Here is a 52,689-nt window from a genome sequence, read left to right as displayed (position 1 = left end):
GCCTCTAGCGAGTTTCATGGCGGCCCGTACCCTAAACCGACTCAGGTGGTCAGGTAGAGAATACCGAGGCGTTCGGGTGAACTGTGGTTAAGGAACTCGGCAAAATGCCCCCGTAACTTCGGGAGAAGGGGGGCCATTGCTGGTGAGGGGACTTGCTCCCTGAGCTGGTGGTGGCCGCAGAGACCAGCGAGAAGCGACTGTTTACTAAAAACACAGGTCCGTGCGAAGCCGTAAGGCGATGTATACGGACTGACGCCTGCCCGGTGCTGGAACGTTAAGGGGACCGGTTAGCTCCATTTCGGTGGGGCGAAGCTGAGAACTTAAGCGCCAGTAAACGGCGGTGGTAACTATAACCATCCTAAGGTAGCGAAATTCCTTGTCGGGTAAGTTCCGACCTGCACGAATGGCGTAACGACTTCTCGACTGTCTCAACCACAGGCCCGGTGAAATTGCACTACGAGTAAAGATGCTCGTTTCGCGCAGCAGGACGGAAAGACCCCGGGACCTTTACTACAGCTTGATATTGGTGTTCGGTTCGGCTTGTGTAGGATAGGTGGGAGACTTTGAGACCCAAGCGCCAGCTTGGGTGGAGTCGTCGTTGAAATACCACTCTGGTCGTGCTGGATGTCTAACCTCGGTCCGTGATCCGGATCAGGGACAGTGTCTGGTGGGTAGTTTAACTGGGGCGGTTGCCTCCTAAAGAGTAACGGAGGCGCCCAAAGGTTCCCTCAGCCTGGTTGGCAATCAGGTGTTGAGTGTAAGTGCACAAGGGAGCTTGACTGTGAGACTGACGGGTCGAGCAGGTACGAAAGTAGGGACTAGTGATCCGGCGGTGGCTTGTGGAAGCGCCGTCGCTCAACGGATAAAAGGTACCCCGGGGATAACAGGCTGATCTTCCCCAAGAGTCCATATCGACGGGATGGTTTGGCACCTCGATGTCGGCTCGTCGCATCCTGGGGCTGGAGTCGGTCCCAAGGGTTGGGCTGTTCGCCCATTAAAGCGGTACGCGAGCTGGGTTTAGAACGTCGTGAGACAGTTCGGTCCCTATCCGCTGTGCGCGTAGGAGTCTTGAGAAGGGCTGTCCCTAGTACGAGAGGACCGGGACGGACGAACCTCTGGTGTGCCAGTTGTCCTGCCAAGGGCATGGCTGGTTGGCTACGTTCGGGAGGGATAACCGCTGAAAGCATCTAAGCGGGAAGCCTGCTTCGAGATGAGGACTCCCACCCCCTTGAGGGGTTAAGGCTCCCAGTAGACGACTGGGTTGATAGGCCGGATGTGGAAGCCCAGTAATGGGTGGAGCTGACCGGTACTAATAAGCCGAGGGCTTGTCCATAGGTTGCTCGCGTCCACTGTGTAGTTCTGAAACAACGAACCGTTGGTTCGATAGTTTCATAGTGTTTCGGTGGTTATAGCGTTAGGGAAACGCCCGGTTACATTTCGAACCCGGAAGCTAAGCCTTTCAGCGCCGATGGTACTGCAGGGGGGACCCTGTGGGAGAGTAGGACGCCGCCGAACAATTATTGAGCCCGTCGCCGGAGCCTCTTCTGAGGCCCGGCGGCGGGCTTTTTCATGCCCTGAGGTAAGGTCGGGTGGAATCATCCGAGCGTACGTTCAAGAGAAGGGGCCCCCGGTGGAGGTCCAGGAGACAAGGGTGCAGACGGATCGCGTCTTCACGATCCCCAACATCCTGAGCATGGCACGGCTGTTGGGCGTGCCCGTATTCCTGTGGCTCATCCTGTGGCCCGAGTTCGGCGGCCCGAAGGTCGACGGCTGGGCACTGCTCGTGCTCGCCCTCAGCGGCGTCAGCGACTACCTGGACGGGAAGCTCGCGCGCCGCTGGAACCAGATCAGCAGCCTCGGCAGGGTGCTGGACCCGGCCGCGGACCGGCTGTACATCGTCTCCACGATCATCGGCCTCACGTGGCGCGGGATCCTACCGTGGTGGCTGACGGCCATCCTGGTGGCCCGGGACGCCGTCATGGGCGTGATGATCCTGGTGATGCGCCGGCACGGCTGGGGTCCGCCGCAGGTCAACTTCATGGGCAAGGCCGCCACCTTCAACCTCATGTACGCCTTCCCGTTGCTGCTGCTGAGCGACGGCGACGGGTGGCTGAACACGCTCGCTGCTATTTTCGGATGGGCGTTCGCCGGATGGGGTACAACGCTGTATTGGTGGGCAGGGATCCTCTACGTGGTCCAGGTCCGCCGACTCGTCAGGGCGGACGCCACGGCCGATTGAGCCCGCGTACCCGGCAGGAGAGCCCTCCGGCCGGGTACCCCGCGCGTGACCGGCGGTCCGGGGGACCGCGACGGTCCGCGTGAGAGAGAGCACGGGTGACGTCGGCAAGACAGTCGTCTCTTTGAGGAGGACGCTTCCGACATGAAGGCCGTCGTGATGGCCGGCGGCGAAGGAACACGCCTTCGCCCGATGACCTCGAGCATGCCCAAGCCGCTGCTGCCGGTCGTGAATCAGCCGATCATGCAGCACGTGCTCAAGCTGCTCAAGCGGCACGGTCTGACCGAGACCGTGGTGACCGTGCAGTTCCTCGCCTCGCTCGTCAAGAACTACTTCGGTGACGGCGAAGAACTCGGCATGGACCTCACCTACGCGAACGAGGAGAAGCCACTCGGCACCGCCGGCAGCGTCAAGAACGCCGAGGACGCACTCAAGGACGATTCGTTCCTGGTGATCTCCGGTGACGCACTGACCGATTTCGACCTGACCGAGCTGATCAACTTCCACAAGGAGAAGGGTGCGCTGGTCACGGTCTGCCTGACCCGGGTGCCCAACCCCCTGGAGTTCGGGATCACCATCGTCGACGAGGAGGGCAAGGTCGAGCGCTTCCTCGAGAAGCCGACCTGGGGCCAGGTCTTCTCGGACACGGTGAACACCGGCATCTACGTCATGGAGCCGGAGGTCTTCGACTACGTCGAGCCCGACGTCTCGGTGGACTGGTCCGGTGACGTCTTCCCGCAGTTGATGAAGGAAGGCAAGCCCGTCTACGGCTACATCGCCGAAGGCTACTGGGAGGACGTCGGCACCCACGAGAGCTACATCAAGGCGCAGGCCGACGTCCTGGAGGGCAAGGTCGACGTCGACCTCGAGGGCTTCGAGATCTCGCCCGGCGTCTGGGTCGCCGAGGGCGCGGAGGTGCACCCGGACGCGACGCTGCGCGGTCCCCTGTACGTCGGTGACTACGCCAAGGTCGAGGCCGGGGCCGAGCTGCGCGAGCACACGGTGATCGGCTCCAACGTCGTCGTGAAGTCCGGTGCCTTCCTGCACAAGGCCGTCGTCCACGACAACGTCTACATCGGGCCGCAGACCAACCTGCGCGGCTGCGTCATCGGCAAGAACACCGACGTCATGCGCGCGGCGCGGATCGACGACGGAGCGGTCATCGGCGACGAGTGCCTGATCGGCGAGGAGTCGATCATCGCGGGCGACGTCCGGGTGTACCCGTTCAAGACCATCGAGGCCGGCGCCTTCGTGAACACGTCGGTGATCTGGGAGTCCAGGGGCCAGGCGAACCTGTTCGGCGCGCGGGGCGTCTCCGGCATCCTGAACGTGGAGATCACCCCGGAGCTCGCCGTGCGCCTCGCGGGCGCGTACGCGACGACGCTCAAGAAGGGCGCCACCGTCACCACCGCCCGTGACCACTCCCGTGGTGCCCGTGCGCTGAAGCGTGCGGTGATCTCGGCGCTCCAGGCCAGCGCGATCGACGTGCGGGACCTGGAGAACGTGCCGATGCCCGTGGCGCGGCAGCAGACCGCGCGCGGCAGCGCCGGCGGCATCATGATCCGCACGAGTCCGGGCATCCCCGACTCGGTGGACATCATGTTCTTCGACGAACGCGGCGCCGACCTGTCGGCGGCGGGGCAGCGCAAGTTGGACCGTGTGTTCGCGCGCCAGGAGTACCGCCGTGCGTTCCCCGGCGAGATCGGCGACCTGAACTTCCCGGCGAGCGTCTTCGACTCCTACACGGGCGCGCTGCTGCGGGCCGTGGACACCTCGGGCATCGCCGAGGCCGGGCTGAAGGTCGTGGTCGACGCCGCGAACGGCAGCGCGGGCCTCGTCCTGCCCAGCCTCCTCGGCCGGCTCGGGGTGGACTCGCTGACGATCAACCCCGGCCTCAACGAGGCCAGGCCCACCGAGACGGCCGACGGCCGGCGTGCGGGCCTGGTCCGGCTCGGGGAGATCGTGGCGTCCTCGCGGGCGGCCTTCGGCGTGCGCTTCGACCCGGTCGGGGAGCGGCTGTCGCTGGTGGACGAGCGCGGCAAGATCATCGAGGACGACCGGGCGCTGCTGGTCATGCTCGACCTGGTCGCCGCCGAGCGGCGCAGCGGCCGGGTGGCGCTCCCCGTGACGACGACCCGCATCGCCGAACAGGTCGCGGCGTACCACGGGACGCAGGTGGACTGGACGACGACCTCGCCCGACGACCTCACCCGGGTCGGCCGGCAGGACACGACCATCTTCGGTGGTGACGGCAAGGGCGGCATCATCATCCCGGAGTTCAGCAGTGTCTTCGACGGCGCCGCGGCCTTCGTGCGGCTGATCGGCCTGGTGGCGCGTACCCAGCTCACCCTGAGCCAGATCGACGCGCGCATCCCGCGTGCCCATGTCCTCAAGCGGGACCTGGCGACGCCGTGGGCGGTCAAGGGCCTGGTCATGCGCCGGGTGGTCGAGGAGGCGGGGGACCGCAACGTCGACACCACCGACGGCGTGCGCGTGGTCGAGGCGGACGGGCGCTGGGTGATGGTGCTGCCCGACCCGGCCGAGGCGGTCACGCACCTGTGGGCGGAGGGGCCGGACGACGCCTCCGCGCAGGCACTGCTCGACGAGTGGTCGTCGATCGTGGACAGCGCCGGCCGCTGATCCCGCTCCGGCACCGGTTCACGGGCCCCTTCCGACGCGACGAACGGCGCGCCGGGAGGGGCCCGTTCGAGGTCGGTGGCACGGACATGCGACGATGTGCGGCATGTCGCAGCAGCACCCCGATCGGAGCAGCGCCCCTGGGAGGGCCGTGACCCGGCGCCCGGACGCCTCCATGTCGCTGCTGACGAACGTCATGGAGCACAGTCTCGACGACGGGTACGCCGAGGCCGCCGCCCGCCGGGGCGCCACGGGCACGTCCCGTCTGCCCGCAACGCTGCGGGGCCGGCTGGTGCTCGCACTGGGCCTGGTGCTGGCCGGCGTGGTGGTCACGATAGGCGCGGCGCAGACGCAGGTGGCGGCCCCGACGCTGGCCAAGGAGCGGCAGAAGCTCATCGACCGCATCGAGTCCGAGACCCGTACCGCCGACGAGCTGCAGAAGAGCGTGGACGGGCTGCGCGACGACGTGGCGGCCAAGCAGCGTCAGGCGCTCAACGACCGCGACGGTGACGCGGAGCGCGTGGCGCTCCTGGCCGGGGCGACGCCGGTCACGGGGCCGGGCATCGAGCTGGAGGTCAACGACGCCAAGGAGGCCTCGTCGGGCGGCGGCAGCGATCCGCGTACGACCAGTGACTTCACCGACACCGGCCGGGTGCGCGACCGGGACATGCAGCGCGTGGTCAACGGCCTGTGGGCGGCGGGGGCGGAGGCCATCTCCATCAACGGGCAGCGGTTGACGTCGTTGTCGGCCATCCGTGCCGCGGGTGACGCCATACTGGTCGACAACCGGCCGCTGGTTCCGCCCTACACGATCCTGGCGATCGGGGACCCGCAGAAGCTGAGCACGTCCTTCCAGGACGGTGCGGACGGGCAGTACCTGCACGTCCTGCAGGAGAACTACGGGATCCGCGCGCGCATCTCCGAGAAGGAGAAGCTGGAACTGCCCGCGGCTCCGAGCCTGATCATCCGCTCCGCGACCCCGGTCCCGTCGGCCGGGCCGTCGTCGAGCGCATCCGGAAATGGGAAGGGTACGAATTGATCGCCGTACTGGGCCTGATCGTTGGAGTGGTGGTGGGCCTGGTGGTCCGCCCCGTCGTGCCGACGGTGGTCGAGCCCTACCTCCCGATCGCCGTGGTCGCCGCGCTCGACGCCGTCTTCGGCGGTCTGCGGGCCATGCTCGACGGGATCTTCGACGACAAGGTCTTCGTGGTCTCCTTCCTGTCCAACGTCGTCGTGGCCGCGCTGATCGTCTTCCTGGGCGACAAGCTGGGGGTGGGTGCGCAGCTCTCCACGGGTGTCGTCGTCGTCCTCGGCATCCGCATCTTCTCCAACGCCGCGGCGATCCGTCGCCATGTCTTCCGGGCGTGACAGCACGATGAGTGACGAGAACGACCAGACGCCGGAGCGGCCGCGCCCCGAACTGCCCGCCGGGGCCGAGCCGCCGGCGCGGGAGCGGCCTGCGGCGCGCCCGGAGCTGCCCGCGGCCGGACCACCGGTGCCGGCCGCCGGGCCGTCGGACGCGGAGCAGTCCGCACACGGTCGGCAGCAGCCGCCGCAGGAATCGGGGGAACCGCGGGCAACGGCGTCCGGCGTGAGCGGCCGGCAGCGCCTCAAGGCGGGACTGTGGCCGCCGCGGGTGTCCCGGGCGCAGTTGATCGTCGCGCTGCTGCTGTTCGTCCTCGGTCTGGGCCTGGCCATCCAGGTCCGCTCGACCAGCGACACCAGCGCACTGCGCGGCGCCCGCCAGGAGGACCTGGTGCGCATCCTGGACGAGCTGGACAACCGCTCGCAGCGGCTCGGCGACGAGCGGCGGCGCCTCGAGGAGCAGCGCACCGAGCTGGAGAACAGCTCGGACCAGGCCGAGGAGGCCCGCAAGCAGACCGAGCAGAAGGCGGAGCAGCTCGGGGTGCTGGCCGGCACGGTCGCCGTCGAGGGTCCCGGCATCACGCTGACGATCAACGACCCCCAGGACGCCGTCGAGGCCGACATGCTGCTCGACGCGCTGCAGGAGCTGCGCGCCGCGGGAGCGGAGGCGATCCAGATCAACGACGTGCGGGTCGTGGCCGACACCTACTTCATCCAGGGGTCGGGCGGTGTGCAGATCGACGGGCACAAGGTCAGCGCGCCCTACCGCTTCAAGGTCATCGGTAATCCACAGGATCTTGAACCCGCCCTGAACATCCCGGGCGGCGTGGTACAGACTTTGGAGAAGGAGCAGGCCACAGCGGACGTGACGCGATCGGAGAAGATCGTTGTCGACGCCTTGCGGCCGTCGGAGCAGCCTGACTACGCTCAGTCGTCGACCCGGTGAGGCGGGGGCGAGTGGGGTTTGCGGGGGAGGGCAGGAGAATGCGGGGGGTCGCCGCACCGCTGGGGTGGTGCGTGAGGGAAACTATGTGTCGGTCGTGACTGAGGGTTCGTCCTGCCCCACGGGCGGGTCTGTGTCGTTCAAGGGGAATCGCCCGTGAAGTTGTTCGGTAAGTGGTTCGGCAAGAGTTCGCGTCAGGCTGGTGACAGCCCCACGGCGCGCCACCGCGCCCCGCGGCACGCGCAGGATGAGGGACCGGGCGAGGAGCGCCCGCTGTTCCGTGACGGGACCGCTGCTCCGGGCGGTGACATTTCGGGCGGTCATGGTGCGGTTTCTGTTGACCCTGCGGCTGCGGGGCGCATAGGTTTCCAGCAACCATCAGCCTCTAGCACGGGTGGAGGGTCCTTGCCGGTCTGTACGCGGTGCGGGTTCCAGAACGCGGAAGCGAGCCGCTTCTGCTCCAACTGCGGCGCGCCCCTGCGCGCCGCGGTGCCGTCCGAGCGTGCCTCCGAGACCACGTCCACGATCTCCATCTCCGGGATCGAGGCGTACGAGGCCGAGGCGACGGGACAGACCGTGCTGCCGGCGCTGTCCCCGGAGGCCCAGGCCGCGGTCGACGCGCTGCCGCCGGGCTCCGCGCTGCTGGTGGTCCGCCGTGGTCCCAACTCGGGGAGCCGCTTCCTCCTGGACGGCGAACTGACGACGGCCGGCCGTCACCCGGAGAGCGACATCTTCCTGGACGACGTCACCGTCTCGCGGCGTCACGTGGAGTTCCGGCGTGCTCAGGACGGTTCCTTCACGGTCTCCGACGTCGGCAGCCTCAACGGCACCTACGTCAACCGCGAGCGGATCGACTCGGTGACCCTGTCCAGTGGCGACGAGGTGCAGATCGGCAAGTACCGACTGGTCTTCTACGCGAGCCAGTGGGGCGCCTGACCCCCGCGAGGGAAGGTTCATGCTTCGTACACCGTCGGGCGGTGCCGGCAACGGCACCGCCACCGCGGACGACCGGCTGCTGAGCATCGGCGCGGTGCTCAACGAGTTGCGGGAGGAGTTCCCCGAGGTCACCATCTCCAAGATCCGCTTCCTGGAGGCGGAGGGGCTGGTGGAGCCGCAACGCACGCCCTCCGGGTACCGTAAGTTCACCGTCCGGGACGTGGAGCGGCTCGGGCACGTGCTGCGCATGCAGCGGGACCACTATCTTCCGCTGAAAGTGATCCGTGAGCACCTCGACGCCCTCGACCGCGGCGAGCCGCTGCCGCTGCCCGTCCCGTCCTCCGGGGAGTCCCGGGAGCTGATCGAGGTCGGCGCGGTGGAGCGGGAGGCACCCGCGGCGCTGCGCATCGGCAGGGACGAGTTGCTGGCCGCCACGGGTGCCGAAGCGGGCGAGCTCGCCCAGTGGGAGGCGTACGGACTGGTGGAGGCCGGTCCTGACGGTGACTACGACGCCGAAACGGTGAACATCGCCAAGATCGTGGCCGATCTGGGCCGCTTCGGGCTCGAACCGCGCCATCTGCGGGCGGTCAAGGCGGCCGCCGATCGTGAGGCCGGTCTGGTGGAGCAGGTGGTCGCGCCCCTGCGCAGGCACCGCAATCCGCAGACCAGGACGCACGCGGAGGCCACCGCGCGGGAGCTGGCGGCGCTGTCCGTGCGGCTGCACGCGGCGCTGGTGCAGTCCGCGCTGAGGGTGCGGCTCTTCTGAGCCGACGTGGCCAGGACACGCCCGGTCGGTGACCGGCCGGGCCCGTCCCGACTACCCAAACCTGCCGGGCACGGCCTAGGGTTGCTGTGTGAACGAGCTCGACGTCGTGGGTGTCCGGGTCGAAATGCCCTCCAACCAGCCGATTGTGCTCCTGCGGGAAGTGGGAGGCGACCGCTACCTGCCCATCTGGATCGGGCCGGGGGAGGCCACCGCCATCGCTTTCGCGCAGCAGGGCATGACGCCCGCGCGGCCGCTGACCCATGATCTGTTCAAGGACGTGCTCGAGGCCGTCGGCCAGACGCTGACCGAGGTCCGGATCACCGACCTGCGCGACGGCGTCTTCTACGCCGAGCTGGTGTTCGCCAGTGGCGTCGAGGTGAGCGCCCGTCCCTCGGATGCCATAGCGCTCGCGCTGCGCACCGGAACCCCCATCTACGGTAGCGACGGGGTGCTGGACGACGCCGGCATCGCCATTCCCGACGAGCAGGAGGACGAGGTCGAGAAGTTCCGCGAGTTCCTCGACCAGATCTCGCCGGAGGACTTCGGAACCAGCAGTCAATAGGGCCCGCCAAGGCCATTCGTCCAGCCTTACCCCCACCATGGACACGGGAAACCACCTCTGGGGTTGATATCACTCGGCGTGCCGAGCGTGGCGATCGTTGACGCACCCGGAGTGACTGCCTACCGTCGAGAAGGAAAGTCCCGATGGCACGTGCGCGTGCCCTGAGGGGTGCGAAGGGACGGGAGGTCGGCGTGAGAAGCACCGGCGACGGTACGGCCTTTGGCGGCCCGTATCCGATGCGCGGGGCCTTGGCCCGCAACGCCGCGACGCCCCCCGGAGGGGGTTCGGGCGACACCTCGGGACAGCAGCCGGAGGGGGCCGGCGAACGGGTCGGCTACCGCGGGCCCACCGCCTGCGCGGCGACCGGCATCACGTATCGCCAGCTGGACTACTGGGCGCGTACCGGGCTCGTGGAGCCCAGCATCCGCCCCGCGTACGGCTCGGGGACGCAGCGGCTGTACAGCTTCCGGGACGTCGTGGTCCTCAAGATCGTCAAGCGGCTCCTCGACACGGGTGTGTCCCTGCAGAACATCCGCACCGCCGTGCAGCACCTGCGGTCCAGCGCGCCCGCCGAGCTCACCCGCATGACGCTGATGAGCGACGGCGCGACGGTGTACGAGTGCACCTCCCCGGACGAGGTCGTCGACCTCCTCCAGGGCGGTCAGGGGATCTTCGGGATCGCCGTGGGCGTGGTGTGGCGGGACGTCGAGGGCGCCCTGTCGCAGCTGCACTCCGAGCGCGTCGACACCGGGGAGACGGTGGTCGGCCACAACCCGGGTGACGAGCTGGCGCGGCGCCGCAACCGCGCGGGCTGAACCGGGCCGAACCGCGCGGATCGGACCGCGGCCCACCCGTCCGCCGTACAGGCGTACGGCGGATGTCGGACCCGTGGGGCACCATCGGTGACTGTGAGAAGCGCGCCGACCATCCTCCACCTGGACATGGACGCGTTCTTCGCCGCCGTCGAGCAGGCCGCGAAGCCGAGTCTGCGGGGGAAGCCGGTCGTCGTGGGGGGTCTCGGGCCGCGCGGCGTGGTCGCGACCGCCTCCTACGAGGCCCGGGTGCACGGGGTGCACTCGGCCATGGCGATGGCCCACGCGCGCCGGCTGTGCCCGAACGCCGCGTACCTCGTGCCGCGCTTCGCCGTCTACCGCCAGATCAGCGACATCGTCATGGAGCTGCTGTCGCGGCTGTCGCCGCTGGTCGAGCCGCTCAGCCTCGACGAGGCCTTCGTGGACCTGGAGGCGGGCGGGATCGCGGACGACCCGCGCGCGGTGGGGGAGCGGCTGCGGGCGGACATCCGGGCGGCCACCGGGGTCACCGGCTCGGTGGGGCTCGCGGGCTCCAAGCTGCTCGCCAAGATCGCCTCGGAGCAGGCCAAGCCCGACGGGCTGGTCGTCATCGAGCCCGGCACCGAGCGCGCGCTGCTGGCCCCCATGCAGGTGCGTACGCTGCCGGGCGTGGGGCCCGCGACGGCGGAGCACCTTCGGCGGGCCGGCATCCTCACGGTCGGCGAGGTCGTGGAGGCGGGGGAGGCCGAGCTGGTGCGGCTGCTCGGCAAGGCGCACGGCGCCCATGTGCACGGGATGGCCCTGGCGATCGACGAGCGGCCCGTGGTCGCCGACCGCGAGAGCAAGTCGGTCTCGGTCGAGGACACCTTCGACGTCGACCTCACCGACCGTGTACGGGTCCGGCTCGAGGTGGACCGGCTGGCCGACCGCTGCGTGCGCAGGCTGCGCACGGCGGGCCGCTCCGGCCGCACGGTGGTGCTGAAGGTGCGGCGGTACGACTTCACGACGCTGACCCGGTCGGAGACCCTGCGCGCCCCGACCGACGACCTCGCGGTGGTGCGGGAGACCGCGGCGCGGCTGCTGGAGGCCGTCGAGATCACCGGCGGCGTACGCCTGCTCGGGGTCGGTGTCGCAGGGCTCGCGGACTTTACGCAGGAGGACCTGTTCGCCCAGGCGGCCGAACGGGAGGAGGAGGCGGCGGGCGAGGAGTCCGCCCCGTCCGAGGGGGCTGACGAGCGGCCCGTGGAGGAAGCCCGGGGGCCGGAGCCGGCGCAGCGGCGCTGGGTGCCGGGCCAGGACGTGCGGCACACCGAGTACGGCGCGGGGTGGGTGCAGGGCAGCGGGGTCGGGAGGGTCACCGTCCGCTTCGAGGAGCCGGGCTCGCTGGTGCCGGGGCGGGTGCGCACCTTCGCGGTGACCGACCCGGAACTCGAGCCGTCCGAACCGCTCCCGCTGGTGTTACCGGGCCTGTCGGGGCTCCCGCGTCAAGCGTCGCCGGCCAGCTTGCCGAAGTCGTGGTCCGGCGGGGGCTCCGGCACCGGGCCCGACAGCGAGGGCCCGCTCATGCCGTAGTGGTGGTAGAGCTGCAGTTCCTGCTCGGGGGAGAGGTGCCGGCCCACGCCGAAGTCCGGGGCGTCCTTGATCAGTGCCTTGTCGAACGGCACACGCAGCTCCTCCCCGGTGAACTCGCTCGGTTCCAGCGGTACGAAGGCGTCGCGGCTGAACAGGCCGGTGCGCACCGCGGCCCATTCGGGCTCTCCGGTGGCGTCGTCGAGGTACACCTCGTCGACCGTGCCGATCTTCATCCCGTTGCGGTCGAAGGCCCTGCGCCCGATGAGGCTGCGCGGATCGATACCGGTCTGCACGGTCCCTCCAACTGGTCGCGATTAATCCTATTTAGGCACGAAAGGTGGCGGCTGTCACATGACCCGTGCCCGGACCGCGCTGGTACGCTGACAGCGGCTGCTGACCCCTTGCGGGAGAGTCCTGGCGACGCGGGGAACCGTCCGCCGGGCGCCGAAGGAGCAAACCCTCCCCGGAATCTCTCAGGCATCCGTACCGCATGGGTGAGGTCACTCTGGAAAGCAGGAAGGGCGGCACACCGCGTGCGCGGCCGCTTCCTCACCGACGGTGAAAGCCGTCCCGGCACCTGCGGGACGGTGAAGCTCTCAGGTTCAGATGACAGAGGGGGAGGCCGTGTCGCGTCAGACCAGGAGGCCTCCGCAGATGACCGCCAACCGCATCCCACTCTCCGAGCTGGAGCGCGGCATCCCCTTCGAGCAGCGCCACATCGGGCCCGACGCCGGTGCGCAGGCCAAGATGCTCGCGCAGGTCGGCTACGGCTCGCTGGACGAGCTGACCGCCGCCGCCGTGCCGGACACCATCAAGAGCGCCGAGGCGCTCGGTCTGTCCGACGCCCGCACCGAGCCCGAGGTCCTCGCCGAGCTGCGCTCGCTTGCCGACCGCAACCAGGTGCTGCGGCCCATGATCGGCCTCGGCTACTACGGCACCTTCACCCCGCCGGTCATCCTGCGCAACGTCATGGAGAACCCCGCCTGGTACACGGCGTACACGCCCTACCAGCCGGAGATCTCCCAGGGCCGCCTGGAGGCCCTGCTGAACTTCCAGACGGTCGTCGCCGACCTCACCGGGCTGTCCACCTCCGGCGCCTCGCTGCTCGACGAGAGCACCGCGGCCGCCGAGGCCATGGCCCTGGCCCGCCGGGTCGGCAAGGTCAAGGACGGCGTCTTCCTGATCGACGCCGACACCTTCCCGCAGACCGTCGCCGTGATCGAGACCCGCGCCGAGCCGACCGGCGTCGAGGTCGTCGTCGCCGACCTCAGCGAAGGCATCCCGGCGGAGATCGCCGAGCGCGGTGTCTTCGGCGTGCTGCTGCAGTACCCGGGTGCCTCCGGTGCCGTGCGCGACCTCAAGCCGGTCGTGGAGCAGGCGCACGGGCTCGGCGCGATCGTCACCGTCGCCGCCGACCTGCTGGCCCTGACCGTGCTCACCTCCCCCGGCGAGCTCGGCGCGGACATCGCGGTCGGCACCACCCAGCGCTTCGGCGTGCCCATGGGCTTCGGCGGCCCGCACGCCGGCTACATGGCCGTCCGCGACGCGTACGCCCGCAGCCTCCCGGGCCGCCTGGTCGGCGTCTCCGTCGACGCCGACGGCGACAGGGCCTACCGTCTGGCCCTGCAGACCCGCGAGCAGCACATCCGTCGCGAGAAGGCCACCAGCAACATCTGCACCGCGCAGGTGCTGCTCGCCGTCATGGCCGGCATGTACGCGGTCTACCACGGCCCGGAGGGCCTGGCGCAGATCGCCCGCCGCACCCACCGCTACGCCTCGGTCCTCGCCGCGGGCCTGCGCGCCGGCGGCGTCGAGGTGACCACCGGGGCCTTCTTCGACACCCTCACCGCCCGCGTGCCCGGCCGTGCCGCCGAGGTCGTGGCCGCCGGCCGCGAGGCCGGCGTCAACCTGCGCCAGGTCGACGCCGACCTGGTCGGCATCGCCTGCGACGAGACCACCGGCCGCGCCGACCTCGCCGCGGTCTGGGACGCCTTCGGCGTCACCGGCGCCGACGTCGAGGCCCTGGACGCGACCACCGGGGACGCGCTGCCCGCCGGTCTGACCCGCGGCGTGGACTACCTGACCCACCCGGTCTTCCACCAGCACCGCTCCGAGACCGCGATGCTGCGCTACCTGCGCCGCCTCGCCGACCGCGACTACGCGCTGGACCGCGGCATGATCCCGCTGGGCTCCTGCACCATGAAGCTCAACGCGACCACCGAGATGGAGCCGGTCACCTGGCCCGAGTTCGGCGCGCTTCACCCCTTCGCGCCCGCCGACCAGGCCGAGGGCTACCTGACGCTCATCCGTGAGCTGGAGGAGCGCCTCGCCGAGGTCACCGGCTACGACAAGGTCAGCCTCCAGCCGAACGCCGGCTCCCAGGGTGAGCTCGCCGGCCTGCTGGCCGTCCGCGCCTACCACCGCGCCAACGGTGACGCCCAGCGCACCGTCTGCCTCATCCCGTCCTCCGCGCACGGCACCAACGCCGCAAGCGCCGTGATGGCCGGGATGAGGGTCGTCGTCGTGAAGACCGCGGGCGACGGCGAGGTCGACGTCGAGGACCTGCGTGCCAAGATCGAGCAGTACCGCGACGAGCTCGCCGTGCTCATGGTCACCTACCCCTCCACGCACGGCGTCTTCGAGGAGCACATCGGCGACATCTGCGCCGCGGTGCACGACGCGGGCGGCCAGGTCTACGTGGACGGCGCGAACCTCAACGCCCTGGTGGGCCTGGCGAAGCCCGGCCACTTCGGCGGCGACGTGTCGCACCTGAACCTGCACAAGACCTTCTGCATCCCGCACGGCGGCGGCGGCCCCGGCGTCGGCCCGGTCGCGGTCCGCGCCCACCTCGCCCCGTACCTGCCGAACCACCCGCTCCAGCCGGCCGCCGGTCCCGAGACGGGCGTCGGCCCGATCTCGGCCGCCCCCTGGGGCTCGGCCGGCATCCTGCCGATCTCCTGGGCGTACGTGCGGCTCATGGGCGGCGAGGGCCTCAAGCGCGCCACCCAGGTGGCCGTGCTCAGCGCGAACTACGTGGCCAAGCGCCTGGAGCCGCACTTCCCGGTGCTCTACACGGGTCCCGGCGGTCTCGTCGCGCACGAGTGCATCATCGACCTGCGCCCGCTGACCAAGGAGACGGGCGTGACGGTCGACGACGTCGCCAAGCGCCTGATCGACTACGGCTTCCACGCGCCGACGATGTCGTTCCCGGTGGCCGGGACGCTGATGATCGAGCCGACGGAGAGCGAGGACCTCGCGGAGCTGGACCGCTTCTGCGACACGATGATCGCGATCCGCGCCGAGATCGAGCGGGTCGGTTCGGGGGAGTGGCCCGCGCAGGACAACCCGCTGCGCAACGCCCCGCACACGGCGGCGGCGCTGGGCGGCGACTGGGAGCACCCGTACTCCCGTGAGGAGGCGGTCTTCCCCTCCGGTGTGTCGGCCGCGGACAAGTACTGGCCGCCGGTCCGCCGCATCGACGGCGCCTTCGGCGACCGCAACCTCGTCTGCTCCTGCCCCCCGCTGGACGAGTACGACGCGTAAGGGCGCCTGACGCGCTCAAGGGTCGGCCCCGCTGCTGCAGCGGGGTCGGCCCTGTGTCGTTCCCGGCCCGGGTCAGGCCGCCGTGACGATGTGCTCGCTGCCGAGCGGGCGGTGCGGGGCGATGATCTGCCCGTCGGGGAGGAGCTCACCGGTGTCCTCGAAGAGCAGGACGCCGTTGCACAGCAGGCTCCAGCCCTGCTCGGGGTGGCTGGCCATGATGTGGGCGGCCTCGCGGTCGGGGCTGCCGGCGGACGGACAATGCGGCTGGTGCGGGCACATGGACGACGTCTTTCGCTGCGAGTGGTGTGAAGTACGGCTGCCTTGGGTAGGAACCTCAGTCATGCCGCTCCCCCGTTCAGTCGGTCGGTCCCAGTGTTGCTCTACTGACGGATTTCCGCAGGGATTTCGCGTGAGCTGTCCTCGTTAGTTGGGGACGCATTCACTCTCACGGGCGGTTGCCCGGACAATGCAACGCCTCCGTGACCGGACGGTCACGGAGGCGTGTGCGGGTCGCCCCAGCCGGGAGCCTCAGGCGGTGGTGCCGAGCAGTGGTGGCGGAGCCAGCCGCAGGGTGAGCACCGGCACCAGGTCGGAGAGCCGGTGCATGCGGTGCGCGGCGATCCCCGGCGGGGCCGGCGCCAGCGGGATCAGCAGGTCGGAAGGGGCCGGCTGGGCCGTGCCCGCGTCCGCTGTGACGTCCCCGTGCAGCCACAGCGTCAGCATGTAGAGCCCCGGTACCGAGAGCAGGTGCGGCTGGTAGGGGGTGGTGAGCGCGTCGGCCTGGCGCAGCGCGCGCTCGGTGGACGCAAGGTAGGGGCCCTCGCAGAAGTGCGAGAACGCCCAGCCGTCCGGGGTGTCCACGGTCTCGCCCGCGGCGGCCACCTTGTCGCCGGTACGGATGTGGAAGCGCCAGCCGGTCAGTCGCGCCCGAGGCAGTCCTCCCGGTTCGGTGATCACGGGGTCGAGGACGTGCAGGGGAAGCGGATGCTCGGCGACCAGGGGCCCCGTGGCGTTGCGCAGTGAGGGGGTGCGGGCCTCACGGACGGCGGTGGGGGAGCTCAGGGCGGCGAGAACGCTCCGCAGGGCGGGAGCGGGGGCTGGGGCTACCTGCAGCGGCATGGTGGGCGGCCTCTCATGAGGAGACACGGGGGGTGTTCGGCGGGGTGCGGACAGCACTGTCAGCGATGGAGCAGACGAAACGGCAGCAGGCCGGGACAGCCCGGATCCGCGGGGCGCGTGGGGGCGGCGACGTACGGAATCAGCGTGGGCATGCGGATCCCTTCCCGTGGCCGGATGCGTCGCGGGCGCGCGGCGGGTCGCGGAGGCTCTGCCTGTGAACGAAGGATATACGAGGAGTGTTCGCGCAGTGTTTCATCTAGCCGTCAGTGATATTACGGGCAAGGCGCTTCCAGGTCACCCTGGGCAGGTAATAGCTCCCCAATTGCGCCGTCGCCCACGCCGTGAACTGCGCTTTCCGCGTTACTGCGGATGGCTGAATCTCGTCGGTGTTTTTCACGACACTGCCGCCGTCGGCATGTGAATTCCGTCCATGCCCGCGGAATGTGCCGCAAGACGGTGCTCGTGGCCAGCTTAGCGGCTCGGCGCAGGCGCCGGGGGCCTTATCGATCTCAGGGCTGGGCATGATGTGATCACGGCCCACTCGAGGAAGGACCTCCGATGGGGGAAAAGGTCGCGGCCACTGGGTTCGACCTGGCCGACCGCCAGCGCTACCGCAGGAAGCTGAAGCAGTGCCTGCTGGGGTTGGAGCGACTGCTGGAGGAGAAGCGATTCGACCGCCCCCGCAATCTGATGGGGCTGGAGATCGAACTCAATCTCACCGACCGCGACGGGCTGCCGCGCATGATGAACGAGGAGGTCCTCGAGCGCATCGCGAGCCGTGATTTCCAGACCGAGCTCGCACAGTTCAACATTGAAGTGAACATCGCCCCGCACCGGCTTTCCGGCCGGGTCCTGGACCGGCTCGCAGAAGAGTTGCGCATGGGCCTGGGATATGCCGAGGGAAAGGCCCGCGAGGTCGGCGCCCGCATCGTGATGGTGGGAATCCTGCCCACTCTCGGCGCGCAGGACCTGGTCGGTGCCAACCTGTCCCGCGTCGACCGCTACATGCTGCTCAACGACCGCATCCTCGCCGCCCGCGGCGAGGACATCACCCTGGACATCTCGGGGGTGGAGCGGCTGACCTGCGTCTCCGGTTCGATCGCCCCGGAGGCCGCGTGCACCTCGATGCAGATGCACCTGCAGGTCACCCCCGCGCGGTTCGCCGCGGTGTGGAACGCGGCGCAGGTGGTGGCCGGCCCTCAGGTCGCACTCGGCGCCAACTCGCCCTTCCTGTTCGGCCGTGAGCTGTGGCGGGAGACCCGCCCCACGCTGTTCCAGCAGGCCACCGACACCCGCCCCGAGGAGCACCGGGCCCAGGGCGTGCGCCCGCTGACCTGGTTCGGCGAGCGCTGGATCGACTCCGCGTACGACCTCTTCGCCGAGAACGTGCGCTACTTCCCCTCCCTGCTGCCGATCTGCGAGGACGAGGACCCGCTGCACGTCCTGGACGAGGGCGGGGTGCCGCAGCTGAAGGAACTCACCCTGCACAACGGCACGATCTACCGCTGGAACCGCCCGGTGTACGCGGTCGTCGACGGCGTGCCGCACCTGCGGGTGGAGAACCGGGTGATGCCCGCCGGGCCCACCGTCGCCGACGTGCTCGCCAACACGGCCTTCTACTACGGGCTCGTCCGCTCCCTCGCCGAGGCGTCGCGCCCGGTGTGGAGCAGGCTGCCGTTCGCGGCCGCCGCGGCGAACTTCGACGCCGCGTGCCGGTACGGCATCGACGCGGTGTTCACCTGGCCCCGGCCGGGCCGCAGCAACGGCCTCGTGGAGATCGGGGCCGTCGAACTCGTCCTGGACGAACTGCTCCCGATGGCGGCCGCCGGACTGGACGCGTGGGGCATCGACCCGGTGGACCGGGACCACTACCTCGGCATCATCGAGGGCCGCTGCCGCAAGCGCACGAACGGCGCCGAGTGGCAGGCCGTCGCCTTCCACCAGGAGCTGGACCGCGGACTGGACCGGCAGCGGGCGCTGGCCGCGATGACCCTGCGCTACTGCGAGCTGATGCACACCGGCGCCCCCGTGCACGAGTGGCCCCTGGAACGCTGAGCCGCCGTCCGTGCCGCCCGGCCGATGAGGCAGGATGGCGCGGGTGGAGGCATCTGTGGACGGGAATGCGGCGGAGCCGGGCGGGTCCGGGGCCGGGTCGGTGGAGCGGCTCGGCCCGCGCGCGCTGCGCAGCGAGACCCTCCTGGTGCTCGCGCTGTCGCTCGGGGCGAGCGCGCTCGCGGCGCTGATCAGCTTCATCGGTTCGCTGACCAAGCCCGGCGGGCTCAAGGACCAGGCGGCCACCCTCGTCGGCTCGCAGGCGCCGGGCCGTCCGTGGCTGGACCTGGCCTGGCAGCTGTTCGGTGTCGCCACCGCGCTCGTCCCGGTCGCGCTCGTGGCCCATCTGCTGGCCCGCGAGGGCACCGGCATGCCGGCCATCGGCTTCGACCTGCGCCGCCCGCGGACCGACCTGCTGCGCGGCGCCGCTGTGGCCGCGGCCATCGGTGGCACCGGGCTGCTGTTCTACCTGGGCGCGCGCGCCTCCGGGTTCAACCTGACGGTCGTGCCGGAGTCGCTGCCCGACGTCTGGTGGAAGATCCCCGTGCTGATCGCCTCCGCGGTCCAGAACGCGGTGCTCGAAGAGGTCGTCGTCGTCGGCTACCTGCTGCGCAGACTGGGCCAGTTGGGCTGGACGCCGGTCGGCGCGCTGGTGGCCAGCAGCGTGCTGCGCGGCTCGTACCACCTCTACCAGGGCATCGGCGGGCTCATCGGGAACATGGCGATGGGCGTCGTCTTCGTCCTGCTCTACCGGCGCTGGGGCCGGGTGGGGCCGCTGGTGGCGGCCCACGCGCTGATCGACATCGTGGCCTTCGTGGGCTACGCGCTGCTCGCCGGGAAGGTCGGCTGGCTGCCGACCGCGTGAGGCCCCGCTACGGGTGGGCGTGCAGCTCGCCGTCGATCACGGTGACGGCACGGCCGCTGAGCCGCACGCGGTCACCGTGCAGCACCGTCCGCACCAGGCCCGAACGCGCCGAGGCCTGCAACCCGGTGAGCTCGTCGCGGCCCAGTCGCCGCGACCAGAACGGCGCCAGGGCGGTGTGGGCGCTGCCGGTCACCGGGTCCTCGTCGATGCCGACGGCGGGGAAGAAGCCGCGCGAGACGAAGTCGTAGCCGGTCGTCGCCGGGGACTCGGCTGCGGCCGTCACGATGAGCCCGCGCTTGGACGGCAGGGCGGCGACGGCAGCGACATCGGGGGTGAGCGCCCGCACGGTCTTCTCGTCGACGACCTCCACCAGCAGGTCGCCCACGTCGTCGCCGGTCTCGTGCACCGACAGCACGTCGGCGCCGATCGCGACGCCGATGTCGTCGGTGACGACGGCCGAGGTCAGCGGGGCTACGGGGAAGTCCATGGTGATGGTGCCGTCGTCGTCGGCCGTCGTCGTGAGGATGCCGCAGCGGGCGCCGAACCGCACCGGACCGCGGGCGGCGCCGGTGCTGTGCAGGATGTGCGCGGTGGCCAGGGTGGCGTGCCCGCACATGTTCACCTCGGCCTTGGGGGTGAACCAGCGCAGGGCCCAGTCCGCGTCCTGGGCGCCCGGCGTGGGGTGGGCGAAGGCGGTCTCGGAGAGGTTGACCTCGGCGGCCACCCGCTGGAGCCAGCCGTCGTCGGGGAATGCGTCCGCGTCCAGCAGCAGGACGCCCGCGGGGTTGCCGGCGAAGGGGCGGTCGGTGAAGGCGTCGACGATACGAATCCGCATGCCGGCGAGCGTACGGAGGTCCGGGCGCCACCGGCCAGGGCCAATCGGGGGGTTGTGGCCCGCGCCATGGGTGCCGCAGTCGCTTCCGCGCCCCAACCGGCGCCGGAACCGGCCCACTTGAGGGGCCGGAAGCCGGGGCGGGCCGGGTTCCCCGTCAGGCGGGCGGAGCGTCGTCGCCGAGCAGCGTGCGGACCAGGGCGCCGTGCGCGGCGAGCACGGCCCGGCACTGCGCGCGTTCCGGGTGATCGCCGTCCGGCCCCGAGAGGAGCACCGCGCGCTCGTTCCCCGGGTCGACGGGCCGGGCGAGTTCGGCCGCGACGGCGACGAGGTCGACCAGCGCGGACCGCACCGGGACCTCCGGGTCCGCGGCAAGACGGATCACGAACGGCAGGGCGGCCGGCATCGCGGCGCCCATCCGCAAGACACCGTCCATCAGGACGTTGGTGAGCACCCGCGCGGCCTCGGGGGCGGCACGCTGGTCGAGCAGCGTGTGGAGGACAGCCGGGAGCCCGCCGGGGCAGCCGGGGAAGTCGGCCCACGGCACTTCGGCGCAGCCGCGCAGCGCGGGATGCGCCGCACCGTCCCCGCCCGCGTCCGGATGGTCGCGCAGGAACCGGGCGACCATGGCCTGCTTGGCCGCGGTGTCGATCACGCACATGGTCGTCCGCCCTCCGGTCACGTCGTGCAGGGTCACCATTTTGTCTGACCGGGCCGCACCGGGTGCGCGGCGTCGAGGGCGACGGGCTGGACGGCACTTCGGTCGTCCGCGGGAAGCCGGTGCCCGGTCGCCGTGGGGCGTCCGGGCACCGGGCCGTCATGCCGCCGGGGGCGGCGGCGGTGCGAGCAGCGTTCCGAAGACCGTTTCGAAGAAGTCGTCGAAGGCCTCGCCCGAGCGGCCGGAACGCGCGGCGATCAGCGTGCCCTCCCAGGTGTTCAGGATGAACCGGGCCGTCCGTTCGGTGTCGAGGTCCGCCCGCAGGTCGCCGGCCTGCTGTGCCTCGGCGAGCGCGCCGGAGATCGACGAGGCCCACTGGCCGAGGGACGCACGGACGCCCGCGCGGATCGTCTCGCTGTGGTCGGCGATCTCGGCGCCGAAGTTGCCGATCATGCAGCCCCGGGTGAAGTCCGCGTCCACGGTCTCGTCGCGCAGGAACTCGAAGTGCGCGCGCAGCCGCGCCAGCGGCGCGGTGCCGGGTTCCGCCAGCTCGTGCGTCCGCCGGCCCGCGCCGTAGCGGTCGAGCGCGACGAGGGCCAGCGACTCCTTGCTGTCGAAGTGGTTGTAGAACGACCCCTTCGGAACGCCGGCCGCGTCCGTGATGTCCTTCACGCCTGCGGCGTTGTACCCCTTCGCGTGGAACTGTGCGACCGCCGCGTCGACGATCGCCTCGCGCATGCTCTGCCGGGCCATGGTGCCACCTCCGCACCGCAATATGGCCAGTCGTCTCTGATCTGTCAAAAATACACCCGGCAGGGCATGGCCCGCCGGGTCAGGCAGCCGCGTCCAGGACCACCCGGAAGCGGGCCTTGCCGGACATCATGCGCTCGTAGGCCTCGGGTGCCCGCGACAGGGGCATCGTCTCGACCATCGGGCGGATGCCGGAGCGCGAGCTGAACTCGAGGTTGTCCTCGTTCTCGATCGCGGAGCCGGTCAGGCTCCCGCTGATGGTGCGCGAACCGAGGACGAGGTCGGTCGTGGCGACGGAGACCGGGTCCATGGAGACGCCGACCACGACCATGTGCCCGCGCGGGGCGAGTCCGGGGACCAGCGGCGTCATCGACGTGCCGTTCGCCGCGGTGGCGACGATGGCGTCCGCGCCGCCCAGCTTGCGCAGCTGGGCTCCGGGGTCCTGCGCCGAGCTGTCGATGTAGTGGCTTGCGCCGAGTTCGAGGGCGAGCTTCTCCTTCTCCTGGCCGCGGGCGATGGCCGCGACGCGGTAGCCGAGCCGGGCGGCGTACTGGAGGCCCAGGTGGCCGAGGCCGCCGATGCCCTGGACCGCGACGAGCGCGCCGGGGCGGACGTCCAGCCGGCGCAGGGCGCTGAAGGTCGTGAGCCCGGCGCACAGCAGCGGGGCGGCGAGGGTGGGGGAGAGCTCGTCCGGTACCCGGACCAGGCCGCTGCTGCGGGTGACGAGGACCTCGGCGTAACCGCCGTCGGTGGTGGTGCCGGTCTGCGGCTGGTCGGTGCAGTTGACGAAGTCCCCGCGTCGGCAGGACGTGCACTCGCCGCAGTGCCCGCCCAGGAAGCCGACGCCCACCCGGTCGCCGACGCGCCAGGCGCTCACGCCCTCGCCGACGGCGTCGATGACGCCGACGACCTCGTGGCCGGGGACGACCGGCTGCGACGGGTCGGCCCGCAGGCCCTCCACGGCGAGCGCGTCGGAGTGGCAGACGCCGCAGGTCTCCACCCTCAGCCGCACGTGCCCGGCGGGCGGGGCGACGACCTCGCGGGTGACGAGCTCGAAGTTGCGGGCGCCTGTGACCTCGAATGCGCGGTACGTGGACATGGTTCTCCTCGACGGGTCGACCGGTGGGGTGGGGGTGGCCGGGTGGGGGCGCCACCGCGAGGGCGGCGCCGGGCCGCGGCGCAGGCCGCGCCCGTCACGCCGGAGCGACGGGCAGGCCTGCGCCGAGGACCAATATGACCGGTCGTCTCAGATGCGTCAAGCGCCGCCCGCCGGCCCCGGCCGCGCCCCGGGCGCGACGACGCCGGCCCGCTCCCGACGGTGGTCGGGGCGGGCCGGCGTGGCGATGGCGGGCGGGGTGGTCAGACGACCTGGGCGAAGCAGGCGACGCTCACGGCTGCCGCGAGCACCGTCAGGGATGCCGCCAGGAGCGGCTTGGGGATGCGCACGGGGAGACCTCCGTTGCTCGGCCGGCGGAGCCGGCGGGGTTCATAGGCAGTAGCGGACGAGCCAGTCGTCGGCGGTGTACACGTCCCGGGCCGGGTCGGGTGCCGTGGCCGGGGTCTCCTGGACCATCTGTTCGGGCCGGACGCGCTCCGGCAGCTTGCCGAACCGGGCCCTGCGCGCCGCCGCGGCGGCGTCGGGGGTCTTCTGTTGCGTGGGCGGCATCGCGTCGTCTCCTCCGCCGAAGGGTGTCGTTGCCGTTGACGATGTCCCCCATTCCATCACCTGTCAAGGAAGTGATTCACCTCACGGGCTGTGGGGTGGCCGACGTGGGGGCATGACGCGTCACCTGTTTGACAGGTGATGCATGGTTCTGCGACAGTCTGCGACAGTCGTCACCACCCGGACGGGTGATCTGCTGGGTCGATCGGCCCGGGACATGCGAGAGAGGCAAGATCGTGACCGAGACGCACTACACGGCCGTCGTCACCGCCACCGGCGAGGGCCGCAACGGAGGCCGGGCGGCGTCCAGCGACGGGCTCCTGGACCTGACCCTCGCCGTCCCGGAGGAGTTCGGCGGCAACGGCGGGGCGACCAACCCCGAGCAGTTGCTCGCCGCGGGATGGGCCTCGTGCTTCCTGGGCGCGGTGAAGATCACCGCAGCGCAGCGCAAGGTGCGTGTGCACGACGTGGCCGTCGTCGCCGAGGTGACCCTCCACCACCGGCACGAACAGGGCGACTACGGCCTGAGCGCCGTGCTGCACCTCGAGGTCGGCGGCGTGGACCAGAAGACCGCCGACGAACTCGGTGCGGGCGCCCACCGGATCTGCCCCTACTCCAAGGCGCTCGCCATCCCGGTGACCGTCGAGGCCACCGTCGTCTGACGCCGTACCCGCCGCCGCCCACCCGCGGCGGCACCGTCCGTCCGCGTCGTGCCGGGGCCACGGGCCCCGGCACGACGCCGTTCCCCCCGGGGCCGTCCGTGAGGGCCCCGTCCGGAGGTCGTCTTGCTCACGCTGCTGCTCATCGGACTGGTCGGCGGATTCGTCACCGCCGTCTCCCCGTGCGTGCTCCCCGTCCTGCCCCTGGTCTTCCTCTCGGGCGGGGTCCCGGCGTCCGGGCAGGCGGCCGAACCGGCGCGCAGGAGCCGGCCGTACGCGGTGATGGCCGGGCTGGTCGTCAGCTTCAGCCTCATCACGCTGTTCGGCACCCTCGTGCTCGGTGCCCTGCCGGTGCCCCCGGACATCCTGCGGTGGGTGGGACTCGGGGTGCTGCTCCTGCTCGGCGTGGCCATGATGTTCCCCGCGGTGCAGGACCTGCTGGAGCGCCCGTTCGCGCGCATCGGGCAGCGGAGGGTCGGCGGCGGACGCGGCGGTTTCCTCCTGGGACTCGTGCTCGGCACGGTCTACGTGCCCTGCGCCGGGCCCGTCCTGGCGGCGATCGCCGTCGCCGGCGCCACGCACCGGATCGGCGCGGGGACGGTCGTGCTCGCCGTCGCCTTCGCCGTCGGCACGGCGGTGCCGCTGCTCTTCTTCGCGCTCGCAGGCCGCAGGGTCGGCGAGCGGGTGCGCGCGTTCCGCGAACGGCAGCGGGGGGTGCGGTTCGCCGCCGGACTGACCTTCGTTGTCCTGGCCTTCGGCCTCACCTTCAACCTCACCGACGTCGTGCAGCGTGCCGTCCCCGACTACACCTCCCGCATCAACGACGCGATCGCCGGCCCCGGGCTCCCCGGCGGGCACGGCCCGTCCGGCTCACGGGAGCTGCGCTCCTGCGCGGAGGAACCGGCCTCCGTCCTCCTGGACTGCGGCGCGGCGCCGGAGATCTCGGGGATCCAACAGTGGCTCAACACCCCGGGGAACGCCCCGCTGACGAAGGAGTCACTGGCCGGGAAGGTCGTCCTCGTCGACTTCTGGGCCTACTCCTGCATCAACTGCCAGCGCGCCATCGAGCACGTCGACGCCTGGTACGGGAACTACCGGTCCGACGGCCTCGTGGTGATCGGCGTGCACACCCCCGAGTACGCCTTCGAGCGCGTCCCCGGCAACGTCGCGGCGGGCGCCCGGCGGCTCGGCGTCGACTACCCGGTGGCACTGGACAACTCCTATGCGACCTGGGACAACTTCGTCAACCAGGCCTGGCCCACCCAGTACCTGATCGACGCCCACGGCAAGGTCCGGCACGTCGCCGTGGGCGAGGGCGGCTACGCCGGCACCGAGTCGCTGATCCGGCGGCTGCTCACCGACGCGCGCCCCGGCACCGCGCTGCCGCCCCCCACCGACGTACCCGACGACACCCCGACCGACGGGAGGCAGACCCCGGAGATCCCCCTGGGGGCGGGCCGCAGCGCGGCGGTGGTGAACGGACCCGTGACCACGGGGACCGGTGAGTTCGGCCGCCCGGAGACGCTCCTGCCGGGACAGGCCGCCCTGACCGGGGCCTGGGACGCCGGCGAGGAGGCGATCACCAGCGGGCGGAACGCCGGGATCACCCTGGACTTCTTCGCCCGCGACGTCTACCTCGACGTCGGCGGCACGGGAACCGTCACCGCGACCCTGGACGGGAGGACCAGCACCTTCACCGTCTCCGGCGCCCCCGGCATCCACCGTGTGGTGACCGGGAGTTCGTCCCGGCAGGGCGTCCTGACGCTGAAGCTCTCGCCCGGACTCAGCGCCTACTCCTTCACCTTCGGCTGATCGCACGGCTGCCGGTCGGCCCCACCGCCCTCGTCCGCCCCGCGGCCGGGGGCGGCGGCCTGCGTTCCCGGGGGTTCCTGCCCGGCCACGGCGAACGCCGTGCCTGCGCACCGCGCCCGCGTACGGCCTCGCCCGCGAACCGGACGCAGCCGGCGGTGTCCTGGCCGATGAGGGAACGGAAAGGGGCGGACCGGGTCGCCCGGCCCCGAGGGTGCCGTGCTCCTGATCCGCCCCGAACCGGTCTCCGTGACGGGCGGTCACGTCGCCGCCCACCCCGTGCCGGTGGGCGCGGGTCTTCAGAAGGCGTCGACGTCGACGACGGCCGCGGCGAAGGCCTCCGGCGCTTCCTGGGGGACGTTGTGGCCGATGCCCTTCAGCGTGCGGTGGGCGTACCTCCCCGAGAACTTGGCGCGGTAGGCGGCCCCCTCCCCGGCGGGCGTGAACGGGTCGGCCTCGCCGTCGAGGGTGATGGTGGGCACCCCGATCATCGGGCCCGCGGCGAGGCGCCGCTCCAGGCGGTCGTAGCGCGGGTCGCCCTTCTCGAGGCCGAGCCGCCAGCGGTAGTTGTGGAGCACGATGGCCACGTAGTCCGGGTTCTCGAAGGACGCCGCGGTGCGGCGGAACGTGGCGTCGTCGAACTCCCACGTGGGGGAGTTGAACTGCCAGACCAGCCGGGCGAGGTCGTGCCGGTTCTCCTCCAGGCCGAGCCGGCCGCGCTCGGTCGAGAAGTAGTACTGGTACCACCACGCCCACTCCGCCTTGGGCGGCAGCGGCTGCTTGTTCGCCTCGCGGTTGGTGATCAGGTAACCGGTGACGGAGACCAGGGCCTTGCAGCGCTCCGGCCAGACCGCGGCGATGATGTCGGCGGTCCGCGAGCCCCAGTCGTAGCCGGCGAGGACCGCCTTCTCGATCCGCAGGGCGTTCATCAGGGCGATGACGTCCAGCGCGACCACCGACTGCTGGGCGTTGCGGAAGGCCCTGGGGGAGAGGAAGCGCGTCGTGCCGTGGCCGCGCAGGTGCGGGACGATGACGCGGTAGCCCTCCGCCGCCAGCAGGGGTGCGACGTCGACGTAGCTGTGGATGTCGTACGGCCAGCCGTGCAGGAGCATCACCACGGGGCCGTCGGCGGGGCCGGACTCGGCGTAACCGATGTTCAGGACGCCGGCGTCGACCTGCTTGAGGGCGCCGAGGGAGGTGTACGTCCCCCGGGCGGACGCGGGTCCCCCGGTGCCCGGCCGCGGCCCGTGCGGCGTCGCCGCCGAGGCGGGCTGTGACGCGAGGCCCGACAGCCCCGCGAGCGACGCCGCGGCCGCCCCCGCACCGAAAACCTTGCCGAAGCTCCGCCTGTCGATCATTCCCAACCTTCTTTCCTGTTCCCGGGGTTCTCCCGGCGGCAACCCTCGCACGCACATGCGTCACCGGTCAAGGTGGTGACGCATCGCGGGTGTCGCCCAGGGGCCGGCTCAGGTCCGGGGGAGGGGTGGCCGGGCGGGCCGCGGAGGGGGATGGCAGGATGACGTCCGGTCGTCGCCCCGCGCGTGCCGCCCGCGTGGCCGCCGCTCCCGGCCGGCCCCCTCGGGCACCGTGCGGCAGCGTCGCCGGCGGACGGCCATCGCGCGGCTGCCGCGTCCGCATCGCGGCGGCAGGCGTCCTCGTCGCTACCGCAGGAGTTCCGTCATGTCCCACCGCACCGGCCTGATCCTCGACTTCGGCGGTGTCCTCACCACGCCGCTGCTGCCCGCCGTGCTCGCCTTCGAACGGCGCGAGGGACTGGCCGAAGGGGCGTGCATCACCGCGCTCTACCTCGACGAGGAGGGGACCCGGCGCACCCACGACCTCGAACGCGGCGCGATCACCCAGGTGGAATGGAACATCGCGGCGGCCCGCAGCCTCGGCGTGGCGCCCGACAACCTCATGGGCCGGATCTTCGCCGACCTCCGCCCCGAGACGGCCCTGATCGGCGCCGCGGCCGCCGCCCGGCGCGCCGGGGTGCGCGTGGGGATCCTGTCCAACTCCGTGGGCTTCGCGCCGTGGGACCTCTACGACGGCTACGACCTGGAGGGTTCGTACGACGCGGTGGTCATCTCCGAGCACCACGGGATGCGCAAGCCCGAGCCCGCCATCTTCGAACTGGCGCTGGAGGAGCTCGGTCTGCCCGCCGAGGCCTGCGTGTTCGTCGACGACACCGAGCAGTACCTGGCGCCCGCGGCCCAGCTGGGGCTCGCGGGCGTCCACGCCAAGGACCCCAAGGAGACGATCGCGCAGCTGGAGGTCCTGCTCGGCGTCGCACTGACCTGAGCGGCGGGACCGGGACCGGGCGGGCCGCCGTGTGCGGCCCGCCCGTGCGCGCCCGGGGTCAGATTCCGGACGCCAGCCGCCGCAGGATCCGCTCCGCGGGCTCCTCGGTGGCGTGGCGGTAGCCCGTGCCCGCCCACAGGTTGATCCGCTCGGGGTCGCCCGCGGCGGCGGCCGCCTTGCGCATCGGGCTGGTCAGGTGGTGCAGGGCCGGGTAGCCGGCCGGCGCGTGCCCGGTGTGGCGGTCGGTGAAGCCGTTGCGCAGTGCCCTCGCCGGACGGCCCGTGAACGCCCGGGTCACCACCGTCCCGGTGCGTGCCGGGTCGGCCAGCGCCGCCCGGTGCGGCGCGGAGGTGCCGGCCTCCTCCGCGCGCAGCAGGACGGTGCCGACCATGACCGCGTCCGCTCCGGCCCGCAGCGCACCGGCCACGGCGGCCGGGGTCGCCAGGCCTCCGGCGGCGACGAGCGGCAGGGGCACCGCCGCGCGCACCTCGCCGAGCAGTTCCTCGAGGGGGACGGCCGCCGGTACGTGCTGCGGGGTGAGCGTGCCGGAGTGCCCGCCCGCGGCGGACGCCTGCACGGCCAGTGCGTCCGCGCCCGCCTCCGCGGCCGCCCGGGCCTCCGCGGCCGAGGTGACGGTCAAGACGACCAGGCTTCCGGCGGCGCGCAGCGCGGAGACGACCGGGGCCTGCGGGATGCCGAAGGTGAAGCTGACCACCGCGACCGGGTCGGAGAGCAGCAGGTCGATCTTGTCCGCCCAGTGGTCGTCGTCCTCGACGATCTCCGCCGCGGGCGCGTCGATGCCGTGCGTTCCGGCGTCGGGCGCGATGGCGCGGGCGTAGCGCCGGAAGGCGTCGGGGTCCACCGGGACGGGATTGGGTGCGAAGAGGTTGACGCCGAAGGGCACCTGTTCGTGCCGGACCGCCGCGATCTGCTCGGCGAGCGCCGCGGCGGTGCGGTATCCGCCGGGCAGGAAGCCCAGGCCGCCGGCCCGGGCGGCCGCGGTGACCAGTGCGGGGGTGGAGGGACCGCCGGCCATCGGCGCGGCGAGGACCGGGGCGTCGACCCCGAGTGCGGCCAGTGGCGAGACCATGATGTGAGTGTTCCTCCTGCGGGGCGGCGACGGTCGTTCGCGAGGTGGCACGGGACGGGCGGGTCGGCCGGGGACTTCCCGCCGGCGTCGTGGTGCGGCCCGTGTTTGCCAGTATACGACCGCCCAACTACTTTTATTAGACCGGTCGACTATCATCGGTCGTCCCTGACCCGGCCGCCCTCCGCACGCGGACGGGCGCCGTTCTTCCTACCGTTGAGCACAGAGGAGAACCGACATGAGCGCTGACCCGAAGGACGCCGCGAACGACCCGATGCGCGAGACGCTGTCCCGCTGGAAGGCCGCCTTCGACGGCCACCGGCCGGACGAGATGGCCGGGTTGTTCACCGCGGACGCCCTGTTCCAGGGGTTCGGGCCCGACACCACGGCCGGCCGGGACGAGGTGCGCGCCTACTACGAGGCCGTGACCAAGGACCGCTGGGCGGACGTGGGGAAGGTGCAGGGCTACCGCATCGGCGACGAGGTGGCCGGCGGTTTCGCCGACGTCGTCTTCCGGGGCGCGGAGGGCTGGGAGGCCGCCGTGCACCTCTCGCTGGTCCTGCAGCGCGAGGGTGAGGACTGGCTGATCCGCGCCTACCACGTCTCGCGGATCGTCACCGACCACTGAGGCCGAAGGCCACCCGTCCGCCGGGCGGAGCGCGTTGCGAGGTTCCGCCTCCCAGCAGGGAGGACGCCGGTCGTGGCGCCGCCCCGGCCCGTGGGCGCAGGGTGGAAGGGCGCAGGACCGGCGGTCCGTACACCGGTCCGGCCGCGTGCCCGCCCGTCGAAGGTTCCGGCAGTTTCGAAGAGAGGCAACACCGTGAAGGAGTTCCTGGTCGAACTCACCACCACCGTCCCCGAGGGCACCGACCCCGCCGAGGTGGACCGGCGTCGCGCGGCCGAGGCCGTCCGCGCCGGGGAACTGGCCGCCGCCGGCCACCTCGTCCGGTTGTGGCGCCCCGTGGGCGAACTGCGCAGCATCGGCCTGTGGCGCGCCGCCGACGAGGCCGAACTGTACGAGAAGGTCCTCGGCGCGCTGCCGCTGTGGCCGTGGATGGCCGCGGTCGTCACCGCCGTGCAGTCCCACCCCAATGACCCGGGGAAGGCGAACGGCGACGCCTGACGGCGCACGCCCGCCGCACGCGGCACCACACGGCTTCCCGCCGCCCGGACACGGTCGCGACGGGGAGCCGTGGTCCGTCCGGTCCCGTTCCGGAACCCACCCGTCGAGGAATGTGTCATGATCCAATCAACCCAGCGCCCGGCCGCCGCACGCGGCGGCGCCCCCGGGTCACCCTGGGCCCATGTGGCCCGGGCCGGGGCGGCGCTGGCGGCGGCCATGGGGGTCGGCCGTTTCGTCTACACCCCGATCCTCCCCCTGATGCACGCTCAGGCGGGCCTGACGGCCGGGGCCGGTGCGCACCTGGCCACGGCCAACTACGTCGGCTACCTCGCCGGGGCGCTCGCCGGGACCGTCCTCCCCCGGCTGACGCGCTCCGCCGCCGTCCTGCGCGGTTCGCTGGCGCTGCTCGTCGTGAGCCTCGCCGCCATGCCGCTCACGCACGCGACCGCCGTATGGCTGGTGCTCCGGCTGGTCGCGGGCACGGTGAGCGCGACGGTCTTCGTCATCGCCGTCAGCGCGCTCCTCGGGCGGCTGCGCGCGCACCCCGCCCACCTGCCCGGCTGGGGCTTCGGCGGGGTCGGCGCCGGGATCGCGCTGTCCGGCCTGCTCGTCCTCGTCCTGCGCGGCTTCGCCGACTGGCGGGCCGCGTGGTGGGCCTCCGCCGCACTCGCCGCGCTGCTCGCCGTGCCGGCGTGGACCCTGCGGACGGAACCCGGGCCGGACGCGGCGGCCGCGTCGGTCGATGCGGTGCCCGGAGCGCCGGGGCGGACGGCGGCGCCGCGCACGCACCGCTGGTTCGGTGCCCTGTTCGCGTCGTACACGCTGGAAGGCGTCGGCTACATCATCGCCGGCACCTTCCTGGTCGCCGCGATCGACCAGGGATCACCCGGACGGCTCGGCACCGCTGCCTGGGTGCTGGCAGGGGTGGCGGCCGTCCCTTCCGCCGCGCTGTGGGCGTGGCTGGGGCGGCGCTGGTCCCGCCCGGACGTGCTGCTCGCCGCGCTGGTCGTGCAGGCCGCCGGCATCGCCCTGCCGGCCCTGGTCCGGGGGTCCGCCGCCGCGCTCGTCTCGGCGTTCCTCTTCGGCGCCACCTTCATCGGCGTGAGCACGGTCGCCCTCGCGGCCGGGACGCACCTGCGGTTCCCACGCGCGGTCGCCCTGCTGACCGCCGGCTACTCGGTGGGTCAGATCCTCGGCCCCCTGGCCGTCGCGCCGCTGCTGCGCCACGGCTACCAGCAGGCACTGGTCCTGGCGGCTCTGGTCGTCCTGGCCGCCGCTGCGGCGGCGTTCGTGCTGCGCATCGGGTTCCCGCACCGCTTGGACCTGCCCGCCGCTCGGGAAGCCGCCTCCGGTGGCGTCGCCCCCGTCCGGGTTCCGGGTCTTTGACAGTTCTCGACCGGTCGTCTACTTTATATGTGACCGGTCGTCTAGTGCCGGTTTCCCCATGACACCCCTGGAAGAAGTAACACCATGAGCATTGAGGGTCAGAAGGTCGCGGTCGTCACCGGTGCGTCGCAGGGCATCGGTGCCGGTCTGGTCGAGGCGTACCGGAAGCTGGGGTACGCGGTGGTGGCCACGTCGCGGAACATCGGCGAGTCGGCGGACCCGGGGGTGGTGGCGGTGCGCGGGGACATCGCGGACCGGGGCACGGCGGAGCGGGTGATCGCGACGGCGGTGGAGCGGTTCGGCCGGGTGGACACGCTGGTCAACAACGCGGGGATCTTCGTGGCGAAGCCGTTCACGGAGTACACGGAAGAGGAGTACCGGGCGGTGATCGGGGTGAACGTCGACGGCTTCTTCCGGATCACGCAGCTGGCGGTGGAGCGGATGCTCCAGCAGGGCGGGGGACACGTCGTCCAGATCTCCAGCAGCCTCGGGGACCAGGCGGACGCGAAGGTGACGTCGGTGCTGGCGTCCCTGACCAAGGGCGGCCTGCAGTCGGCGACCCGGGCGCTGGCGACCGAGTACGCGACCCAGGGCATCCGGGCGAACGCGGTGGCGCTGGGCACGATCAAGACCCCGATGCACCCGGTGGAGACCCACGAGATGCTGGCGGGCCTGCACCCGGTGGGGCGCATGGGCGAGATCGACGACATCGTCGAGGCGGTGCTCTACCTGGAGAACGCGCCGTTCGTGACGGGTGTGACCCTGCCCGTCGACGGCGGCCAGACCGCCGGCCGCTGACCGGCTGGTCGCACAGGGCCCGAGTTCACGGCGGCGGCCCCGGACGGAGACGTCCGGGGCCGCCGCCGCGTCATGCGCCCGGGGTGGCGCTCGGGGGCCCGGAGAGTGCCGACTTGGCGCGCCGGGTCTCCTCGTCGGCGAGGACTTCCGGCCGGTCGTGGAGCAGCGCGTCCATGGTCAGTTCGGCCACCGTCCCGGCGCTGATCTTCGGGGCGTCGGTCCACGCGCTGAGTTCGGTGTCCACGAAGCTCGCGTGGACGCCCACCACCAGCGTGCCCTGGGGGTGCAGGGCCTGCCGCAGGGTGTCGGTCAGCGACCACGCGGCCGCCTTGGAGGCCGCGTACCCGGGGATCAGCGGCTGGCCGACCCAGGACGCCAGCGAGAGCATGTTGACCAGCGCCCCGCCCCCGTTCGCGGCCAGGATCGGGGCGAAGGCCCGGGAAACGGCCCAGGTGCCGAAGTAGTTGACCTCCATCGCCTGGCGGGCGCCGTCGAAGGAACCCTCCAGCAGACGGGTGCCGGCGCCGCCCGTGCCCGCGTTGTTGACGACGATGCTGACGTCGCCGGCCGCGGCGGCCGCCGCGGCGATTTCGTCGGACTTGGTGACGTCCAGGCGCAGGGGGACGAGGGTGTCGTCCACCAGGCTCTGGTCGACGAGGCTCTCCGGATCGCGGACGCCCGCGTAGACCTTGGACGCGCCGTGCGTGAGGAGCGCGCGGGCGAAGGCGCGGCCGATGCCGCGACTCGCGCCCGTCACCAGGGCGACCGACCCCTTGATGTGCATCGTGCCTCCATCCTGCGGGCGCGCCCTCCCCGGACGGCCGCGCGGTCCTCGGCGGCCCCGGGCGGTGTGCGGCAGCCCTCGGCGCAGGCGCGGATCGGCCTGCGGGGCCAGGCTAACAGCTGACTTTAAGTGTGAAAGTCAGATGACTGGGCCGGTCGGGCCGCTCTGTTCGGCCCACTGGGCGAGCCGGCGCAGGGCCCGGTCGGAGGTGGTCGCGGGCTCCGCGGTGCAGACGCCGAGGATGCGGGCCGTGTTCGGCTGCCGCTGGGGGGCGTCGAAGTCGGGCTGGAGCGTGTGGGCGAGCCGGTTGGCGGCCAGGGGGTCCGCGCGGCGCCCTGTCACCAGCGCGGCGCGCTCGGTGATCGTCTCCAGAGGCGGAGCAAGGCCAGGCCGGACGCACCCGTTGCGGCGGCAGCGGACGGGGCGCCGTGCGGGGCCGGCCTGGCCACGGCGAACGGATGGTCCCGTTCGTCGTCAGGCGCAGGGCGCGGGCGATGGCCACGAGGACGGTCCCGGACACGTTGACGTGGTGCCCGCCCTCCGGGCGTACTTTTCCGGACGTACGCAGTAGTCGACGCTGACCCCCGCGAGCCGGGCGATCTCCGTACCGCGCGGACCGGGCACCCGGCGGACGGTCGGCCCGGGGACCGGGCCGACCTGAGCGGGGGAGATCTTCGCGCGGCGTGAGCGGAGGAACTTCCCGAGCGCGGCGTTCCGGGCGTTGTCCCTGGTCATGTGCGCGTTCCCCTCCCTCACCCCACGGCGCCCACCATGGGAGTACGCGCCGCAGAGGGGTACTGCGGGAGCCTCCCGGGGCCGGGCGTCAGGCCCGGGCCCCCGCATGGTCCTCCCACGCCTGCTCCAGGGCGCGGGTGAACAGCTCGACGGGCTGCAGTCCGCTCACGCCGTACTTCTGGTTCAGCACGAAGAACGGCACGCCGCCGGCGCCGAGTTCAGCGGCCATCCGCTCGTCGGCCCGCACCTGCTGCGCGTACGCGTCGGGGTCGGCCAGGACGGCGCGTGCCTGCGCCCGGTCCAGTCCCGCCTCGGCCGCCAGGTCCAGCAGGGTCTCCGTGTCGTAGACGGAACGCTCGTCCGCGAAGTTCACCCGGAAGGCGAGGTCCAGGAGCTCCTGCTGGACGCCGTGCTCCTTGGCGAAGTGCAGGAGGCGGTGGACGTCGAAGGTGTTGCCGTGGACGCGGCCGCCGATCCGGAAGTCCAGCCCTTCGGTGCGCGCCTCGGCAGCGGCGTGCTCCTCCCGCGCGACCTGCTGCTCGCGGGTGCGCCCGTACTGCGCGGCCACGGCGTCGATGATCGGTGTCGTGCCGTTCCTGGCGTCCGGGTTGAGTTCGAACGACCGGTGCACCACCTCGACGCCGTCACGGTGCTCGAAGCCGGCGAGCGCCCGCTCGAAACGGGCCTTCCCGGCGTAGCACCAGGGGCAGGCGATGTCGGTCCAGATCTCGACGCGCATGTTTCCGCATCTCCCTGTTCGTGGGTTCGGTGAGGATGTGGGGGAGCGGCGCCGCGCGGTTTCCCCGGTGAGGGGGCAGGCCGCGCGGCGCCGCTGCCGGCGGGGTGCCGGGAGGTGTCAGGCCGCCTTGAGCTGCGCGGCGACGCGCACGACGCGCTCGGCCTGGACGCGGGCGGCGGTGCGGGTGACCTCGTCCACGGGGTTGTTGCCCTGGCCGTCCACGTGGGAGGTGCCGTAGGGGTTGCCGTCGACGAACTTGGAGGGCTGGGTGAAGCCCGGGGTGACGGTGATGCCGCCGAAGTGGTGGATCGAGGTGTAGAGCGCCAGCAGCGTGGCCTCCTGGCCCGCGTGCGCGGTGGCGCTGGAGACGAAGGCGCTGTAGACCTTGTCGATCAGCTTGCCCTCGGCCCACAGCCCGCCGAGCGTGTCGATGAACTGCTTGAGCTGCGCCGAGACGTTGCCGAAGCGGGTGGGGGTGCCGAAGATCACGGCGTCGGCCCACTCGATGTCCTCGGGTGTGGCGTGCGGGACGTGTGTGTTCGCCGCGTGGTGGGCGGCCCAGGCCGGGTTGCTCTCGATGGCGGCCTGCGGGGCGAGTTCGGCCGTCTTCACCAGGCGCACCTCGGCGCCGGCCTTGACGGCGGCGTCGTGCAGTTCCCTGGCGATCTCGGTGATGGTGCCGGTCGACGAGTAGTAGACGATGGCGAGCTTGACGGGGGTGGCCACAGGAGGCTCTCCGCTTCTTTTCGTTGCTTTGCGATGGGGGGATGGGCGAACCGGAATCACTAACTGACCGGTCGCCTATTCGAAGCTAGACGACCGGTCGACAACTGTCAAAGGCATGTGCTCGCACCGGTTCTCGCCGGAGTGCCGATCATTGAGGCCTCATTGACCCGTCAAGAAGCTAAAGTGGGGGGATGGCGTCCACGAAGCAGCAGTTGCAGCCCCTCAGCGCGAGCGAGGAGGCTTTCGTGCGCGCGCTGGGCCGGGTGCTCCTGGAGCTCCCGCGTGCCGTCGACGCCGACATGGTCGAGGGGGCGGGGCTGCCGCTCTCCGAGTACACGCCGCTGAGGCACCTGTCCGAGACCCCGGGGCGCGCGATGCGGATGAGCGAGCTCGCCGCCGCCTGCAGCCTCTCCCTCAGCGGGATGACCCGCGTCGTCATCCGGCTCGAGAAGCACGGCTGGGTGGAACGCGTCAAGTGCGCCGAGGACGGCCGTGGTTGGAACGCCGTGCTGACGGACGCCGGGCTCGAGCGCCTGGAGCAGGCCTGGCCGACGCACCTCGCCAGCGTGCGACGCCACCTCGTCGAGCCCTTCGCCGACCAGGACCTCGCCGCGCTGACCATCGCGCTGGGCCGGGTGGCGACCGACCAGGGCGCCTCCGTCTGACCTCTGCCTGTTCGCCGTCGAGGCCGGCACGCCGGCGGGCTGCGGGGCGCGGAAAAGATGTGCCGCCGTCGGGACGGTGTCTTGCCCTCTTGTTCGTCACCTGTCAAAATGGTGACATGATGCATGTGTTCAAGTGCGGCATGCCCGTGCTGGACTTCGTGGGAACCCTGAGGCGCCGTCGCAACCCGGACCCCCAGGAGATGCTCACCACGCCCGAGAGCCTCGACGCCTGGTTCCGCGAGTCGGGGCTCGTCGACGGGGACGTCCTCTCGCAGCCGTCCGACGTGGCGGAGGCGGTCTCCCTGCGGGAGGCGGTCTTCTCGCTCGTCAGGTCCGCGCTGAACAAGGAGGACTACGACACCGACGCGCTCGCGCTCCTCAACGCGGCGGCACGCAGGCCGTCCGCCGTCCCGCAGCTCACCAGGGACGGGCGCAGGGTCGAGGCGACACCGCAGCAGGCCCTGTCCTCGCTGGCCCGGGAGGCCGTGCGGCTCCTCAGCGGCCCGGACGCGGAGCTGGTCAAGGAGTGCAGCAGGCCGGAGTGCACGCAGATCTACCTCGACCGCTCGCACGGCAGCCGTCGCGAGTGGTGCGCCATGGACCCCTGTGGCAACCGCGTGAAGGCGGCGGCGTACCGCGCGCGCAAGAAGGCAGCCACGCCGCGGACGGCCGTGTCCGCGTAGCACGCCGCCGCGCGGAGCGGGTGCCCGTCGGTACGCCCGGGTGGCCGGGCCCCGTTCTGCGGGGCCCGGCCACCCGGGCGCTGGCGCAGGTGCGGCGGGGCGACGTTCAGCGCTCCGGTGTGTCCTTGGCCGCCGGCCGGTCCTCGTCGAGCCAGTGGGCGTGCCATCGCCGCGCCCAGCCCAGGGAGACGTACCCGGTGCGCATCCCGAGCCGCGCCTCGGGGTCCTGGAACGCCTTGCGGATGTGCCCGATCAGCACCAGGGCGATGGCCCAGGCCAGGAGGTCGTGCACGAAGATCGCGCTGGTGCGGGAGACCGCCGGCAGCAGGCCCGTGAACCACATCAGCAGCCCGGTGGCCGTCATGACCAGCACGACCCCGGCGAGCCAGCCCGCGTAGAGCTTCTGACCGGCGTTGAACTTGCCGGCGGGACGCATGTCCGGCGAGGTCAGCCGCCGGCGCGCGGCCCGCAGCCAGCGCTTGTCGTACGGGGCGAAGCGGTTCAGCCTGCGCAGGTCCGCACGGAAGGCGGGGGAGGCGAGTCCGAGCAGGAAGGGCAGCGGCAGCCCGATCCCCGACCATTCGTGGACCGTCGCGAGCAGGTGGCGGCGGCCGACGAGCTGGGCCAGCGGCCCCAGGTAGAGGCAGGCCGCGGTCACCAGGCACACCAGCATCAGCAGACCGGTGCCGCGGTGCACCCAGCGCTCGGCCCTGGTGAACCGCAGTACGCGCCCGGAGCGTTCAGGCGGCCTGCGCGTCGCCACGCCGGCCGGCGCCGTCGAGCCAGCCGTCGACGTCATAGCCGTACTCCTCCCAGTAGCCGGGGATGACCTCGTCGGTCACGGTGATTCCGGACAGCCACTTGGCCGACTTGTAGAAGTACATCGGCGCCGCGTAGAGCCGGACGGGGCCGCCGTGCTCGTGGCTGACGGGCTTGTCCTGCATCTTCAGGGCGACCAGCATGTCGGGGCGGCGCGCCTGGGTGAGGGTCAGGCTCTCGGTGTAGACGCCGTCGAAGCACGTGAAGTGGATCGCCTTGCCCTCGGGGCGTACCCCTGCCGCGTCCAGCAGGTCCGACAGCGGTACGCCCTCGAAGGGGGTGTCCGCCACCCGCCAGCCGTCGGTGCACTGCACGTCGCGCACGATCCGCTGCTGCGGGAGCGCGCGGAGGTCGTCGAGGGTGTACGTCCGCGGACGGTCGACGAGACCGTTGACCTTCAGCCGGTAGGTCCGCTCGTCCTTGCGGGGCACCGAGCCGACGACGCTGTAGTAGCGGAAGCCGCCCGGGTTGGGGAGCACCCCGGTGAGCCCGGTGGGGTCGGCCTGGGAGGCCGCGCCGAGGAAGTTCTCCCAGCCGCGCTGCAGCCAGGGTGCGGCGGCGACGCCGGCGACCCCGGCGCCGAGCATGCCGAGCATGGTGCGGCGCGCCACGGGGGCCCCGCGCTCCGGCTGGTTCTCCTGGTCGGCCACGGTCGTCACGCCCCCTTCCGGGAGACGAACTCGGCGGCCCGCTCGGCGATGGCGTAGACCGTCGCGTTGGTGTTCCCCGAGACGATCGACGGCATCACCGAGGCGTCGGCGACGCGCAGCCCGTCGATGCCGCGGACCCTGAGCTCCTCGTCCACCACGGCGCCCTCGTCGGTGCCGAGCCTGCACGTGCCGACCGGGTGGAAGTAGGATGCCAGGCCCTTGCGGAGGTAGGCGGCGACCGCCGCGTCGTCGTCGACGTCCACGCCGGGCAGCACCTCCTCGCCGCGCCAGCCGTCGAGCGCCCTGGCCCGGCCGATCTCGCGTGCCGCGCGGATGCCGGCGACCATGGCCCGCAGGTCACGGGGGTCGGCGTAGTAGTCCGGGTCGATCAGCGGGGCGGTCCCCGGCGAGGATGAGGCGAGCCGCACCGTGCCGCGGCTGTGCGGGCGCATCAGCGAGACGCGGATCGTGTAGCCCTCACGCGGCCCCGCGAGGGCGGGCGCATGGCTCGGGACGTCGACGAAGATGATCTGCAGGTCGGGGGCGTCGGCGGAGGGCGTGCTGCGCAGCAGGCCCAGGGCCTCCCCGTGGTTGTTCCGCGCGGCGGGGACCGGGCGGGCGGCGGAGTAGACCAGACCGGCCATCACATGGTCCTGCAGGCCGCTCCCGACGCCGGGCAGGTCGTGGACGACCTCGACACCCGACTCCCGCAGGTGCCGGCCGGGGCCGATGCCCGAGAGCATGAGCAGGTGCGGGGTGCCGATGGCGCCGGCCGTGAGGATCACCTCGCGGGTGGCGCGGGCGGTGACCTCCTCCCCTCCGGCCTCTCCTCCGGCCGTGTACGCCACCCCGGTGCAGCGGCCGCCGTCCAGCAGGACGCGGTGGACGAGCGCACCGGTCACCACGCGCAGGCCGGCCCGTCCCGACGCGGGGGTGAGGTAGGCGTCGGCGGCGCTCTGACGCCGGCCGTCGACGATGTTCAGGTCCGGCCAGCCGAATCCCTCCTCCAGCCCGGAGCTGATGTCGGCCGCCCTGCGGTGGCCCGCTTCCACGGCCGCTTCCAGACAAGCCTCCAGCACCGGGTTCGGCTCGCGTGCGGGGGCCACGGCCAGCGGCCCGTGCTGTCCGCGCGTGCGGGGGTCGCGGCCCTCCGCGCGCTCGCTGCGCATGAGGTACGGCAGGAGGGCGTCGAAGCCCCACCCCTTCGCGCCGCCGGCGGCCCAGGCGTCATAGGCGCTGCGGTGCCCGCGGGTGAAGACCATGGCGTTGATCGCCGACGACCCGCCGAGCCCCCTGCCCCGGGCGAGCGCCACGGACGTGCCGGTGGAGGCCTGCTCGGTCGTGCGGTCGCCCCAGTCGGACGACGTGCCCAGCAACCGCGGCCACGCGGGGGGAACCGGCATCGCCTCCGGGACGTCGGGGCCGCCCGCCTCCAGCAGGAGGACGCGGGCGCCGCCGTCCTCGGACAGGCGCGAAGCCAGCACACTGCCGGCCGTTCCCGCGCCCACCACGACGTAGTCGTATTCCACAGCCTGGCTCACGCGGCCTCTCCTCGGTTCCGGGGACGCGATGACCGATCTGATCACCTATTGAAGTGGTGATGACTTTCGCACAGAAAAAAGTCACCTGTCAAGACGGTGACGCACAAGGGTGCCGGGGGCCACATGCCGAGACCCGGCGTCGCAAATGATCTGGTTGGCACCGTTATGTGTCGCAGTTACTTGCATGGTGCAGCACTTTCCTGATCTACTCCTTGACGCAGCAAGCTATTGGCCCGGGGTCTGCGGCTCTCGCGTGCGCGCCCGTCCGGACAAGAAGAGGGATCTTCGTGAGCTTCCACCGTCGGGGCGGTGACGCACCAGGAGGTCGTGCGACTGCGATGCGCCGGCCGAGTTCGACCGCCGGTGCGGTCCCCGCCCTTCATCGCCTCCCGGTACCGCCTCGCGGGTGCGGGAGTTGCGGCGGATGCCGGGAATTCGGCTGATGGACCCCCGCGCTCTTCCCGCTCGCCGTCCGAAGGATCCGGGCCGCCGCCGTCGAACCGCGCGACGGTGGCTCGATAGTGACGGTGCCTCACTTTCCGGGGATTCGGCGTGAGTAGAATCCGCGAGCCTTCCAGGGGCCGATGGAGCGTCACATCGACGTCCGGCCAGGGGAATCGGCCTCATACGTTCAAGATTTGGGATCGTTCATGACATCAGAAACATCCATACGCCGGCACGCCAGGCGGCGCAGGCCCGGCCTGCTGGCCGCGCTCGGCGCGCTGGTGATCGCGGGCTCGGTGGCCGTGCCGCTGACGGCGCAGGCGACCGGTGCCGCGCCGGCGGACACCGCCCGGCAGCGCGACTTCGCCGCGGCGGCCGACGAGTACCACGTGCCGGAGCAGGTGCTGCTGGCCGTGGCGTACCAGGAGTCGGCGTGGGACGGGCACGCGGGCGCGCACAGCGCGAGCGGTGGCTACGGTCCGATGCACCTCACCGACGTGACGGCGGAGATGGTGGCCGGTGGTGACGCCGGAGCGGTCGGCCGCAGCGACCTCGCGTCCTTCGTCGCCGACCCGGCCCTGCACACCCTCCAGGCCGCGGCGAAGCTCACCGGCCTGTCGGCGCGGGAGCTGAGGAACGACCCGGCGGCCAACATCCGCGGCGGCGCGGCGCTCCTCGCGTCGTACCAGAAGGCCACGGCCGGAACCGCCTCCGCCGAACCCGGCGACTGGTACGGGGCCGTGGCCCGTTACAGCCAGGCCTCGCAGCGGCAGGGCGCCCAGGCGTTCGCCGACCGTGTCTTCGCCACCCTGGCCAAGGGCGCCGGCCGTACCACGACGGACGGCCAGCGGGTCAGCCTGGCCGCCGTGCCGCAGGTCGAGCCCGCCAGGGCCCAGCTGGCGAAGCTGCACCTGAAGGCCGCGGCGACCGCCGACGTCGAATGCCCCACCACCGTGGACTGCACCTTCGTGCCGGCGGCGTCGACCAACGGCCAGGTGTCCAGCCGGCCCGCCAACGGGATCCGGATCGACACCATCGTCATCCACGACACCGAGGGCTCGTACGAGTCCGCCATCGCCACCTTCCAGGCCCCGGGCAGCACGACCGCCTCGCACTACGTGATGCGGTCGTCGGACGGCGCGGTGACGCAGATGATGCCCACGAAGGACATCTCCTTCCACGCGGGCAACTACTCCACCAACATGCACTCCATCGGCATCGAGCACGAGGGCTTCGCCGCGCACGGGGCCGACTGGTACACCGAGGCGCAGTACGAGGCCACGGCGGAGCTGGTGAAGTACCTGGCCGGGCGCTTCGGCGTCCCGCTCGACCGGCAGCACATCGTGGGCCATGACAACGTTGCCGGCCCGAACTCCGGGTCGGTCTCCGGCATGCACTGGGACCCGGGCACCGCCTGGGACTGGGAGCACTTCATGGCCCTGCTCGGCGCGCCCGTCACGGGCAAGCACGGGGTCGGTGACATCGGCTCGGTGGTGACCATCGCCCCCGGCTTCGAGCGGAACCAGCAGACCGCCCAGATCTGCCCGTCCGACGACCCGACCGGTGCCACCCCCGAGTGCACCGAGGTGGCGCAGGCGTCGAACACGCTGTTCGTGCGCACCGCCCCCAGCAGCACCGCGCCCCTCTTCGGGGACCCGGCGATCCACTCCGGTGCCGCCGGCACCGACCGGATCAACGACTGGGGCAACACCGTGCAGGCCGGCCAGCAGTTCGTCGTCGCCGGCAAGGAGGGCCCCTGGACCGCGATCTGGTTCAGCGGCGCGAAGGTGTGGTTCCACAACCCGTACGGCGCCAACACCATCCCGGCGCGCGGCGGTTACACCATCGTCAAGGCCGGTGTGACGCCCGCCACGCCGCCCGGCAAGGTGTACGGCTCCAGCTACCCGGACGCCTCGGAGTACCCGGCCGGGTACGGCCCCTCCACCCAGGCCCCGCTGAGCATGTACAGCATCCCGTCCGGCCAGGCGTACGTCGCCACCACGCCGCCCGCCCTGACCGACGACTACTTCAAGGGTGACGGCAAGGTCGTCTTCGGCGCCAAGAAGATGTACACGATCCAGTACAACCACCGGGTCGCCCTGGTGTACGCGGGCGACGTCATCGCCACGGAGCGTCCCGCGCACAACGACCGCTGAACCGGTCGCCGGCGCCCGTTCCGACGCGCTGAGGGTGGGGCCCGTGAGCCACGGCTTCCGGGCCCCACCCGCGTCCGGGCCCCCTGTTCCGTGACCCCTGCCCTGCCCTTCCCCGTCCTTCGCCCGCGCCGGTCCGGCGCGGGCCGGCACCCCGGTGAGCGGGACTCACCGACTGCACCACTTCTGGAGCCACAGGTGCGCACCGCACTCCTGCCCGCAGCACTCGCCACCGCCGCACTCGGTCTGTCCGCCGTCTCCTGCGCGGATGCGCCCCGCCCCGGTGGCACGGCCGCCGAGGCCCCCGCGGAGGACCTGCGGGTGGGGGCCGTCTGCTCCTCGCACTTCGCCTTCGCCACCGACGTCTCGTGCGGGCTGGTGGACCTCGGCGACGTCCGCTTCCACTGCACCGGTGAGCACGACGGCCCCTGTCCCAGGACCCGTTCCGTGACGTTCGAGAACATCGGCAGCACCTCGGTGCGGCTCGTGGCGGTCAGCGGGTCGGCGCCGGGGGAGCGGCACGAGGCCGTGTCCCGGGCGCTGCCGACCGGGGCGCGGGCGGTCGTGGCGCCGCGCGACGGTGACCGGTACCTCTTCGACGTCCTCCTGCGCGCGGAGACCGGCTCGGCGGCGGTGGGGGTCGTCGCCGTCTCCTGACGTCACCCGGTGGGACCCGCGGCAAGAGCGAGATGGCGGTGTGGTTAACATATGAGCACCGCCTAGCTCGAAAGATAAGCCTGTGACTGTCAACGAGGACCCGTTCACCGACTGGAAGCACCGCGAGGAGATCGCGGAATCGATGATTCCGATCATCGGGAAGCTGCACAGGGAGCGGGACGTGACCGTCCTGCTGCACAGCCGCTCCTTGGTGAACAAGTCGGTGATCAGCATCCTCAAGGCCCACCGCTTCGTCCGGCAGATCGCCGGCGAGGAGCTCTCGGTCACCGAGACGCTGCCGTTCCTGCACGCACTCACCACGCTCGACCTCGGTCCGTCCCAGATCGACCTCGGCATGCTCGCCGCGACGTACCGGGCCGACGACCGCGGGCTGTCGGTGGCCGAGTTCACCGCGGGGGCCGTCGCGGGCGCCACGGGTGCCAACAAGATCGAGCGCCGTGAGCCGCGCGACGTCGTCCTCTACGGCTTCGGCCGCATCGGCCGCCTCCTCGCCCGGCTGCTGATCGAGAAGGCCGGTTCCGGCAACGGCCTGCGGCTGCGCGCCATCGTCGTCCGCAAGGGGGCCGGCCGAGCGGGCGAAGACCTCGTCAAGCGCGCCTCGCTGCTGCGCCGCGACTCCATCCACGGCCAGTTCCAGGGCACGATCACCGTCGACGAGGCGAACAGCACGATCGTCGCCAACGGCAACGCCATCAAGGTGATCCACGCCGACGACCCGACGTCGCTGGACTACACCGCGTACGGCATCAAGGACGCCATCCTCATCGACAACACCGGCAAGTGGCGTGACCGCGAAGGCCTTTCGCAGCACCTGCGCCCCGGCGTCGACAAGGTCGTCCTGACCGCGCCGGGCAAGGGCGACGTCCCCAACGTCGTCCACGGCGTCAACCACGACATGATCAAGCCGGACGAGCGGATCCTGTCCTGCGCCTCCTGCACCACCAACGCGATCGTGCCCCCGCTGAAGGCGATGGCGGACGAGTACGGCGTCCTGCGCGGCCACGTCGAGACGGTCCACTCGTTCACCAACGACCAGAACCTGCTGGACAACTACCACAGCTCCGACCGCCGCGGCCGTTCGGCGCCGCTCAACATGGTCATCACCGAGACCGGTGCCGCCTCGGCCGTCGCCAAGGCGCTGCCCGACCTCAAGGCCAGGATCACCGGCAGCTCCATCCGCGTACCGGTGCCGGACGTCTCGATCGCGATCCTCAGCCTGCAGCTCGCCCGGGAGACCACCCGCGAGGAGGTCCTCGACCACCTCCGCGAGGTGTCGCTGACCTCGCCGCTCAAGCGCCAGATCGACTTCATCAGCGCCCCCGACGCCGTCTCCAGCGACTTCATCGGCTCGCGGCACGCCTCGATCGTCGACGCCGGCGCCACCAAGGTCGACGGCGACAACGCCATCCTCTACCTCTGGTACGACAACGAGTTCGGCTACTCGTGCCAGGTCATCCGTGTCGTGCAGCACGTGTCCGAGGTCGAGTACCCGACGTACCCGGCACCGCAGGTCTGAGGGTCCGCCGCGCCGGTGTGCCGGTGCGGCGGGGCGTCCCCCGGCCGCAAATCGGTTGCCCGCACCGGCGGGCGGCCCGCAGCATGGGCCGCATGAGAGCGATGCCGATGCCGGTGGGCGGGTACTGAGTGGCCGTGCACGAAGAGGAGCGCCTGGTCCTGCGCGGCCCGGGGGGACTGCCGGAACTGACGTACGTCGAGGGGGTCCGGGACGGCCGGCCCTGGGCCGACCTCGCGCAGGCGGTGGGACCGGACCCCGTACCGGCCGTGCTCGCGGGCATGCCGGGCTGGGCCGTGTCGGGTTCCGTCGAACTCGGGGAGCAGCTCGCCCGGCACGGTGCCCGGGTCCTCCGGCACGCGCACACCATGGAGCGGGACCTCGTCGCCGACCCCCCGCCGCGCGAGTGGGCCCCGGCGCCCCTGCCGGACGGACTGCGCGCCGTACCCTGCGACCGCGAGGCACACGAGCTGTTCCCCGCGTGGCGTGCCGCCTTCGGGCCGGGCCATCCCGACCACCATCAGGGAAGTGACGAGGAGGCCCTCGACGCCCAGCTGGCCCCGGTGCTGTCGGGCGCAGTGCTCGGGCCGGTCCTGCCGTGCAGCACCCTGGCCGTCGACGGGGACGGCCACGTCGTCGCGGGGGTCGTGGTGACGGACCGGGACGGCCTCCCGTGGGTCGCGACGGTCTTCCGGCAGCCGGATCCCCGTCACGCCGGCCTCGGTTCCCGGCTGCTGCGCCGGGTGCTGGCGGACGCGGCGGCCGGCGGTCTCCCGAGGATCGCCCTGGCGGTGAGCGACGGCAATCCCGCTCGCCGCCTGTACGAGCAGCTGGGGTTCGCCGTCACCGCCACCTCGCTCACCGTCCTCGTCCCCTGAGCGGAGCCGGGCGTGGGGGTGCGGCGTGCGCCGCCGCTGCCGTGCTTCAACCGCCTTTCGTGAAGCGCCCGTTCAGCAGGGCGAGGCGGCGCTCGTGCGCCCCTTCCGGCAGCCGGCCGCTGCGCATGAGGGTGACCAGGCCGTGCAGGGACGCCCAGTAGGTCTCGGTGAGGAGGTCCGGCGCGTCGCCGGCGCCCGCGACCGGCTCCACGGCCCGCAGCAGTTCGCCGAACGCCTCGCGCAGGGCCGCCGGGGCCTCGGGCGTGGCGAACGGCAGGCCGACGTGGTGGGTGAACATCGCGTCGTAGAGGGCCGGCCGCCGCCGCGCGAACGCCGTGTACGCCTCGCCCACCGCGGCGAGGGTCTCCCGCGGGCCCGCCACCGCGGTGCGCGCCTCCCGCAGTTCGGCGGCCAGCTCCGCGAACCCCTGCACCGCCACGGCGGCCATGATCGCGTCCTTGCCCTTGAAGTGGCTGTACAGGACGGGCTGGCTGTACTCGATCTCCGCCGCCAGCCGCCGCGTGGTGACCGCGTCCCAGCCCTCGGCCTCGGCCAGTTCCCGCGCGGCCGTGATGATCAGCTGCTCGCGCTCGGCTCGCTCGCGCTCCCGGCGCGTCCGGATCGTCATGGCAGGAATTCTAGCACTGCTAGACCTTCTGTCGATGCTCTGCTAGCTTCGCTCTTGTCCCTAGCACTGCTAGCAAGGAGATGTGGACGTGACCACCACCGCGTACACCCTGGCCGTCGTGCTCGACCTCCTGGTGCTCTTCATCGGAGCCCGGTTCCTGCTCCAGCCCCGCCCCGCGGCCGCCGGGTACGGCGTGCCCGCCGAAGGGGACGGGGCCGCCGCCTACCTCACCGTCAAGGGCCTGCGGGACGCCACCTTCGGGGTGATGGGCCTGGCCCTGCTCGCCTTCGCCGGTGCCCGCGCCGAGGCCTGGTTCATGCTGGTCGTGGCGCTCGCCCCGCTTGGCGACACCTTGATAGTCCTGCGGCACGGAGGCACCAAGGCGGTGGCCTTCGGCATCCACTTCGCCACCGCGGTCGTCGTCCTCGTCAGCGCCGCCCTGCTCTTCGCCGTGTGACCCGGCAGTTCCCGAAGACCGTCACCACCCGGACAAGGAGTTCGCAATGTCATTGATCGTGCCCGACTTCGACGCCTCCGTGATCGTCCGCTCCACCGAGGCCGAGGTCATCGGCCGCGCCCCCACCACCGTCCGGTTGCTGGCCGACAGCAGCGCGACGGGAGGCGCGCTCTCCACCCAGCGCGTGACCCTGACCGGGGGCGCCGACGGTGCCCGCCCGCACCGGCACGACCGGTCGGCCGAGATGTTCTACATGCTCGACGGCGAGGCCCGGTTCCTGTCCGGGGACGAGGTCGTCACCGCCGGCGCCGGCGACCTGGTCGTCGTCCCGCCCGGCCGCCCGCACGCCTTCGCCGCGGCGCCCGGGTGCGACGCCGACATGCTCATCGTCATCACCCCGGGCGTCGAACGCTTCGAGTACTTCCGCCACTTGCAGCGCATCGCCCTGGGCGAGGTCACCCCGGAGAGCCTGCTGGAGGTGCAGGAACGCTACGACACCTACTTCCTGCACAACGCGGCCTGGGACGACCGGCGCTGAGCCGGGCCGCCGTTCCGGCTCAGCGCCGGCCGGGGGCCGCGGTACGGACGAGGTGGGCACCGGAGCCCGCCAGGACCACGGTGACCACGACCGTTCCGGCCGCGCCACCGGCCTGCGAGGTGCCGAAGCCGTGCACCGCCGTGACGACGGCGGCGAGGAGGAGGACGCCTCCGAGCAGGCGCCGCCATGCGAGGACCGTGTTCACCCCGGCGCCCCACCCCGCCCCCGGCGGGCGGGCATCGGGCTGCGATCATCCCCGGGTGCGGCAGATCGACGAATTGACCGACGTGGACAACCCGGCGTGGCCGGAGCTGGAGGCCATGCTCACCGGTGGCCCCGTGGCCGCCCGGGTGCTGCCCGGCGATCGTGACGAAGGGATGCGGTGCCTGCTGCAGTTGCAGGTCACCGCGCGGTCGGCGCTGGGCGCCCTGGTGCTGAACACCGGCGGGGTGCTGCTGGACGACGGGTGGGTACGGGTGTTCGGCGGCGGCCCGGCCGCCGGCGGAGGCCTGCCGAGCCTGGGGCAGGTCAACCGCTTCCCCGCGGTCCTCGACCCGGCCTGGCATCCCGGCACCGGTCTCGTCGTCGGCCACGACGCGGTGGGCGGGGTCTTCGCGCTCAACGGCCACGCTCCCGCGGCCGCCGGCCGCCCGGGAATGCCGGGCCAGATGACCTACTTCGCGCCCGACACCCTCGCCTGGGAGGCGATGGAGACGGGCTACTCCGGTTGGGTCGCCTGGCTGCTCTCGGGACGGCTGGAGACGTTCTACGACGGGCTGCGCTGGCCTGGGTGGCGCGAGGAGGCCGCTGCCCTCACCCCCGCGCAGGGGATCGCGGTGTACCCGTTCCTGTGGTCCGAGGAGGCCCACGCCGATCTCGCGGCGACCACCCGGCAGGCGGTCCCGATGAGCCAAGTCCTCGCCTTCGCAGCCGACTTCGCCCGGCGGACGGGCCCGGCAGACCCGGGGTTCCTCGGCGAGGCGTGAGTCCCCCGGCGTTGCGGCCGCAGGTCACCGCGGGTGCGCGGGTGAAGTACCTTAAGCAGGGTCTGGTTTGGCTCGCGGGATCGAGGTCGTACGACGTGCTGGTGGCGGATCGGTATCGCTTGGACGCGCCCATCGGCCGCGGTGGCATGGGCGAGGTGTGGCGGGCGACCGACGAGGTGCTGGGACGTCCCGTCGCCGTGAAGCTCCTGCTGGGCGACGGTTCCGACGCCTCGGCGGCCGCGCGGTTCCGGCTGGAGGCGCAGACGGCGGCGCGCCTGGGTCACCCGCACGTCGTGGCGGTCTTCGACTTCGGTTCCTGGGACGGGCGGTTCTTCCTCGTCATGGAACTGGTCGAGGGCGACAGCCTGGGCCAGCTGCTGGAGGCGGGGCACGTGCTCGGCGCCGAACACGTCGCGGTCGTCGCCGCGCAGGCGGCCGCGGGCCTGGCGGCCGCCCACCAGCAGGGCATCGTCCACCGCGACATCAAGCCCGGCAACCTGATGCTCGACGCCGCCGGATCGCTCAAGATCGGTGACTTCGGGATCGCCCGCTTCGTCGACGATCCGGCCGCCGCGCTCACCATGACCGGACAGATCGTCGGCACCAGCCTCTACCTCGCCCCCGAACGGGCACTGGGCCGGACCGCGGGGCCGGCCTCCGACGTCTACGCCCTCGGGTGCGTCCTGTACCAGCTGCTGACGGGCCGTACGCCGTTCCAGGGCGACAGCGCCACGGCCCTGCTCTACCAGCACATCGACAGCGCGCCCGTGCCGCCCTCCCAGCTGGGCGCCGACCTGCCCGCCGCCTTCGAGGGGTACCTGCTCGGGCTCCTCGCCAAGCAGCCGGAGGACCGGCCGACGGCCCAGGACGTGGCCGACTGGTTCCGCGCCGACGCGTGGCGCGCGCACCCGGTGTCCCTGCCCGCCACCGTGCCGTCGCACGACGCCCCGAACGTCGCGGGCCACGAGGCCGGTACCGCGGCGCAGGTGCGGCCGACGGCGACCCGCTCCGCGCGGTCGGGGCCGGCGTCGAGGCGGCGGGCGGCTCCGGCGCAGCGACGCAGCCCCGGCGAGTTCATCCGCTACCGGCCCCGCGTCGCGAGCGCCATCGCCGGGGTGGTGGCCTTCGCGGTTGCGGTGCTCCTCGGCATGCTCCTGTTCTCACCGGAGAGCAGCTCCGCGAAGACCCCCACCACCGGTCCGAGCGCGACGCCGACCCAGGGGACCGGGCCCGCGCCCGGCGCCGGCGCGCCGTCGGCCGGCCACGACGACCAGGGCGACGACCAGGGCGACGACGACTCGGACGACGAGGACTGAGCCGGGAGACGGGGCGGGAACCGGGGCGCGGACCGGGCTGGCGGGTCAGCCCACGTCTCCCGCGCCCGGTGCGACCGCACCGGCGGCGACCAGTCCGATGATCAGTACGCCGAGGAGCACGCGGTAGACCACGAACGGCGTGAAGCTGTGCGTGGAGACGTACTTGAGGAACCAGGCGATGGCCGCGTAGCCCACGACGAAGGCGATCCCGGTGGCGAGCAGCGTCGGCCCCCAGGCGGGGGCGGCGCCGTCGCCGATCTTGAACAGCTCCAGGGTGCCGGAGGCGAGCACGGCGGGGATGGCCAGCAGGAACGAGTAACGGGCCGCCGCCTCACGGCTGTAGCCGAGGAAGAGCCCCGCGCTGATGGTGCCGCCGGAGCGGGAGACGCCGGGGATGAGGGCGAGGGACTGGGCGAAGCCGTAGCCGAGGGCGTGGGGGAGCGTCAGCTCGGTGATGGGCTTGGCGTTGCGGATCGCCCGGCTGCGGTCGGCCACGGCGAGGACCAGCCCGAAGAGGATCAGCACGGTGCCGGTGATCCGCAGATCGCGCAGTGACGTCTCGATGCTGTGCTGGAACACCGCGCCGAGGACCGCGATGGGGATCGTCCCGATGATGACGAACCAGCCCATGCGGGCGTTCGGGTCCTTGCGCCGGTCGGGCACGAAGAGGGACGTCGTCCAGGCCTTGACGATCGAGACGATGTCGCGGCGGAAGTAGATCAGCACGGCCGTCTCGGTGCCCAGCTGCGTCACGGCCGTGAAGGCGGACCCCGGGTCCTTCCAGCCGGCCAGGGCGGAGAACACGCGCAGGTGCGCGCTGGAGGACACGGGCAGGAACTCGGTGAGCCCCTGCAGCAGGCCGAGGACGGCGGCTTCGAACCAGGACATCGGGGGGTGACTCCACGGATGGTCGGGGCGGCGGCCCGGCGGCGGCGCCGCTCGGGGGAGGTGCGCGACATGAGGTCGTACGGTGGCAGTGGCCGCAGACGGGCGGGATGCGGCCCGCGGTGCATCGGGCCGTGCCGCCGGCCGCCGGCCCCTGCGGGCCACCCGCAGAACTACCACGTCAGGTAAAGAAGTTCCCAAGACGCCCTGATGGCCGAGCGGTCTCCGGCCGGTCGTGAGGGGGAAGGGTGGGCGGTGACCAGGGGTCCGTCCGTCGACCGTGGCTTTTGCGCTTCCTTTACCATGGGGGGAACCCGTCGTACCGAGCACGAAGAAGGAGCCGCGGTTCCCGCGATGGACCATCCCCCGAGTACCGACCGTGTCATACCCCGTCAGGCCCGCCGAGGCGTGGGAACGGGGGTGACACGGTGACCGAAGTGCTGCTCCTCCTGCTGGCCCTGCTGCTGACCCTGGCCTGTGCGGTGTTCGTCGCGGCGGAGTTCTCCCTGACCACGGTGGAGCGCGGTGAGCTGGAACGTTCCGCCGCCGCCGGTGAGCGCGGCGCGGACGACGCCCTCAAGGCCGTGCGGCGGCTGACGCTGCAGCTGTCCGGCGCGCAGCTGGGCATCACGGTGAGCTCGCTGGTCATCGGCATGCTCGCCGAACCGTCCCTGGCGGTGCTGCTGAGCGGCCCGATCGAGGCCGCCGGCCTGCCCGAGGGCGCCGCGTCCATGACGGCGACCGTCCTGGGTGTCGTCGTCTCGACCGTGGTGCTGATGGTGATCGGCGAGCTGGTGCCCAAGAACTGGGCGATCTCCAGCCCGCTGGCCGTCGCCAAGGTGGTGGCCGGGCCGCAGCGCGGCTTCACCGCGGCCTTCTCGCCGCTGATCAACCACCTCAACGGCGCCGCGAACCGCCTGGTGCGCCGGTTCGGCCTGGAACCGGCCGAGGAACTGGCCTCCGCCCGCACACCGGACGAGCTGCGGGCCCTGGCCCGCCACTCCGCCGCCGTGGGCGTCCTGGAGCCCGACTCCGCCGAGCTCTTCGTCCGCACGCTCCACCTGAGCGAGCTGACCGCGGAGAACGTCATGACCCCGCGCGTGGACGTACGGGCCCTGGAGGCCCACGCGAGCGCCGCGGACGCCGCCGCCCTGTCGCTGTCCACCGGGCTGTCCCGCTTCCCCGTGTACAGGGACGGCCTCGACGAGGTCATCGGCACCGTCCACATCCGTGACGTCCTGGCCCTCCCGGCCGCGGAACGCGCCACCACACCCGTGAGCGCCCTGGCCACCGCGCCGCTGCTCGTGCCCGACAGCCTGCCCGTGAACCGGCTGCTGGACCGGATGCGCAGCCGCCGCACCATGGCCGTCGTCATCGACGAGTACGGCGGCACGGCCGGTGTCGTCACCGTCGAGGACGTCGTGGAGGAGGTCGTCGGCGACGTGCGCGACGAGCACGACCCCCAGCAGCGGCCCGACCTCGCCCCCGTCGGCGACGGGTCCTGGGAGGCCGACGGCAACGTCCGCATGGACCAGCTCGCCGGCATCGGCCTGACCGCCTCCGAGGGCCCGTACGAGACCGTCGCCGGGCTGCTGGCCGCCACCCTCGGCAGGATCCCCGCCCGGGGCGACGCCGCCGAGGTCGACGGCTGGCGCTTCACCGTGCTCAGCGTCGACCACCACGTCGCCGAGCGGGTCCGCGTCGCACGCATCCCGGAGGACGTCCGATGACCGCCCTGCAGCTCGCCGTCGGCGCCCTCACGCTGCTGACGAACGCCTTCTTCGTGGGCGGCGAATTCGCCCTGATCTCCGTACGGCGCAGCCAGATCGAGCCGCGCGCGCAAGGGGGCGACAAGCGCGCCCGCACCGTGCTGTGGGGTCTGGAACACCTGTCCGCCCTGCTGGCCACCGCGCAGCTGGGCATCACCGTCTCCTCGCTGGTGCTGGGCGCGGTCGCGGAGCCCGCCATCGCGCACCTGCTGGAGCCGGGCTTCGAGGCCGCGCACGTCCCGCACGCGCTGGTGCACCCGATCTCGTTCGTGATCGCCCTGACCGCGGCCACCTACCTGCACATGCTGGTCGGCGAGATGGTGCCCAAGAACATCGCGCTCGCCGCACCCGAGCGGGCCGCGCTGCTGCTCGGCCCGCCGCTGGTGAACGTCACCCGCGCGCTGCGCCCGGTGGTCTTCGGCATCAACGCCTTCGCCAACGCCCTGCTGCGGCTGCTGCGCGTCGAGCCGAAGAACGAGGTCGCGGCCGTCTTCACCGACGACGAACTGGCCCGCCTGGTCCAGGACTCCAGCGCCGCCGGCCTGCTCGACGTCACGGGCGGCGAGCGCCTGCGCGACGCCCTGGAACTCGGCAGCCGCCCGGTGGGCGAGATCCTCGTACCGGCCGGCCGCATGGTCACCGTCGGCGA

51 protein-coding genes, 2 rRNA genes, 1 pseudogene and 1 riboswitch (2 of these 55 only partly in view) are annotated in these 52,689 nt (G+C 72.0%); of the genes and pseudogenes, 34 read left to right on the top strand and 20 right to left on the bottom strand.

All coding sequences use genetic code 11. The features are described 5' to 3' along the window. The 12 genes from AC1VWI_RS09790 to AC1VWI_RS09735 all read left to right on the top strand — a co-directional run. A 23S ribosomal RNA gene (locus AC1VWI_RS09790) occupies positions 1-1,333 on the top strand; it begins 1,789 nt to the left of the window's first position. 65 nt (positions 1,334-1,398) lie between these two features. Next, positions 1,399-1,515 (top strand): 5S ribosomal RNA (rrf, locus tag AC1VWI_RS09785). 115 nt (positions 1,516-1,630) lie between these two features. After that, positions 1,631-2,239, top strand: a complete 609-nt coding sequence (clsA, locus tag AC1VWI_RS09780) for a cardiolipin synthase ClsA (RefSeq protein ID WP_026250929.1) — start codon at positions 1,631-1,633, stop codon at positions 2,237-2,239. A gap of 141 nt (positions 2,240-2,380) precedes the next feature. Next, positions 2,381-4,876, top strand: a complete 2,496-nt coding sequence (locus AC1VWI_RS09775; protein ID WP_499510570.1) for a sugar phosphate nucleotidyltransferase — start codon at positions 2,381-2,383, stop codon at positions 4,874-4,876. A 94-nt stretch (positions 4,877-4,970) separates the two neighbouring features. Beyond that, entirely contained in the window at positions 4,971-5,912 is a 942-nt protein-coding gene (locus tag AC1VWI_RS09770; protein WP_499510569.1) for a DUF881 domain-containing protein, read from the top strand. Beyond that, complete coding sequence (locus AC1VWI_RS09765) at positions 5,909-6,241, top strand: small basic family protein (RefSeq protein ID WP_003984969.1); 333 nt, start codon at positions 5,909-5,911, stop codon at positions 6,239-6,241. Before AC1VWI_RS09770 ends, AC1VWI_RS09765 begins: the two co-directional genes overlap by 4 nt. Before the next feature lie 7 nt (positions 6,242-6,248). Beyond that, the gene (locus AC1VWI_RS09760; RefSeq protein ID WP_499510568.1) at positions 6,249-7,184 is read left to right on the top strand and encodes a DUF881 domain-containing protein; all 936 of its coding nucleotides are present in this window, start codon (positions 6,249-6,251) and stop codon (positions 7,182-7,184) included. Positions 7,185-7,586: 402 nt separating this feature from the next. Beyond that, entirely contained in the window at positions 7,587-8,117 is a 531-nt protein-coding gene (locus AC1VWI_RS09755; protein WP_499510567.1) for an FHA domain-containing protein, read from the top strand. Positions 8,118-8,136: 19 nt separating this feature from the next. Then, on the top strand, positions 8,137-8,883 hold the full coding sequence (gene ftsR, locus AC1VWI_RS09750; RefSeq protein WP_499510566.1) for a transcriptional regulator FtsR: 747 nt from the start codon (positions 8,137-8,139) through the stop codon (positions 8,881-8,883). Between the two features lie 88 nt (positions 8,884-8,971). Then, on the top strand, positions 8,972-9,445 hold the full coding sequence (locus AC1VWI_RS09745) for a bifunctional nuclease family protein (RefSeq protein WP_018558705.1): 474 nt from the start codon (positions 8,972-8,974) through the stop codon (positions 9,443-9,445). A 191-nt stretch (positions 9,446-9,636) separates the two neighbouring features. Next, positions 9,637-10,260 carry a MerR family transcriptional regulator gene (locus AC1VWI_RS09740; RefSeq protein ID WP_499510565.1) on the top strand — a complete coding sequence of 208 codons (624 nt, stop codon included), beginning with the start codon at positions 9,637-9,639 and terminating at the stop codon, positions 10,258-10,260. Between the two features lie 93 nt (positions 10,261-10,353). After that, entirely contained in the window at positions 10,354-11,808 is a 1,455-nt protein-coding gene (locus tag AC1VWI_RS09735) for a DNA polymerase IV (protein ID WP_499510564.1), read from the top strand. Here AC1VWI_RS09735 and AC1VWI_RS09730 read toward each other — a convergent pair. Continuing rightward, positions 11,721-12,101, bottom strand: a complete 381-nt coding sequence (locus AC1VWI_RS09730) for a PRC-barrel domain-containing protein (RefSeq protein ID WP_499510563.1) — start codon at positions 12,099-12,101, stop codon at positions 11,721-11,723. The genes AC1VWI_RS09735 and AC1VWI_RS09730 overlap by 88 nt on opposite strands. Before the next feature lie 101 nt (positions 12,102-12,202). Further along, a riboswitch (glycine riboswitch) is annotated at positions 12,203-12,307 on the top strand. A gap of 155 nt (positions 12,308-12,462) precedes the next feature. On the opposite strand from AC1VWI_RS09730, the gene gcvP reads away from it, so the two are divergent. Beyond that, positions 12,463-15,351: an aminomethyl-transferring glycine dehydrogenase gene (gene gcvP, locus AC1VWI_RS09725; RefSeq protein WP_499510562.1), complete on the top strand. Its 2,889-nt coding sequence runs from the start codon at positions 12,463-12,465 to the stop codon at positions 15,349-15,351. A gap of 72 nt (positions 15,352-15,423) precedes the next feature. Here gcvP and AC1VWI_RS09720 read toward each other — a convergent pair whose 3' ends face one another. Both AC1VWI_RS09720 and AC1VWI_RS09715 read right to left on the bottom strand, forming a co-directional pair. After that, complete coding sequence (locus AC1VWI_RS09720; protein WP_319139728.1) at positions 15,424-15,630, bottom strand: DUF5999 family protein; 207 nt, start codon at positions 15,628-15,630, stop codon at positions 15,424-15,426. Between the two features lie 249 nt (positions 15,631-15,879). Then, positions 15,880-16,470 carry a hypothetical protein gene (locus tag AC1VWI_RS09715; RefSeq protein ID WP_499510561.1) on the bottom strand — a complete coding sequence of 197 codons (591 nt, stop codon included), beginning with the start codon at positions 16,468-16,470 and terminating at the stop codon, positions 15,880-15,882. Positions 16,471-17,028: 558 nt separating this feature from the next. On the opposite strand from AC1VWI_RS09715, the gene AC1VWI_RS09710 reads away from it, so the two are divergent. Then, positions 17,029-18,525 carry a glutamate-cysteine ligase family protein gene (locus tag AC1VWI_RS09710; protein WP_499510560.1) on the top strand — a complete coding sequence of 499 codons (1,497 nt, stop codon included), beginning with the start codon at positions 17,029-17,031 and terminating at the stop codon, positions 18,523-18,525. A gap of 34 nt (positions 18,526-18,559) precedes the next feature. Continuing rightward, entirely contained in the window at positions 18,560-19,387 is an 828-nt protein-coding gene (locus AC1VWI_RS09705; protein WP_499510559.1) for a CPBP family intramembrane glutamic endopeptidase, read from the top strand. Between the two features lie 7 nt (positions 19,388-19,394). On the opposite strand, the gene AC1VWI_RS09700 is transcribed toward AC1VWI_RS09705, so the two are convergent. From AC1VWI_RS09700 to AC1VWI_RS09680, 5 genes are all read right to left on the bottom strand, one after another. After that, the gene (locus AC1VWI_RS09700) at positions 19,395-20,222 is read right to left on the bottom strand and encodes a PhzF family phenazine biosynthesis protein (RefSeq protein WP_499510558.1); all 828 of its coding nucleotides are present in this window, start codon (positions 20,220-20,222) and stop codon (positions 19,395-19,397) included. A 154-nt stretch (positions 20,223-20,376) separates the two neighbouring features. Continuing rightward, positions 20,377-20,901: a hypothetical protein gene (locus AC1VWI_RS09695; RefSeq protein WP_499510557.1), complete on the bottom strand. Its 525-nt coding sequence runs from the start codon at positions 20,899-20,901 to the stop codon at positions 20,377-20,379. Between the two features lie 135 nt (positions 20,902-21,036). Continuing rightward, entirely contained in the window at positions 21,037-21,630 is a 594-nt protein-coding gene (locus AC1VWI_RS09690) for a TetR/AcrR family transcriptional regulator (protein WP_499510556.1), read from the bottom strand. A 79-nt stretch (positions 21,631-21,709) separates the two neighbouring features. Further along, complete coding sequence (locus tag AC1VWI_RS09685) at positions 21,710-22,726, bottom strand: alcohol dehydrogenase catalytic domain-containing protein (protein WP_499510555.1); 1,017 nt, start codon at positions 22,724-22,726, stop codon at positions 21,710-21,712. 387 nt (positions 22,727-23,113) lie between these two features. Next, a complete protein-coding gene (locus AC1VWI_RS09680) occupies positions 23,114-23,293 on the bottom strand; it encodes a hypothetical protein (RefSeq protein ID WP_499510554.1) in 180 nt (59 codons plus the stop codon). A 233-nt stretch (positions 23,294-23,526) separates the two neighbouring features. On the opposite strand from AC1VWI_RS09680, the gene AC1VWI_RS09675 reads away from it, so the two are divergent. Further along, positions 23,527-23,952 carry an Ohr family peroxiredoxin gene (locus AC1VWI_RS09675; RefSeq protein WP_499510553.1) on the top strand — a complete coding sequence of 142 codons (426 nt, stop codon included), beginning with the start codon at positions 23,527-23,529 and terminating at the stop codon, positions 23,950-23,952. A gap of 123 nt (positions 23,953-24,075) precedes the next feature. After that, on the top strand, positions 24,076-25,761 hold the full coding sequence (locus AC1VWI_RS09670) for a cytochrome c biogenesis protein DipZ (protein ID WP_499510552.1): 1,686 nt from the start codon (positions 24,076-24,078) through the stop codon (positions 25,759-25,761). A 296-nt stretch (positions 25,762-26,057) separates the two neighbouring features. Here AC1VWI_RS09670 and AC1VWI_RS09665 read toward each other — a convergent pair whose 3' ends face one another. Further along, positions 26,058-27,116 carry an alpha/beta fold hydrolase gene (locus tag AC1VWI_RS09665; RefSeq protein ID WP_499510551.1) on the bottom strand — a complete coding sequence of 353 codons (1,059 nt, stop codon included), beginning with the start codon at positions 27,114-27,116 and terminating at the stop codon, positions 26,058-26,060. A 322-nt stretch (positions 27,117-27,438) separates the two neighbouring features. Here AC1VWI_RS09665 and AC1VWI_RS09660 point away from each other — a divergent pair, with 322 nt between their 5' ends. Continuing rightward, the gene (locus tag AC1VWI_RS09660) at positions 27,439-28,059 is read left to right on the top strand and encodes an HAD-IA family hydrolase (RefSeq protein ID WP_499510550.1); all 621 of its coding nucleotides are present in this window, start codon (positions 27,439-27,441) and stop codon (positions 28,057-28,059) included. 58 nt (positions 28,060-28,117) lie between these two features. On the opposite strand, the gene AC1VWI_RS09655 is transcribed toward AC1VWI_RS09660, so the two are convergent. Then, on the bottom strand, positions 28,118-29,149 hold the full coding sequence (locus tag AC1VWI_RS09655; protein WP_499510549.1) for an NAD(P)H-dependent flavin oxidoreductase: 1,032 nt from the start codon (positions 29,147-29,149) through the stop codon (positions 28,118-28,120). A 235-nt stretch (positions 29,150-29,384) separates the two neighbouring features. Here AC1VWI_RS09655 and AC1VWI_RS09650 point away from each other — a divergent pair, with 235 nt between their 5' ends. The 4 genes from AC1VWI_RS09650 to AC1VWI_RS09635 all read left to right on the top strand — a co-directional run bounded on the left by AC1VWI_RS09650 (position 29,385) and on the right by AC1VWI_RS09635 (position 32,453). Then, positions 29,385-29,774 (top strand): SgcJ/EcaC family oxidoreductase, encoded by a 390-nt coding sequence (locus AC1VWI_RS09650; RefSeq protein WP_499510548.1) that lies wholly within the window; start codon positions 29,385-29,387, stop codon positions 29,772-29,774. Between the two features lie 192 nt (positions 29,775-29,966). After that, positions 29,967-30,269: a muconolactone Delta-isomerase family protein gene (locus AC1VWI_RS09645; protein WP_499510547.1), complete on the top strand. Its 303-nt coding sequence runs from the start codon at positions 29,967-29,969 to the stop codon at positions 30,267-30,269. Between the two features lie 117 nt (positions 30,270-30,386). After that, positions 30,387-31,655, top strand: coding sequence for a YbfB/YjiJ family MFS transporter (locus tag AC1VWI_RS09640; RefSeq protein WP_499510546.1), 1,269 nt, complete (start codon positions 30,387-30,389; stop codon positions 31,653-31,655). A gap of 84 nt (positions 31,656-31,739) precedes the next feature. Next, the gene (locus AC1VWI_RS09635; protein WP_499510545.1) at positions 31,740-32,453 is read left to right on the top strand and encodes an SDR family NAD(P)-dependent oxidoreductase; all 714 of its coding nucleotides are present in this window, start codon (positions 31,740-31,742) and stop codon (positions 32,451-32,453) included. Between the two features lie 70 nt (positions 32,454-32,523). On the opposite strand, the gene AC1VWI_RS09630 is transcribed toward AC1VWI_RS09635, so the two are convergent. The 4 genes and pseudogenes from AC1VWI_RS09630 to wrbA all read right to left on the bottom strand — a co-directional run bounded on the left by AC1VWI_RS09630 (position 32,524) and on the right by wrbA (position 35,437). Next, positions 32,524-33,237 (bottom strand): SDR family oxidoreductase, encoded by a 714-nt coding sequence (locus AC1VWI_RS09630; RefSeq protein ID WP_499510544.1) that lies wholly within the window; start codon positions 33,235-33,237, stop codon positions 32,524-32,526. Between the two features lie 138 nt (positions 33,238-33,375). After that, positions 33,376-33,621, bottom strand: a pseudogene (locus AC1VWI_RS09625) (hypothetical protein); the annotation flags it as partial. Positions 33,622-34,060: 439 nt separating this feature from the next. Then, positions 34,061-34,711, bottom strand: coding sequence for a DsbA family oxidoreductase (locus AC1VWI_RS09620; RefSeq protein WP_499510543.1), 651 nt, complete (start codon positions 34,709-34,711; stop codon positions 34,061-34,063). A gap of 117 nt (positions 34,712-34,828) precedes the next feature. Further along, a complete protein-coding gene (gene wrbA / locus AC1VWI_RS09615) occupies positions 34,829-35,437 on the bottom strand; it encodes an NAD(P)H:quinone oxidoreductase (RefSeq protein WP_499510542.1) in 609 nt (202 codons plus the stop codon). Between the two features lie 191 nt (positions 35,438-35,628). Here wrbA and AC1VWI_RS09610 point away from each other — a divergent pair, with 191 nt between their 5' ends. Together AC1VWI_RS09610 and AC1VWI_RS09605 are read left to right on the top strand one after the other, a co-directional pair. After that, positions 35,629-36,102 (top strand): MarR family winged helix-turn-helix transcriptional regulator, encoded by a 474-nt coding sequence (locus AC1VWI_RS09610; protein ID WP_499510541.1) that lies wholly within the window; start codon positions 35,629-35,631, stop codon positions 36,100-36,102. Positions 36,103-36,221: 119 nt separating this feature from the next. Then, on the top strand, positions 36,222-36,785 hold the full coding sequence (locus AC1VWI_RS09605) for a CGNR zinc finger domain-containing protein (protein ID WP_499516758.1): 564 nt from the start codon (positions 36,222-36,224) through the stop codon (positions 36,783-36,785). Between the two features lie 106 nt (positions 36,786-36,891). Here the strand turns inward: AC1VWI_RS09605 and AC1VWI_RS09600 are convergent, their stop codons facing one another. From AC1VWI_RS09600 to AC1VWI_RS09590, 3 genes are read right to left on the bottom strand one after another with little or no spacing between them, the layout of a single operon-like run. Beyond that, on the bottom strand, positions 36,892-37,584 hold the full coding sequence (locus AC1VWI_RS09600; RefSeq protein ID WP_499510540.1) for a cytochrome b/b6 domain-containing protein: 693 nt from the start codon (positions 37,582-37,584) through the stop codon (positions 36,892-36,894). Then, positions 37,526-38,200: a molybdopterin-dependent oxidoreductase gene (locus tag AC1VWI_RS09595; RefSeq protein ID WP_499516757.1), complete on the bottom strand. Its 675-nt coding sequence runs from the start codon at positions 38,198-38,200 to the stop codon at positions 37,526-37,528. The genes AC1VWI_RS09600 and AC1VWI_RS09595 overlap by 59 nt, the downstream gene beginning before the upstream one ends. A 59-nt stretch (positions 38,201-38,259) precedes the next feature. Continuing rightward, on the bottom strand, positions 38,260-39,783 hold the full coding sequence (locus AC1VWI_RS09590; protein WP_499516756.1) for a GMC family oxidoreductase: 1,524 nt from the start codon (positions 39,781-39,783) through the stop codon (positions 38,260-38,262). A gap of 662 nt (positions 39,784-40,445) precedes the next feature. On the opposite strand from AC1VWI_RS09590, the gene AC1VWI_RS09585 reads away from it, so the two are divergent. From AC1VWI_RS09585 to AC1VWI_RS09570, 4 genes are all read left to right on the top strand, one after another. Then, positions 40,446-42,395 (top strand): N-acetylmuramoyl-L-alanine amidase, encoded by a 1,950-nt coding sequence (locus AC1VWI_RS09585; RefSeq protein WP_499510539.1) that lies wholly within the window; start codon positions 40,446-40,448, stop codon positions 42,393-42,395. Between the two features lie 195 nt (positions 42,396-42,590). After that, a complete protein-coding gene (locus AC1VWI_RS09580; protein WP_499510538.1) occupies positions 42,591-43,049 on the top strand; it encodes a hypothetical protein in 459 nt (152 codons plus the stop codon). 82 nt (positions 43,050-43,131) lie between these two features. Beyond that, a complete protein-coding gene (locus AC1VWI_RS09575; protein WP_499510537.1) occupies positions 43,132-44,586 on the top strand; it encodes a glyceraldehyde-3-phosphate dehydrogenase in 1,455 nt (484 codons plus the stop codon). 134 nt (positions 44,587-44,720) lie between these two features. After that, the gene (locus AC1VWI_RS09570; RefSeq protein ID WP_499510536.1) at positions 44,721-45,461 is read left to right on the top strand and encodes a GNAT family N-acetyltransferase; all 741 of its coding nucleotides are present in this window, start codon (positions 44,721-44,723) and stop codon (positions 45,459-45,461) included. A gap of 46 nt (positions 45,462-45,507) precedes the next feature. On the opposite strand, the gene AC1VWI_RS09565 is transcribed toward AC1VWI_RS09570, so the two are convergent. Then, the gene (locus AC1VWI_RS09565) at positions 45,508-46,089 is read right to left on the bottom strand and encodes a TetR/AcrR family transcriptional regulator (RefSeq protein ID WP_499510535.1); all 582 of its coding nucleotides are present in this window, start codon (positions 46,087-46,089) and stop codon (positions 45,508-45,510) included. An 88-nt stretch (positions 46,090-46,177) separates the two neighbouring features. On the opposite strand from AC1VWI_RS09565, the gene AC1VWI_RS09560 reads away from it, so the two are divergent. Both AC1VWI_RS09560 and AC1VWI_RS09555 read left to right on the top strand, forming a co-directional pair. Beyond that, positions 46,178-46,546: a DUF4267 domain-containing protein gene (locus tag AC1VWI_RS09560; protein WP_499510534.1), complete on the top strand. Its 369-nt coding sequence runs from the start codon at positions 46,178-46,180 to the stop codon at positions 46,544-46,546. 46 nt (positions 46,547-46,592) lie between these two features. Beyond that, positions 46,593-47,084 (top strand): cupin domain-containing protein, encoded by a 492-nt coding sequence (locus tag AC1VWI_RS09555; RefSeq protein WP_499510533.1) that lies wholly within the window; start codon positions 46,593-46,595, stop codon positions 47,082-47,084. 19 nt (positions 47,085-47,103) lie between these two features. On the opposite strand, the gene AC1VWI_RS09550 is transcribed toward AC1VWI_RS09555, so the two are convergent. Beyond that, on the bottom strand, positions 47,104-47,289 hold the full coding sequence (locus AC1VWI_RS09550) for a hypothetical protein (protein WP_499510532.1): 186 nt from the start codon (positions 47,287-47,289) through the stop codon (positions 47,104-47,106). Between the two features lie 55 nt (positions 47,290-47,344). Here AC1VWI_RS09550 and AC1VWI_RS09545 point away from each other — a divergent pair, with 55 nt between their 5' ends. Together AC1VWI_RS09545 and AC1VWI_RS09540 are read left to right on the top strand one after the other, a co-directional pair. Then, the gene (locus AC1VWI_RS09545; RefSeq protein ID WP_499510531.1) at positions 47,345-48,070 is read left to right on the top strand and encodes a DUF2625 family protein; all 726 of its coding nucleotides are present in this window, start codon (positions 47,345-47,347) and stop codon (positions 48,068-48,070) included. A gap of 101 nt (positions 48,071-48,171) precedes the next feature. Next, entirely contained in the window at positions 48,172-49,386 is a 1,215-nt protein-coding gene (locus tag AC1VWI_RS09540) for a serine/threonine-protein kinase (protein ID WP_499510530.1), read from the top strand. Positions 49,387-49,431: 45 nt separating this feature from the next. Here AC1VWI_RS09540 and AC1VWI_RS09535 read toward each other — a convergent pair whose 3' ends face one another. Next, the gene (locus AC1VWI_RS09535) at positions 49,432-50,274 is read right to left on the bottom strand and encodes an undecaprenyl-diphosphate phosphatase (RefSeq protein WP_499510529.1); all 843 of its coding nucleotides are present in this window, start codon (positions 50,272-50,274) and stop codon (positions 49,432-49,434) included. 425 nt (positions 50,275-50,699) lie between these two features. On the opposite strand from AC1VWI_RS09535, the gene AC1VWI_RS09530 reads away from it, so the two are divergent. Continuing rightward, positions 50,700-52,001 (top strand): hemolysin family protein, encoded by a 1,302-nt coding sequence (locus AC1VWI_RS09530; protein WP_499510528.1) that lies wholly within the window; start codon positions 50,700-50,702, stop codon positions 51,999-52,001. Continuing rightward, positions 51,998-52,689: the 5' portion of a hemolysin family protein gene (locus AC1VWI_RS09525; protein WP_499510527.1), read on the top strand. Its footprint extends 340 nt past the window's final position; only the first 692 of its 1,032 coding nucleotides appear in the window; it begins with the start codon at positions 51,998-52,000; its stop codon lies off the right edge, out of view. The genes AC1VWI_RS09530 and AC1VWI_RS09525 overlap by 4 nt, the downstream gene beginning before the upstream one ends.

The sequence above is a fragment of the Streptomyces sp. TOM-9 genome (genome assembly GCF_056858595.1).
The sequence above is the reverse complement of the archived record's forward strand: the minus strand, read 5'-3'. Positions and strand labels throughout refer to the sequence as shown.

Bases quoted from the DNA above. Each gene is read 5' to 3' on its own strand.
- AC1VWI_RS09775 (WP_499510570.1), top strand. From the start codon at position 2,381: ATGAAGGCCGTCGTGATGGCCGGCGGCGAAGGAACACGCCTTCGCCCG.
- AC1VWI_RS09770 (WP_499510569.1), top strand. From the start codon at position 4,971: ATGTGCGGCATGTCGCAGCAGCACCCCGATCGGAGCAGCGCCCCTGGG.
- AC1VWI_RS09760 (WP_499510568.1), top strand. From the start codon at position 6,249: ATGAGTGACGAGAACGACCAGACGCCGGAGCGGCCGCGCCCCGAACTG.
- ftsR (WP_499510566.1), top strand. From the start codon at position 8,137: ATGCTTCGTACACCGTCGGGCGGTGCCGGCAACGGCACCGCCACCGCG.
- gcvP (WP_499510562.1), top strand. From the start codon at position 12,463: ATGACCGCCAACCGCATCCCACTCTCCGAGCTGGAGCGCGGCATCCCC.
- AC1VWI_RS09720 (WP_319139728.1), bottom strand. From the start codon at position 15,630: ATGTGCCCGCACCAGCCGCATTGTCCGTCCGCCGGCAGCCCCGACCGC.
- AC1VWI_RS09715 (WP_499510561.1), bottom strand. From the start codon at position 16,470: ATGCCGCTGCAGGTAGCCCCAGCCCCCGCTCCCGCCCTGCGGAGCGTT.
- AC1VWI_RS09710 (WP_499510560.1), top strand. From the start codon at position 17,029: ATGGGGGAAAAGGTCGCGGCCACTGGGTTCGACCTGGCCGACCGCCAG.
- AC1VWI_RS09705 (WP_499510559.1), top strand. From the start codon at position 18,560: ATGGCGCGGGTGGAGGCATCTGTGGACGGGAATGCGGCGGAGCCGGGC.
- AC1VWI_RS09700 (WP_499510558.1), bottom strand. From the start codon at position 20,222: ATGCGGATTCGTATCGTCGACGCCTTCACCGACCGCCCCTTCGCCGGC.
- AC1VWI_RS09690 (WP_499510556.1), bottom strand. From the start codon at position 21,630: ATGGCCCGGCAGAGCATGCGCGAGGCGATCGTCGACGCGGCGGTCGCA.
- AC1VWI_RS09685 (WP_499510555.1), bottom strand. From the start codon at position 22,726: ATGTCCACGTACCGCGCATTCGAGGTCACAGGCGCCCGCAACTTCGAG.
- AC1VWI_RS09680 (WP_499510554.1), bottom strand. From the start codon at position 23,293: ATGCCGCCCACGCAACAGAAGACCCCCGACGCCGCCGCGGCGGCGCGC.
- AC1VWI_RS09665 (WP_499510551.1), bottom strand. From the start codon at position 27,116: ATGATCGACAGGCGGAGCTTCGGCAAGGTTTTCGGTGCGGGGGCGGCC.
- AC1VWI_RS09660 (WP_499510550.1), top strand. From the start codon at position 27,439: ATGTCCCACCGCACCGGCCTGATCCTCGACTTCGGCGGTGTCCTCACC.
- AC1VWI_RS09655 (WP_499510549.1), bottom strand. From the start codon at position 29,149: ATGGTCTCGCCACTGGCCGCACTCGGGGTCGACGCCCCGGTCCTCGCC.
- AC1VWI_RS09650 (WP_499510548.1), top strand. From the start codon at position 29,385: ATGAGCGCTGACCCGAAGGACGCCGCGAACGACCCGATGCGCGAGACG.
- AC1VWI_RS09640 (WP_499510546.1), top strand. From the start codon at position 30,387: ATGATCCAATCAACCCAGCGCCCGGCCGCCGCACGCGGCGGCGCCCCC.
- AC1VWI_RS09635 (WP_499510545.1), top strand. From the start codon at position 31,740: ATGAGCATTGAGGGTCAGAAGGTCGCGGTCGTCACCGGTGCGTCGCAG.
- AC1VWI_RS09630 (WP_499510544.1), bottom strand. From the start codon at position 33,237: ATGCACATCAAGGGGTCGGTCGCCCTGGTGACGGGCGCGAGTCGCGGC.
- AC1VWI_RS09620 (WP_499510543.1), bottom strand. From the start codon at position 34,711: ATGCGCGTCGAGATCTGGACCGACATCGCCTGCCCCTGGTGCTACGCC.
- AC1VWI_RS09610 (WP_499510541.1), top strand. From the start codon at position 35,629: ATGGCGTCCACGAAGCAGCAGTTGCAGCCCCTCAGCGCGAGCGAGGAG.
- AC1VWI_RS09605 (WP_499516758.1), top strand. From the start codon at position 36,222: ATGCATGTGTTCAAGTGCGGCATGCCCGTGCTGGACTTCGTGGGAACC.
- AC1VWI_RS09600 (WP_499510540.1), bottom strand. From the start codon at position 37,584: ATGACGTCGACGGCTGGCTCGACGGCGCCGGCCGGCGTGGCGACGCGC.
- AC1VWI_RS09595 (WP_499516757.1), bottom strand. From the start codon at position 38,200: ATGCTCGGCATGCTCGGCGCCGGGGTCGCCGGCGTCGCCGCCGCACCC.
- AC1VWI_RS09585 (WP_499510539.1), top strand. From the start codon at position 40,446: ATGACATCAGAAACATCCATACGCCGGCACGCCAGGCGGCGCAGGCCC.
- AC1VWI_RS09565 (WP_499510535.1), bottom strand. From the start codon at position 46,089: ATGACGATCCGGACGCGCCGGGAGCGCGAGCGAGCCGAGCGCGAGCAG.
- AC1VWI_RS09555 (WP_499510533.1), top strand. From the start codon at position 46,593: ATGTCATTGATCGTGCCCGACTTCGACGCCTCCGTGATCGTCCGCTCC.
- AC1VWI_RS09535 (WP_499510529.1), bottom strand. From the start codon at position 50,274: ATGTCCTGGTTCGAAGCCGCCGTCCTCGGCCTGCTGCAGGGGCTCACC.